At 65.0% G+C, this 55,595-nt stretch carries 53 protein-coding genes (2 of these 53 running past the window's edge); 17 read left to right on the forward strand and 36 right to left on the reverse strand.

What is annotated here, in order from left to right; all coding sequences use genetic code 11:
* From mctP to AABA86_RS09770, 5 genes are all read right to left on the reverse strand, one after another.
* Window positions 1–749, reverse strand: partial view of a monocarboxylate uptake permease MctP gene (gene mctP / locus AABA86_RS09750; RefSeq protein ID WP_338306559.1) — the 5' portion only. Its footprint begins 742 nt before the window's first position; only the first 749 of its 1,491 coding nucleotides appear in the window; its start codon is at window positions 747–749; its stop codon lies beyond the left edge, outside the window.
* On the reverse strand, window positions 739–915 hold the full coding sequence (locus AABA86_RS09755; RefSeq protein ID WP_028143295.1) for a DUF3311 domain-containing protein: 177 nt from the start codon (window positions 913–915) through the stop codon (window positions 739–741). The genes mctP and AABA86_RS09755 overlap by 11 nt, the downstream gene beginning before the upstream one ends.
* A gap of 518 nt (window positions 916–1,433) precedes the next feature.
* Complete coding sequence (locus AABA86_RS09760) at window positions 1,434–2,309, reverse strand: MlaD family protein (RefSeq protein ID WP_338306560.1); 876 nt, start codon at window positions 2,307–2,309, stop codon at window positions 1,434–1,436.
* A gap of 42 nt (window positions 2,310–2,351) precedes the next feature.
* Window positions 2,352–3,134 carry an ABC transporter ATP-binding protein gene (locus tag AABA86_RS09765; RefSeq protein WP_212250552.1) on the reverse strand — a complete coding sequence of 261 codons (783 nt, stop codon included), beginning with the start codon at window positions 3,132–3,134 and terminating at the stop codon, window positions 2,352–2,354.
* 2 nt (window positions 3,135–3,136) lie between these two features.
* Window positions 3,137–4,270 carry an MlaE family ABC transporter permease gene (locus AABA86_RS09770; protein ID WP_212250553.1) on the reverse strand — a complete coding sequence of 378 codons (1,134 nt, stop codon included), beginning with the start codon at window positions 4,268–4,270 and terminating at the stop codon, window positions 3,137–3,139.
* 134 nt (window positions 4,271–4,404) lie between these two features.
* On the opposite strand from AABA86_RS09770, the gene dgcA reads away from it, so the two are divergent.
* On the forward strand, window positions 4,405–5,400 hold the full coding sequence (gene dgcA / locus AABA86_RS09775; RefSeq protein WP_338306561.1) for an N-acetyl-D-Glu racemase DgcA: 996 nt from the start codon (window positions 4,405–4,407) through the stop codon (window positions 5,398–5,400).
* Here dgcA and AABA86_RS09780 read toward each other — a convergent pair.
* Complete coding sequence (locus AABA86_RS09780) at window positions 5,370–6,566, reverse strand: MFS transporter (protein ID WP_212250556.1); 1,197 nt, start codon at window positions 6,564–6,566, stop codon at window positions 5,370–5,372. The two genes, dgcA and AABA86_RS09780, sit on opposite strands and share 31 nt — an antisense overlap.
* A gap of 75 nt (window positions 6,567–6,641) precedes the next feature.
* On the opposite strand from AABA86_RS09780, the gene AABA86_RS09785 reads away from it, so the two are divergent.
* Window positions 6,642–8,078: a hypothetical protein gene (locus tag AABA86_RS09785; protein ID WP_338306562.1), complete on the forward strand. Its 1,437-nt coding sequence runs from the start codon at window positions 6,642–6,644 to the stop codon at window positions 8,076–8,078.
* A gap of 203 nt (window positions 8,079–8,281) precedes the next feature.
* On the opposite strand, the gene AABA86_RS09790 is transcribed toward AABA86_RS09785, so the two are convergent.
* On the reverse strand, window positions 8,282–8,638 hold the full coding sequence (locus AABA86_RS09790; RefSeq protein WP_338306563.1) for a hypothetical protein: 357 nt from the start codon (window positions 8,636–8,638) through the stop codon (window positions 8,282–8,284).
* A gap of 146 nt (window positions 8,639–8,784) precedes the next feature.
* Here AABA86_RS09790 and AABA86_RS09795 point away from each other — a divergent pair, with 146 nt between their 5' ends.
* Window positions 8,785–9,102, forward strand: coding sequence for an antibiotic biosynthesis monooxygenase family protein (locus AABA86_RS09795; protein ID WP_212250562.1), 318 nt, complete (start codon window positions 8,785–8,787; stop codon window positions 9,100–9,102).
* 32 nt (window positions 9,103–9,134) lie between these two features.
* On the opposite strand, the gene AABA86_RS09800 is transcribed toward AABA86_RS09795, so the two are convergent.
* Window positions 9,135–9,578: an RbsD/FucU family protein gene (locus AABA86_RS09800; RefSeq protein WP_338306564.1), complete on the reverse strand. Its 444-nt coding sequence runs from the start codon at window positions 9,576–9,578 to the stop codon at window positions 9,135–9,137.
* A 165-nt stretch (window positions 9,579–9,743) separates the two neighbouring features.
* On the opposite strand from AABA86_RS09800, the gene AABA86_RS09805 reads away from it, so the two are divergent.
* The gene (locus AABA86_RS09805; RefSeq protein ID WP_338306565.1) at window positions 9,744–11,537 is read left to right on the forward strand and encodes a caspase family protein; all 1,794 of its coding nucleotides are present in this window, start codon (window positions 9,744–9,746) and stop codon (window positions 11,535–11,537) included.
* Between the two features lie 107 nt (window positions 11,538–11,644).
* Here the strand turns inward: AABA86_RS09805 and AABA86_RS09810 are convergent, their stop codons facing one another.
* From AABA86_RS09810 to AABA86_RS09825, 4 genes are all read right to left on the reverse strand, one after another.
* On the reverse strand, window positions 11,645–12,628 hold the full coding sequence (locus AABA86_RS09810) for a threonine/serine dehydratase (protein ID WP_212250565.1): 984 nt from the start codon (window positions 12,626–12,628) through the stop codon (window positions 11,645–11,647).
* 62 nt (window positions 12,629–12,690) lie between these two features.
* Window positions 12,691–13,734, reverse strand: coding sequence for a glycosyltransferase family 4 protein (locus AABA86_RS09815; RefSeq protein WP_338306566.1), 1,044 nt, complete (start codon window positions 13,732–13,734; stop codon window positions 12,691–12,693).
* 13 nt (window positions 13,735–13,747) lie between these two features.
* Entirely contained in the window at window positions 13,748–14,560 is an 813-nt protein-coding gene (locus AABA86_RS09820; protein WP_028143308.1) for a UDP-2,3-diacylglucosamine diphosphatase, read from the reverse strand.
* A 221-nt stretch (window positions 14,561–14,781) separates the two neighbouring features.
* Window positions 14,782–15,390 carry a TetR/AcrR family transcriptional regulator gene (locus AABA86_RS09825; RefSeq protein WP_338306567.1) on the reverse strand — a complete coding sequence of 203 codons (609 nt, stop codon included), beginning with the start codon at window positions 15,388–15,390 and terminating at the stop codon, window positions 14,782–14,784.
* A gap of 102 nt (window positions 15,391–15,492) precedes the next feature.
* Here AABA86_RS09825 and AABA86_RS09830 point away from each other — a divergent pair, with 102 nt between their 5' ends.
* Window positions 15,493–15,873 carry a DUF4267 domain-containing protein gene (locus AABA86_RS09830; protein WP_212250568.1) on the forward strand — a complete coding sequence of 127 codons (381 nt, stop codon included), beginning with the start codon at window positions 15,493–15,495 and terminating at the stop codon, window positions 15,871–15,873.
* Window positions 15,874–15,952: 79 nt separating this feature from the next.
* On the opposite strand, the gene thiD is transcribed toward AABA86_RS09830, so the two are convergent.
* On the reverse strand, window positions 15,953–16,753 hold the full coding sequence (thiD, locus tag AABA86_RS09835) for a bifunctional hydroxymethylpyrimidine kinase/phosphomethylpyrimidine kinase (protein ID WP_212250569.1): 801 nt from the start codon (window positions 16,751–16,753) through the stop codon (window positions 15,953–15,955).
* A gap of 314 nt (window positions 16,754–17,067) precedes the next feature.
* Here thiD and AABA86_RS09840 point away from each other — a divergent pair, with 314 nt between their 5' ends.
* Complete coding sequence (locus AABA86_RS09840) at window positions 17,068–19,050, forward strand: PAS domain S-box protein (protein ID WP_445083453.1); 1,983 nt, start codon at window positions 17,068–17,070, stop codon at window positions 19,048–19,050.
* A gap of 96 nt (window positions 19,051–19,146) precedes the next feature.
* Window positions 19,147–19,392, forward strand: coding sequence for an Lrp/AsnC ligand binding domain-containing protein (locus AABA86_RS09845; protein WP_018317369.1), 246 nt, complete (start codon window positions 19,147–19,149; stop codon window positions 19,390–19,392).
* Between the two features lies 1 nt (window position 19,393).
* On the opposite strand, the gene AABA86_RS09850 is transcribed toward AABA86_RS09845, so the two are convergent.
* Complete coding sequence (locus tag AABA86_RS09850; protein WP_212250573.1) at window positions 19,394–20,320, reverse strand: cytochrome c; 927 nt, start codon at window positions 20,318–20,320, stop codon at window positions 19,394–19,396.
* Between the two features lie 156 nt (window positions 20,321–20,476).
* Between AABA86_RS09850 and AABA86_RS09855 the strand changes: the two genes are divergently transcribed.
* Window positions 20,477–20,893 carry a CHRD domain-containing protein gene (locus AABA86_RS09855; RefSeq protein ID WP_028143311.1) on the forward strand — a complete coding sequence of 139 codons (417 nt, stop codon included), beginning with the start codon at window positions 20,477–20,479 and terminating at the stop codon, window positions 20,891–20,893.
* Between the two features lie 173 nt (window positions 20,894–21,066).
* On the opposite strand, the gene AABA86_RS09860 is transcribed toward AABA86_RS09855, so the two are convergent.
* The 5 genes from AABA86_RS09860 to AABA86_RS09880 form a co-directional block, all read right to left on the reverse strand.
* Entirely contained in the window at window positions 21,067–22,350 is a 1,284-nt protein-coding gene (locus AABA86_RS09860; RefSeq protein ID WP_338306569.1) for a cystathionine gamma-synthase family protein, read from the reverse strand.
* 264 nt (window positions 22,351–22,614) lie between these two features.
* A complete protein-coding gene (locus tag AABA86_RS09865) occupies window positions 22,615–23,064 on the reverse strand; it encodes a cytochrome c (protein ID WP_212250577.1) in 450 nt (149 codons plus the stop codon).
* 95 nt (window positions 23,065–23,159) lie between these two features.
* Window positions 23,160–25,469 (reverse strand): xanthine dehydrogenase family protein molybdopterin-binding subunit, encoded by a 2,310-nt coding sequence (locus AABA86_RS09870; protein WP_338306570.1) that lies wholly within the window; start codon window positions 25,467–25,469, stop codon window positions 23,160–23,162.
* Window positions 25,470–25,634: 165 nt separating this feature from the next.
* A complete protein-coding gene (locus AABA86_RS09875) occupies window positions 25,635–26,159 on the reverse strand; it encodes a GNAT family N-acetyltransferase (protein WP_338306571.1) in 525 nt (174 codons plus the stop codon).
* A 51-nt stretch (window positions 26,160–26,210) separates the two neighbouring features.
* Complete coding sequence (locus AABA86_RS09880; RefSeq protein ID WP_338306572.1) at window positions 26,211–26,486, reverse strand: DUF1127 domain-containing protein; 276 nt, start codon at window positions 26,484–26,486, stop codon at window positions 26,211–26,213.
* A 285-nt stretch (window positions 26,487–26,771) separates the two neighbouring features.
* Here AABA86_RS09880 and AABA86_RS09885 point away from each other — a divergent pair, with 285 nt between their 5' ends.
* Window positions 26,772–27,332, forward strand: coding sequence for a hypothetical protein (locus AABA86_RS09885; protein WP_338306573.1), 561 nt, complete (start codon window positions 26,772–26,774; stop codon window positions 27,330–27,332).
* Between the two features lie 500 nt (window positions 27,333–27,832).
* Window positions 27,833–27,982 carry a hypothetical protein gene (locus tag AABA86_RS09890; protein WP_212250773.1) on the forward strand — a complete coding sequence of 50 codons (150 nt, stop codon included), beginning with the start codon at window positions 27,833–27,835 and terminating at the stop codon, window positions 27,980–27,982.
* Between the two features lie 207 nt (window positions 27,983–28,189).
* On the opposite strand, the gene AABA86_RS09895 is transcribed toward AABA86_RS09890, so the two are convergent.
* The 6 genes from AABA86_RS09895 to AABA86_RS09920 form a co-directional block, all read right to left on the reverse strand.
* Window positions 28,190–28,645, reverse strand: coding sequence for a DoxX family protein (locus AABA86_RS09895; protein WP_338306731.1), 456 nt, complete (start codon window positions 28,643–28,645; stop codon window positions 28,190–28,192).
* A 226-nt stretch (window positions 28,646–28,871) separates the two neighbouring features.
* Window positions 28,872–30,398 (reverse strand): murein biosynthesis integral membrane protein MurJ, encoded by a 1,527-nt coding sequence (murJ, locus tag AABA86_RS09900; RefSeq protein ID WP_338306574.1) that lies wholly within the window; start codon window positions 30,396–30,398, stop codon window positions 28,872–28,874.
* Window positions 30,399–30,554: 156 nt separating this feature from the next.
* Entirely contained in the window at window positions 30,555–31,742 is a 1,188-nt protein-coding gene (locus AABA86_RS09905; protein WP_338306575.1) for a DegT/DnrJ/EryC1/StrS family aminotransferase, read from the reverse strand.
* 9 nt (window positions 31,743–31,751) lie between these two features.
* A complete protein-coding gene (locus AABA86_RS09910) occupies window positions 31,752–32,756 on the reverse strand; it encodes a Gfo/Idh/MocA family protein (RefSeq protein ID WP_212250588.1) in 1,005 nt (334 codons plus the stop codon).
* A gap of 180 nt (window positions 32,757–32,936) precedes the next feature.
* Window positions 32,937–34,349 carry a mannose-1-phosphate guanylyltransferase/mannose-6-phosphate isomerase gene (locus tag AABA86_RS09915; RefSeq protein ID WP_338306576.1) on the reverse strand — a complete coding sequence of 471 codons (1,413 nt, stop codon included), beginning with the start codon at window positions 34,347–34,349 and terminating at the stop codon, window positions 32,937–32,939.
* 7 nt (window positions 34,350–34,356) lie between these two features.
* Complete coding sequence (locus AABA86_RS09920; protein ID WP_338306577.1) at window positions 34,357–35,346, reverse strand: NAD-dependent epimerase; 990 nt, start codon at window positions 35,344–35,346, stop codon at window positions 34,357–34,359.
* A 238-nt stretch (window positions 35,347–35,584) separates the two neighbouring features.
* Between AABA86_RS09920 and AABA86_RS09925 the strand changes: the two genes are divergently transcribed.
* A complete protein-coding gene (locus tag AABA86_RS09925; RefSeq protein WP_338306578.1) occupies window positions 35,585–36,544 on the forward strand; it encodes a lysylphosphatidylglycerol synthase transmembrane domain-containing protein in 960 nt (319 codons plus the stop codon).
* Window positions 36,541–37,575 (forward strand): MraY family glycosyltransferase, encoded by a 1,035-nt coding sequence (locus AABA86_RS09930; protein ID WP_445083454.1) that lies wholly within the window; start codon window positions 36,541–36,543, stop codon window positions 37,573–37,575. The genes AABA86_RS09925 and AABA86_RS09930 overlap by 4 nt, the downstream gene beginning before the upstream one ends.
* On the opposite strand, the gene AABA86_RS09935 is transcribed toward AABA86_RS09930, so the two are convergent.
* The 6 genes from AABA86_RS09935 to rfaD form a co-directional block, all read right to left on the reverse strand.
* A complete protein-coding gene (locus tag AABA86_RS09935) occupies window positions 37,563–38,510 on the reverse strand; it encodes an NAD-dependent epimerase/dehydratase family protein (protein WP_212250596.1) in 948 nt (315 codons plus the stop codon). The two genes, AABA86_RS09930 and AABA86_RS09935, sit on opposite strands and share 13 nt — an antisense overlap.
* A complete protein-coding gene (locus AABA86_RS09940) occupies window positions 38,507–39,727 on the reverse strand; it encodes a glycosyltransferase family 4 protein (RefSeq protein WP_338306579.1) in 1,221 nt (406 codons plus the stop codon). Before AABA86_RS09940 ends, AABA86_RS09935 begins: the two co-directional genes overlap by 4 nt.
* A gap of 2 nt (window positions 39,728–39,729) precedes the next feature.
* Window positions 39,730–41,643: an SDR family NAD(P)-dependent oxidoreductase gene (locus tag AABA86_RS09945; RefSeq protein WP_212250600.1), complete on the reverse strand. Its 1,914-nt coding sequence runs from the start codon at window positions 41,641–41,643 to the stop codon at window positions 39,730–39,732.
* 155 nt (window positions 41,644–41,798) lie between these two features.
* Window positions 41,799–43,085: an O-antigen ligase family protein gene (locus tag AABA86_RS09950; RefSeq protein ID WP_338306580.1), complete on the reverse strand. Its 1,287-nt coding sequence runs from the start codon at window positions 43,083–43,085 to the stop codon at window positions 41,799–41,801.
* Entirely contained in the window at window positions 43,082–44,566 is a 1,485-nt protein-coding gene (rfaE1, locus tag AABA86_RS09955; RefSeq protein ID WP_338306581.1) for a D-glycero-beta-D-manno-heptose-7-phosphate kinase, read from the reverse strand. The genes AABA86_RS09950 and rfaE1 overlap by 4 nt, the downstream gene beginning before the upstream one ends.
* Window positions 44,567–44,594: 28 nt before the next feature.
* Window positions 44,595–45,575 (reverse strand): ADP-glyceromanno-heptose 6-epimerase, encoded by a 981-nt coding sequence (gene rfaD, locus AABA86_RS09960; protein ID WP_338306582.1) that lies wholly within the window; start codon window positions 45,573–45,575, stop codon window positions 44,595–44,597.
* Window positions 45,576–45,733: 158 nt separating this feature from the next.
* Here rfaD and waaF point away from each other — a divergent pair, with 158 nt between their 5' ends.
* On the forward strand, window positions 45,734–46,819 hold the full coding sequence (gene waaF, locus AABA86_RS09965) for a lipopolysaccharide heptosyltransferase II (RefSeq protein ID WP_338306583.1): 1,086 nt from the start codon (window positions 45,734–45,736) through the stop codon (window positions 46,817–46,819).
* Window positions 46,820–47,154: 335 nt separating this feature from the next.
* On the opposite strand, the gene AABA86_RS09970 is transcribed toward waaF, so the two are convergent.
* On the reverse strand, window positions 47,155–48,192 hold the full coding sequence (locus AABA86_RS09970) for a glycosyltransferase family 4 protein (protein WP_338306584.1): 1,038 nt from the start codon (window positions 48,190–48,192) through the stop codon (window positions 47,155–47,157).
* Between the two features lie 126 nt (window positions 48,193–48,318).
* Here AABA86_RS09970 and galE point away from each other — a divergent pair, with 126 nt between their 5' ends.
* The 3 genes from galE (at window position 48,319) to AABA86_RS09985 (ending at window position 51,988) form a co-directional block, all read left to right on the forward strand.
* Window positions 48,319–49,332, forward strand: a complete 1,014-nt coding sequence (gene galE, locus AABA86_RS09975; RefSeq protein WP_338306585.1) for a UDP-glucose 4-epimerase GalE — start codon at window positions 48,319–48,321, stop codon at window positions 49,330–49,332.
* Between the two features lie 118 nt (window positions 49,333–49,450).
* Entirely contained in the window at window positions 49,451–51,253 is a 1,803-nt protein-coding gene (locus tag AABA86_RS09980; RefSeq protein WP_338306586.1) for an ABC transporter ATP-binding protein, read from the forward strand.
* Window positions 51,254–51,286: 33 nt separating this feature from the next.
* Window positions 51,287–51,988 carry a fumarylacetoacetate hydrolase family protein gene (locus AABA86_RS09985; RefSeq protein WP_212250608.1) on the forward strand — a complete coding sequence of 234 codons (702 nt, stop codon included), beginning with the start codon at window positions 51,287–51,289 and terminating at the stop codon, window positions 51,986–51,988.
* A gap of 66 nt (window positions 51,989–52,054) precedes the next feature.
* Here AABA86_RS09985 and AABA86_RS09990 read toward each other — a convergent pair whose 3' ends face one another.
* Window positions 52,055–52,513 (reverse strand): YybH family protein, encoded by a 459-nt coding sequence (locus AABA86_RS09990; RefSeq protein WP_338306733.1) that lies wholly within the window; start codon window positions 52,511–52,513, stop codon window positions 52,055–52,057.
* 137 nt (window positions 52,514–52,650) lie between these two features.
* On the opposite strand from AABA86_RS09990, the gene AABA86_RS09995 reads away from it, so the two are divergent.
* Entirely contained in the window at window positions 52,651–53,193 is a 543-nt protein-coding gene (locus tag AABA86_RS09995; RefSeq protein WP_338306587.1) for a Spy/CpxP family protein refolding chaperone, read from the forward strand.
* A 143-nt stretch (window positions 53,194–53,336) separates the two neighbouring features.
* Here the strand turns inward: AABA86_RS09995 and AABA86_RS10000 are convergent, their stop codons facing one another.
* From AABA86_RS10000 to AABA86_RS10010, 3 genes are all read right to left on the reverse strand, one after another.
* Window positions 53,337–54,266 (reverse strand): aspartyl/asparaginyl beta-hydroxylase domain-containing protein, encoded by a 930-nt coding sequence (locus AABA86_RS10000; protein WP_212250611.1) that lies wholly within the window; start codon window positions 54,264–54,266, stop codon window positions 53,337–53,339.
* Between the two features lie 129 nt (window positions 54,267–54,395).
* Entirely contained in the window at window positions 54,396–54,551 is a 156-nt protein-coding gene (locus tag AABA86_RS10005) for a hypothetical protein (RefSeq protein ID WP_212250613.1), read from the reverse strand.
* A gap of 142 nt (window positions 54,552–54,693) precedes the next feature.
* On the reverse strand, window positions 54,694–55,595 hold the 3' portion of the coding sequence (locus AABA86_RS10010; RefSeq protein ID WP_338306588.1) for a LysR family transcriptional regulator. The gene runs 22 nt beyond the window's last position; the window shows 902 of its 924 coding nt (coding positions 23–924); the start codon falls outside the window, past its right edge; its stop codon occupies window positions 54,694–54,696.

The raw sequence follows: 55,595 nt of genomic DNA on the forward strand, positions 1-55,595 counted from the left end.
GAGCCCAGCGCCAGCGAGGCATAGGGCACGATCTGCGCCGGCGACAGCAGGATGCCGCCCGAACCCTTCTTGGCAAAGGCCGCATCCGCCGCGGTGAAGATCGCACCGTAGCCGCCGAGCTTGGACGGCACGATCGCGATCGCGGCGATGACCACGATGTAGATCATGATATCCTTGACGAAGGCGATCAGCGCCGGTGCGCGCAGGCCCGACGAATAGGTGTAGAGCGCCAGCACCAGGAAGGCGAGAACGAGCGGCACCTCGCCGTGCAGGCCCAGCGCCTTGATCGCGACCTCCATGCCGATGAGCTGGAGCGCGATGTAGGGCATCGTCGCCAGCACGCCGGTGGCGGCAACGGCAAGCTCGAGCCCGCGCGATCCGTAGGCGCCGCGCACCACGTCGCCGGCGGTGACGTAGCCGCGCTCCTTGGCGACCTTCCACAACACCGGCATCACCGCGAACACGAAGGGATAGACGATGATGGTGTAGGGAAGCGCGAAGAAGCCGTAGGCGCCGACCGCGTAGACCAGCGCGGGAACGGCGATCACGGTGTAGGCGGTGTAGAAGTCGCCGCCGACCAGGAACCAGGTGATCCAGGTCCCGAACTTGCGGCCGCCGAGGCCCCACTCGTCGAGATGGGCGAGCGTCTCCGGCTTGCGCCATCGCGAGGCGACGAAGCCCATGCCGGTGACGAGGACGAACAGAGCGAGGAATACGGCGAATGCCGCGCTATCCACATTAGTCAGCACGGCGCGCGCTCCTGTAAACGATGTAGGTGAGGAGTGAGGTCAGCGGCACCCAGGCGAGCTGATACCAGTAGAAGAAAGGAAAGCCGAACAGATGCGGCTCCCCGATATTGTAGAACGGCACGATCATCAGGCCGATGAACGGCAACAACAGCAACAGGCGTACCACGCGCTCTCCTCCCCTGTGAGTGAAGTCGACGCGCTTTTTCGTGAGCGCGACTTGAGCGCGATATAGCGGACAATGACGGCCAGCCCCTCCCCCTACCTTGGCTCGGCCAGACCCCCATACTTTCGTATCGGCCCTGTCATTGCGAAGAGAGGTCTAACCCGTCACCCTGAGTGAGGTGCGCACTCAGCGGCGCAACCGCGCCGTTGAGTCAGCCTCAAAGGGCGACAGCCCGGCTGCTTCCGGACCGTGCATCCTTAGAGGCTTCCCGCGCGCCGCGTTGCGTCGCACGGCTCGCCCCCCCAGCGACGACGGCTTCGCCGTCGCGCGGGGATGACGGATTGGGAGCGGGCCCAGACGCCCTCTCGTGCCCCGGACGCGGCGCAGCGCCCCTTCGCGGTGCGCTGCAGAGCCGGGGCCCATGTCGCGACATTGTACCGTGTTGCCTCCTGGGTCCCGGCTCTGCGCCGCAACGCTCGCGCGTTGCAGCTTGTCCGGGACACGGCCGTGAGCGGCGATACCTACTGGCGCCTGCGCTCCGGCGCGGCCGGCCTCGGCGGCTCGGGCGGCGGAGGCGGTGGGGCGCTGCTGTTGCTGGCGCCGAACAGCACGCGTGTGGGGTTGCGGTCGAAATTGTTCACGGCGCGGCTGATGTCGCCGAGGGTGCGGCGGCCGTCGCTCATCAACGCGCCGGAGCGCTTGTCGAAATCGTCGGCGAGTTCGCGGATCGACTTCACCGCCTGGAACAGCTCGCCGCCGTCCTTGCCGCCGGCGAGCGTGTTGAGGCCGAGCATGAGGTTGTCGGCCTTGAGCATGACGCCATCGACCTTGGCCATGACGCCGTCGATCTTCTCGGAATTGCGCGCGAGCGAGTTGGTGAAGGTCTCCAAATTCTTCAGCGAGTTCTTCACCGATTCCTGATTGTCGGCGACGATCTTGTTGATGTTCTGCAGCGTGCCGCGGATCGCTTCGGTGACGTCCTGCAGCTTGTTGGGGTCGGCCGTCAAAGTCGGGATGCCGTCCTGGTCGAGCGGCGGCGGGGCCGCGGCCTCGTCACCGCCCTTGAGCGAGATGGCGGCGACGCCGGTGAGACCCTGGAATTCGAGGCCGACCAGGGTGTCCTTGCGGATCGGGGCGTTGTTCTCGATCATGGCGAGTGCGACAACCCGCCGCGGGTTGTCGAGCTTCACCGAGACCACCTCGCCCACCCGGATACCGTTGAAATTGACGCTGCCGCCGTTGCGCAGGCCCGCCGCCGGGCCCTCGAACACGACGCGCAGCGGGCTGCGCTGCTTGGTCGTGTGCAGCGACTGGAACCAGAGCACGAAGCCGATCGCCGCGGCGATCACCGCAAGCGTGAACGACCCGATCAAGACGTAGTTTGCCCGCGTTTCCATCAGGTGCTCCGGCTACTCATCACAGCTACTCAACCCAGCCACTCAACCCATGACCGCGCGGGCGCGCTTGCCATGGAAATATTGCCTCAGCCAGGGATGCTGCGAGGCCTGCATGTCGGCGATCGACCCTGCCGCTATGATCTTACCGTTCCCTAAAACGGCGATGCGGTCACACGCTGTGTAAAGGCTGTCGAGGTCGTGGGTTACCATGAAAACGGTCAGCCCCAAAGTGCGCTGGAGCGTCCTGACCAGCTCGTCGAAATCGCCGGCGCCGATCGGATCGAGGCCCGAGGTCGGCTCGTCCAGGAAGACGAGGTCCGGATCGAGCGACAGCGCGCGCGCCAGCGCCACGCGCTTGATCATGCCGCCGGACAGCTCGGACGGGAAGCGCTCGGCAACCTCGGGCTTGAGGCCGACCATGGTGAGCTTGGCCATGGTGATCTCGTCCATCAGCCGCTGCGAGACGCGCAGATATTCGCGCATCGGAAATTGGATGTTCTGCCGCACGGTCAGTGAGGAGAACAGCGCGCCCTGCTGGAACAACACGCCCCAGCGCCGCTCCACGTTGCGGCGCTGCGACGTGTTGGAGGAATCGAGGTCGACGCCGAACACCTCGATGGAGCCTGCGACCTTCGGCACGAGGCCGATGATGGTGCGCGTCAGCACCGACTTGCCCGCGCCGGAAGGACCGACAAAGCCCAAGATCTCGCCGCGCTTGACGTCGAGGTTGAGGCCGTCGAGCACGCGCGTGGCGCCGAACTGCACGGTGATGTCGCGAACGCGGATGATGGGATTTTGGATACCGTTCTGAGCTTCCTGCACCATCGTCACATCCCGATCGCGGCGAAGAAGATGGCGAACACGCCGTCCATCACGATGACGAAGAAGATGCCTTTCACGACGGACGACGTCGTGTGCTGCCCGAGCGATTCCGCGCTGCCCTGCACGGCGAGGCCCTCGACGCAGGCGACAATGCCGATCACGGCCGCCATGACCGGCGCCTTGACGATGCCGACGATGAAATGGTCGATCGAGATGGCGTCGCGCAAGCGCAGCAGGAAGGCCTCGGGCTCGACCCCGCCATAAAGCCAGGCGACGAGCCCGCCGCCATAGAGCGCGGCCATCGCGCCGAGGAAGGCCAGGATCGGCAACGCCAGCACCAGCGCCATCATGCGCGGCAGCACCAGCACCTCGATCGGATCGAAGCCCATGGTGCGCAGCGCGTCGATTTCTTCCCGCATCTTCATCGAGCCGAGCTCGGCGGTATAGGCGCTGCCCGAGCGGCCCGCGACCATGATCGCGACCAGGAGCACGCCGATCTCGCGCAGCACCAGGACGCCCAGCATGTCGACGACGAAGATGTCGGCGCCGAACCGGCGGAAATGGAAGATGCCCTGTTGGGCGATGATGCAGCCGATCAGGAAGGTGATCAGCACGATGATCGGCACCGCGCGCCAGCAGACCTGCTCCATGTGATGCACGGTCGAGGTCAGGCGCAACGAGCGCGGATGGATCAGGACGCGAAATCCTGCCGCGAGCACGGCGCCGAGCATGTCGACGAGACCCGCGACCGTGCCGCCGACGCCGGCCACGGCCCGGCCGATCTGCTCCAGCATGCCGGTGATGGTCACCGTGCCGCTATCGACCACGGCCGTCGCCCTGACCCGCCGCACCTCGTCCACGAGGCTGGAATAATTGGCCGAGAGACCCGCGATCTGCGCCTCGACGGCGCCCTGGGTCAGGCTGCGGCGCAGCCGCTCGATCAGCCAGGCGCCAAAGGTGTCGAGCTTGGCGACCTCGGAGACGTCGATGAAGATGCTTTGCGGACCGCCGGCGAGCTTCTCGGCGTCGGCCACCATCCGCTCCAGGACCGGCGCGAAGCTCGCGGTCCAGGTCCCGGTGGCGCAGAGTGCCAGCGCGTTGCCCTTGGCAATCCGTTCCAGCTTCGGATCGCTGTTCAAGATGTCCGCTCCCGTGCCGGGGCGGAGAAAATCAGATAGTTGCGCACGCGCCCTTACCCAGAGAAGGTATCCCCAAGTGGTTAATGTTAGTTGCTAGAGGTAACTAGCAGGTTCAGATTTCGCCAGAGTTCAAAATGACTTCCATGAAATTTGCTGCCCTGGCGGCGCGAATCGAGCGCTTCCCGATCGCGGGCAGCTTTACCATCAGCCGGGGGGCCAAAACCGAGGCTGTGACTGTCGTGGCGGAGGTCCGCCGGGACGGGCTGACCGGCCGCGGCGAGTGCGTGCCCTATCCCCGCTATGGCGAGACGCCCGAGGCGACGCTTGCTGCCATCCAGGCGATGCAACAGGCCGTCGCGGACGGGCTGACGCGGCAAGCCCTCCAGGCCGCCATGGCGCCCGGTGCGGCCCGAAACGCCCTGGACTGCGCCCTGATTGATCTCGAGGCCAAGGCGGCGGGCCGGCGGGCCTGGAACCTGCTGGGTCGCCCGGTGCCGGGCGAGCGCACCACGGCGTACACGATCTCGTTAGGGACCCCCGAGGCCATGGCCGCCGCCACCGCCAAGGCGGCGCACCGGCCGCTGCTCAAGATCAAGCTCGGCGGCGACGGCGATCCCGAGCGGATCGCCGCGGTGCGCAAGGCCGCTCCCGAATCCGAGCTGATCGTCGATGCCAACGAGGCCTGGACCGAGGCCAATCTGGCGCACAATCTCGCCGCCTGCGACGCGGCTGGCGTCACCCTCGTGGAGCAACCACTGCCCGCGGGCAAGGACGAGGCGCTGGCGCGGATCAAGCGGCCGCTCGCGGTCTGCGCCGACGAGAGCGTGCATGACCGCTCGTCGCTGGCCCCCTTGCGCGACCGCTACGACGCGGTGAACATCAAGCTCGACAAGACCGGCGGCCTCACCGAGGCCCTCGCGATGGCGGACGCCGCGCAGGCGCTCGGCTTCGAGATCATGATCGGCTGCATGGTCGCGACCTCGCTGTCGATGGCCCCCGCGATGCTGGTGACGCCGCAGGCGCGCTTCGTCGATCTCGATGGCCCCTTGCTGCTGGCGCGCGATCGCGATCACGGCCTGCGTTATGACGACAGCCTGGTCTATCCGCCGGACGCTTCGCTCTGGGGCTGAGAATTGAGCCGGTGCCGCGCCGACCAGATCAGAAGCGCGCCGGCCGCGGCCATCGCAGCCATCACGTAATACAAGCCGTCGCCGATGCGGGCGTAGATCGCGCCTGACGCGATCGAGGTCGCAGCGCTGAGCAGTCCGCTGCACGCGGCGTGGTAGCCCTGCCCCCGCGCGATCTGATGCGAGGGCACGCGCTGCACCAGGAGATTCATCGTGCCGACGACGGTCATGCCGAAGCTGAGGCCGTGGCCGAGCTGCACGATCGCGAGCAGCGCGAGCGGCGGCTCATTGGCAGTGACGATCCAGCGCAGCACGGCGCTCGAGCCTCCGATCGCGATCATCGTGGATGGATGCAGCGAGAAGCGCGGCGACAGCGCGAACACCACGATCTCCGCGATCACGCCCAGCGTCCACAGGCCCGCGATCGTGAGCCCGCTGATCCCATGGAGTTGCCAGTTGATGGCCGAGAAGGTGTAGTAGGCGACGTGGCTGCCCTGAATCAGCGCGGCCGAGACGATGACGGCCCAGAAGCCGGCATCGCGCAGCAGCGCCTTGCCGGCATGTCTCTCCGTGGTCTTGCGCCTGACATCGTCCAGCGGCCGAAGCAGCAGGCCGGCTGCGACCGCAACGACGGCCCATGCGACGATGACCCAGATCAGATCACGCGCGGCGATGCTGTCGACGAGATAGCCGCAGGCGAGCGAGCCGGCGGCGAAGGCCGCCGAGCCCCACAGCCGCAAGGGTCCGTAATCGAGGCCATAACGGGCGACGCCGCGCAGCGCATAGGCATCGGTCAGCGGCATCGTCGGCGTCCACATCATGCAGGTCAGCGCGTAGATCAGGAACAGCGCCAGCGGCTGCTGCTGCAGGCCGACCGCCGTAAAGCCGATCGCGGTCGCCAGCACCGACACCATCATGCCGGCGCGAATGGCATGTCGCTTTTCGGCGAAGGCGGTCACTTGCGGCAGCGTGGTGAAGCGCGTGATCGCCGGCAGCGCGTTGATGAGCCCGATCCAGCCCGCGTCGACGCCGATCGCCTTCAGCCACACCGGAAAGAACGGCAGATGCGTGCCCGAGACCGCGAAGACAGCCGAATAGAACAGGGCGAGGCTGACGGCGAATCGCCGTTTCGCCGATGCTGGCGTGGGGATTTGTGATTCGGGTGCCATCAAACCAATTGCGATTCGGTCGATATCGTGGTGATCGTTACTGTAACGCGCGGTGATTTGCGCGACGAGATCGCAATGGCCAACGAAGCATTCGCCCTTTCGCCCATGTCTGCCCGCGCGGCCGAGCCGAACGAGCAGGATTACGACGCGATCCGCGAAGCCTTCATGGAGACGGCGCGCGGCCGCTGGTTCCTCGGCGAATACGCCAAGCGCAACCGCAACGCCGACACGAGCATGGTGCTCGACGCGGTCGCGAAAATCGAAGAAACCCTTGCGGCGCAGCGGCAACCCGTCGTCGAGGACCGCCTGCCCGAAGCCCTGGTCGAGATCCGCCGCGCGATCCGCGAGGCCGAGACGATCGCCGTCGCCGCCTTCGATCCCGCTGCGATCGAGACGAGCCTCGCCGCGATCCCGCGCGGCGTGCGCATCATCAAGGAGATCTCCTGGCGCTGGCGCGAGATCGGCGCCGACGGGCGAATCTGCGACCTCATTGATTCGCAGCTCGCCTCGATCGAGGCCGCCTGCGGACAGATTTCGACCATCGACCCCCGCGTCGAGCTCAAAGCCGCATTCGATCTCTTGAGGGATCGGGTGGAGCAGACCGACGGCGGCGCAACGCCGCAGGCGGCGTCTCCCGCGTCCGCTCCGGTGCAGGAGGCGCCGTCATCCGCCGCCGAAGCTCCGCCTGCCGAGACCGCGCCCGCTGCGATGGCGAGCGAAGCACCCGTGGCTTTTACGGAGCCGCCGCAGGATGTCGCCGCGGCCGCCGAGCCCGAAGCAGCCGCTGACGCGACCGTCGCCACCGAAGCGTTCGCCGAGGCGGAACAGGCAATGGACGCGGCTGTTGCGCCGAAGATTGCGGCCGAGAGCCAGATGGCTGTCGAGAGTGCCGCGCTGGACCAAGTCGCGCCTGAAGACGTCGCGCCCGAAGCCGTCTCGTTTGAGGAGCCAGCCACGGACACCGTCGGCTTCGCGGAAGTCGCTGACGCGTTCGCGCTCGATGCAGCCGCGCAGGCCGAGGACGACGCGGTGCTGGAGGCCATCGCGCTGGAGATGGCCGCGCCCGATCCTGATTTCGACGAGATCATCGCGCCGGTCGAGATGGACGCGGTCATTCCGGAGCCGATGGTGGCGGAGGCCGCAGCGCCAATTGCCGCAGAGCTTGCCGAGCCGATCGCGCCTCAGCCGGTCGCCGCTCCAATGGTGGAAGAGCCCGCCCACGCGCCGATCGCGATGGACTCGCTCGCGCGCCTCACCGACGCCATCGCGGAGGCCGCCGCCGAGGTGATGGAGCAGCAGGCCCCGGCCATGGCTGCGACGGCGAATCTCGCCGCAGCGCCGACAACGTCGCTGCCGACGCCCACGCCCTTGTCTGCTGCCTTGCCCGAGACCTCGCTCGGCGCCACCATCCTGGCCAGCGGCATTCTGCAAAAGCCCCGCGCGCCGGCCAACGATCCCCTCGCCCCGATCCGCCGCATGACCCAGGCCGAGAAGATCGCGTTCTTCTCGTAAGGCTCAATCACCTCATGTCCCGGACAAGCTGCAACGCGCAAGCGATGCAGCGTAGCGCCGGGACCCAGAGACCATGCTCGCCGCTGCTACATGGGCCCCGGCTCAGCAGCGCACCGCTGAAGAAGCGCTGCGCTGCGTCCGGGACACGAGAGCGGGGAAGAGGTGCACACTCTCTCTACATCGTCATTGCGAGCGTCACGCAATCACCCGCAATTCCACACCGCACCGATCGGCGTGCGGGTCCAGCACGGACCAAAACTGCCGCCGTTGTAGCGGCCGCCGTTGAAGCCGGGGCGGCCGAAATAGTGCCACTCGCCGTCCCAGCGGTAATATTGCGGCACAGGGTCGATGTACCAATGGCGCCGGTCGGCGCGCGACATTCGGCGCATCGCGTCCTTCTGCTTGTAGAGCGGAATGCTGTTGCTCAGCGGCTGCCGATAGCCCGGCAGGAAACCGTAGCCGCGCCAGACCGGCGCCGGCCGCTTCTTGAGGGATTCCGCCGGAGCTGCGGACGGCAGCGACACGATGAGAGCAACAAACAGACACACAAGGCGAGACATGGATCGACCATAGACAGTCGATCGCGCGATGACCATTCAATTTCGAGTGCAAATTTGATCGAAACCGGGTCGCGACGTAACAAAAGCCATCACGCGAACGAACAGGAGATCGAACGGCAAGAATGCGATCAACCACGAGGGGAAACATGATCGGCGAAGTGATTGTGATGGGTGACCTGAAGCTGCGGGACGGCGCCTCCGTCGACGAGCACGACCGATTGGGCGGGCGCATGTACGACATCGTCAGCCGCATGCCGGGCTTTCTGTCGCTGAAGTCCTTCAAGGCCGAGGACGGCGAGGAACTCACCGTGTTCCGATTTGACTCGGAGGAAGCGCTCGAAGCCTGGCGCACGCATCCGGAGCACGTCGAGACGATGAAGCGTGGACATGCCGAGTTCTATGCCAGCGGCTTCCTGCAGATCTGCAAGGTGATCCGCGAAGTCGGACCCTTCGAGCACGCCTGAGACGTCCCCGCGTCACCGTATCGCAGCGTCAGCTAGCTGATCACACCCTTCCTGATCAGGAAGCAGCCATAGCCTCGGCTGTCGCCGACTTGCACCACGCCGAAGCCCGTCGCCGCCGCGCGGTAGAAATCCGGACGCGAGAGCTTGCCGGGAGCAACGGCGCGTCCGACCGCGCGCTCGATCTCGGCCAGCACGGCCCGCTGCACGTCTGGGACGCGGTCGGGATCGTCGACCGGCGCCATCACGCGCACCGGATCGGGATCGAAATCGTCGAGCGGATAGAGCGTCATGATGGCGCGGACGGCCGTCTCCATCGTCATGCCCGGCAGCTGGATCAGGCGCTGCGACGACGTGCTGCGGGCGATGTGCGTGGCCGGGTGGTTGGCGTCGACGACCACGAGATCGTCGCCGTGGCCCATGGAGGCCAGCAGCCAGAGCAGGTCGGGCGTCAGGATCGGATCGATCGACTTCAGCATGTGACGGCGGTTCCTCTCATCGATCGCTCACCATAGCAGGTTCCGAGCGTGATTCAGATCACGCAGGGCCACCATGGTGAGAGGGATCACGGACTTCAAGCTCGAACGCGGCGAGGCTCCCCCGCAACCAATCTCGCATCGAGATCAGTGCCAAAGGAGCACGCCATGTTCCGCCTAAGACCTTTCCTGATGACGGCCAGCCTTGTGGGAAGCCTGTTCGGCTTCGCCTGCGGCCCCGTTTCCGCGCAAGTTGCCCCGGTCGAGCCCGCCCCCACTGCGCTGCAGGGCCCGGAGCAGCGGGTGGCGCTGGTGATCGGCAATTCGAACTACCAGAACGCGCCGCAACTCGCCAATCCCGACAATGACGCGCAATCGATGGCGCAGTTCCTGAACTCCGCCGGCTTCGAGGTGGTTGCCGCGACCGACCTGACCCAGAACGACATGCTCCGTGTGGTCCAGGACTTTTCCGCAAAAGTGTCCGCGCGCGGTCCGAACACGGTGGCGATGGTCTATTACGCCGGTCACGGCGTGCAGCTCGCCGGCGAGAACTATCTCGTTCCCGTCGATGCCAAGGTTTCGAGCCAGACCGAGCTCGTCAACAATTCGGTGCGTCTCGTCGACGTGATGTCGACGCTGGAGACGATCCCGAGCCGCATGCGCATCGTCATTCTCGATGCCTGCCGCAACAACCCGTTCCCGACCGTCAATGACGCCGGTCGCGGCCTTGCCATCGTCGATGCGCCGAACGGCTCGATCGTCGGTTACTCGACCGCGCCGGGCGCTGAAGCGCTCGACGGCACCGGCGGCCACAGCCCGTATACGCAGGCGTTCCTGAACGTCGCGCGCGAACCCAACGTGCCGATCGAGCAGCTGTTCAAGCGGGTCCGCCTGCAGGTGAACCAATCCACCAGCGGCGCGCAGATCCCGTGGGAGAGCTCCTCGCTGACCTCGGACTTCACCTTCTTCGGCGACACCGCGGTTGCCGCCAACCGCGCGCCCGTCAATACGCCGGTGGTGCAGATGGCCTCCAACCTGCCGAGCCGCTCGACGCGTCAGGCCTATGACTACGTCGTGTCCGAGGGCCGGCCGGAATATTATCAGGAGTTCATCCAGATGTATCCGCACGACCCGCTGTGCGACCACGTCCGTTGGCTGCTCAACAACATCCTGCTCTCGCAGGCCTGGCACAAGGCGGTGCTGGTGAATTCGCCGGTTGCCTACAAGAGCTTCTACGACAGCTACGGCACCAGCCCTTATGCGCAAATGGCGCTGAAGCTTCAGACGCAGCCGAAGCAGATCCCCTTGATGCAGGCGACCAAGTTCCTGGCGCCGCAGAACATTGCTCCGACCTTCAAGATCGGCAGTCTCGGCCAGCCGAAGTATATGCCGCTGCAGCAGGGTAATGGCGGTGGTCAGATCAACGGCAATCTGCCGATCGTGCAGAAGCCGGTCGACGGCAATGTCATCGGCAAGCTCGGCAATGGCGGCCAGATCGGCAATTTGCCCTCAGGCAACAACCAGCCGAACGGCACGCCGTCGCAGACGCCGGGCAAGATCGTCACCCTGCCTGCGCCGACCAACACGACCACCAACAATGGCGGCATCGGCAAGATCGTGACCCTGCCCGCGGGCAACAACAAGCCGGACGCCGGCAACGGCACCCCCGGCAAGATCGTCAGCATGCCGGTGAATGTCGGCAAGGGCGGCACGAAGGTCGAGGCGAAGCCGGTCAACGTCCAGACGCAGAACAACCCGATCCGCGTCAACAACGGCAACATCGGTATCGTGAAGCCCAACAACAACCCGGTGAACAAGGTGCAGGTCCAGAACAACAACCGTCCGCAGTTCAACACCACGAACCGCAACGTCAGCAACGGCGGCAACAACTTCCGCCAGTCGATGAACCAGGCGCCAAGCATGAACAATGGCGGCAACAACCACCGCGGCTTCATGCACTGATCGCGATCAGCGAAACGACAAAGGGGCAGAGCGGAAACGCTCTGCCCCTTCTTCATGTCGGTTCTTGCTCGTTTCGGGCTCTCGCTTGGCGAGCCCCGGAATGGCGGCTAGGCCACCAGCTCCGCAAACAAATCCGCATCGACATTGCCGCCTGAGAGCACGATGACGACGTTCTTGCCGGCCACATCAAGACGTCCCGCAAGCAGTGCGGCGAGGCCGACGGCACCGCCGGGCTCGACCACGAGCTTCAGCTCGCGATAGGCGAACGCGACGGCGGCGCCGACTTCCTTGTCCGACGCCGTGACGCCGCGCGCCAGCAGCTTGCTGTTGATCGCAAAGGTCATCTCGCCGGGGATCAGCGCCATCAGTGCGTCGCAGATGGTGCGGCCCGCGGGCCCATGCGGCTCGCGATGGCCCGCCGTCAGCGAAAGGCCGTGATCGTCGAACGCCTCGGGCTCGGCCACCACGATTTCGGCGAGCGGATAGCGCGCCTTCACGGCGGTTGCGACGCCCGCGATCAGGCCGCCGCCGGACGCCGGCGCCACCACGATGTCGGGGCTGAGACCGAGCGTTGCCATGTCCTCCGCGATCTCGCGGCCGGCGGTGCCCTGCCCTGCGATCACGAAGGGATCGTCGTAAGGCCTGACCAGCGTCGCGCCGCGCTTCTCGGCGATGCCGCGCGAGATCGCCTCACGGTCGTCCTTGTCGCGATCATAGAGCACGACCTCGGCGCCGTAGGATTTGGTACGCTCGCGCTTCGACAGCGGCGCATCCGCCGGCATCACGATGGTCGCCTGCATGTCGAGGATCTTTGCCGCCGCCGCCACACCCTGGGCGTGGTTGCCGGAGGAGAACGCGACGACACCGCCGGCGCGCTTGTCCTGCGGGATCGAGAACACCTTGTTGAAGGCGCCGCGGAACTTGAACGAGCCGGTGCGCTGGAGCATCTCCGGCTTCAGGAAGACCTTGGCGCCGACGCGCTCGTTGAGCACGGGAAAGGACAACAGCGGGGTGCGGATGGCGTAAGGCGCGATCACGCGCGCTGCGGCGTCGATATCGGCAGGGCCGATCGGGAGGAGCTGTTCGGTCATATCAGACCTTATCGCGGCCACCGCAGCGCGGGCAAGACACCTCCGCGCGAGGATTTTTCTCTTCAGGCGACGAAGCGTGGCTGTTCCGCCGCGTTCCGGCCCGGCAGCACCGCGCCGACCGCCTCAATGCTGGCCACAAAGGCCCTCGCCGAGGCTTCCCAGGTGTAATTGGCGGCGAACGCGACGCAGTCCTGCCGGGAAATGTCCAGCGCCGCGAAGCAGGCGCTGCGCAGGTCGTGATCGAGCGCGCCGACCGGGGCATCGCCGATCACGTCGCGGGGGCCCTTCACCGGGAAGGCGGCCACCGGCAGGCCGCTTGCGAGCGCTTCCAGCAGCACCAGGCCGAACGTGTCGGTCTTGCTCGGGAACACGAAGACGTCGGCGGCCGCATAGATGTCCGCCAGCGCCTCGCCGTGCTTCTCGCCGAGGAAGATCGCGTCGGGATAGGCCTCTTCGAGCAAGGCGCGCGCGGGGCCGTCACCAACGATGACCTTGGTCCCGGGCAGCTCGAGATCGAGGAAGGCCTCTAGATTCTTCTCCACCGCGACGCGGCCGACCGACAGGAACACCGGTGCCGGCAGGCAAAGGTCGATGGCGCGGGGGTGGAACAGATGGGTGTCGACGCCGCGCGGCCACAGCACGACATTGTCGAAACCACGCTCGGTCAGCTCGCGGGCGAGCGCAGGCGTTGCCGCCATCACGGCGCGGCTGGGTGCATGGAAGCGGCGCAGCGCCCGCCAGATCAGCGAGCCCGGCACCGGCACGCGGGCGCGGACATATTCGGGAAAGCGGGTGTGGAAGCTGGTCGTGAACGGTAGCCTGCGCTGGCGGCAATAGCGACGGACCATCAGGCCGATCGGCCCTTCGGTCGCAATGTGGATGCTGTCGGGGCGCGCCTCCTCGATCAGCTTTGCGATGCGTGCGGGACGGGGCATCGCCAGCCGCACGTCGCGATAGCTCGGCATCGCAAAGGTGCGGAAGGATTGCGGCGTCAGGAATTTGAATTCGACGCCGAGCGCCTCCGCGGCGTCGGCTAGCTTGGTCAGCGTCCGAACCACCCCATTGACTTGCGGGTGCCAGGCGTCGGTCGCGACCAGGATGCGCATCAGGCGACCTCTGTTATGCAGCTCGAGCTGCGACCTGCGGGACGGCTGCCGGCTTCTGCAAATGATCCGCCCAGGTGATGATCTCGAAATGGCCGTCGTCGTGCTCGACGAGCGCCGTGCAGCTCTCGACCCAGTCGCCACAATTCATGTAGCGAATGCCGCCCTCGTCGCGGATCACGGCGTAATGGATGTGGCCGCAGATCACGCCGTCGGCGTCGTGGCGTCGCGCCTCGGCGGCGAGCGCCTGCTCGAACGCGCCGATGTAATTGACGGCGTTCTTGACCTTCTGCTTGGCCCATTGCGACAGCGACCAATAGGGCACCTTGAACAGGCGGCGGAAGAAGTTGACGAAGCGATTCATCTGGATCGCGAAGTCGTAGGCCTTGTCGCCGAGATGGGCGAGCCAGCGCGCGTTCTGCACCACGAGGTCGAAGATGTCGCCGTGGATGACGAGATAACGCTTGCCGTCCACGCCGGTGTGGACGGTGTTCTCGACCACGTCGATGCCGCCGAAATGCGTGCCGTAATAGTTGCGCAGGAACTCGTCGTGATTGCCGGGGATGTAGACGACCTTGGCGCCCTTGCGCGCCTTGCGCAGCAGCTTCTGCACGAGGTCGTTGTGGGATTGCGGCCAGTTCCAGCTCGATTTCAGCGCCCATCCGTCGACGATGTCGCCGACGAGATAGATCGTGTCGGCATCATGGTAACGCAGGAAGTCGAGCAGAAGATCGGCTTGAGAACCGCGGGCTCCAAGATGAACGTCGGAGATGAACAACGTGCGAAAGCGCCGCTCCGGGCTCTCGTCACTCACATCGTAGCTTCCCATGCGCGCCAGCCTGTAACAATGTCCCGTGACAGGGGGATGACCAATTGAACCTTCGAGGCACCTTCAAATACGAATCACGCCTTGCCTCGCCCTCCCCGCGAATATCAGTCGCATGCGACAATCAGGCGACATGACGCCGCAGCGGGATCGCGCAAGAGGCCCGGCGCGGCAAACGACCGGGATCGGACCTCAAAAGCCCGTTGAACGATGGGCCAAGACAGTCATTCAACCGGTCGACGTGATCCGCGGGCAGGTTTGCCGTTTGGGGCACCGACGATGGCCCGAACCACCAGTGCGATGCGCTCGTCGCGCGCGCCGGGCCTAATTCGGTTCGAACCTTCGAGTTCAGCGAGCCCGTGCAGGGCCGCCCAAAATGTCTCGGTCACGAGAGCGACGTCGACGCAAAATGGCATGACGACCGCGGCAAGGGCCTGAAAGGCGCCGTGCAGTTCCGGCCTGCTTCCAGCTTCGGCGAACCGCAAATTCGTCGGAAGGACGAACATGGCCTCATAGAGTGCAGGATGACGTCGTGCGAAGGCGAGATAGGCCAGCGCAACATTCTTTATTGGGTTTTGTCCGGACGATCCGCTCGCCGCTTCCCGCAGAGCCGTCGTGATCTCCCGGAAGCCTTCGACCGCAACTGCAGCAACGATCGCATCCCTGTTTTCGAAATGCGAATAGAGCACGGGCTGACTATGTTCGATCTCGTCAGCCAGGCGACGGATCGTAACAGCACTCCATCCCTCACGCTCGGCGACCGCGCGGGCTGCGGCGATGATACGGTTCTCGCGTTCCGCCCTTTGCCTGTCTTTTCGCTCAGCAATCCCCAAGCTTCGATCTCCCGGAACAGATGCCCAACACTGTCCACAATATCGTTACTTGATAATCTAGCAATGCTAGATATTTTGAAGAGGTGGAATGGATGAGTTGAAATGCATTGGCTTTCGCTTGGGACTGCACTGCTTGTGGCGCTTGCGATCATCGTGATCGGCAGCGGCTATATCCTGAGCCCGCGGACCGCGACACACAGTTTCGGTCTACCGCTGCCAGAAGACGGCCCCAACGTCGCCTGGTGGCTTCGTCTCAAGGGCGTTCGCGACATCGCGTCGGGACTTACCGTCTTGGCGTTGATGGCATGGGGCTTCCCCCGCGGGGTCGGCATCGTTCTGTTTGTTGAAGCCGTCATCCCAATTGGCGACATGCTGCTCATTCTTGCGGCCAACGGCTCCAAGAGAACCGCGTTCGGCATTCATGGTGTCACGGCGGCGCTCATGGTCCTGGCATCCATCCCCTTGATGATGGACGTGTCCTGAGATGATCGCCCTCGCATGGACCTCGTCCTGACGGCCGCAGCCTGTTGCGGAAACAAGCTGGCGCACCGTTCACTGCGGGTCAGTAAAACCTATGGAAATGATGGATCGGGCCGTGGCCGTGCCCGACGCTGAAGCGGTCGGCGGCCGCGATCGCCGCGCTGATCCAGGCCTTGGCGTTGCGCACGGCGCTTTCCAGATCCTCGCCCTTGGCGAGTCCCGCCGCGACCGCCGAGGACAATGAACAGCCGGTGCCGTGGGTGTTGCGTGTGGCAACCCGCGGCGCCGCAAGCGTGATCGTGCTTTCGGATGTGACCAGATAATCGGTGCTCTCGGCGCCCTCGCCGTGCCCGCCCTTGATCAGGACCGCACGGCAGCCCAGCGCCAGCAGGCGATGCCCCTGGCTTTCGATCTCGGCCTCGCTTGCCGCGACCGGCTCGTCGAGGAGAGCCGCGGCCTCCGGCAGATTGGGCGTGATCACCGACGCCAGCGGTATCAGTTTCGTGCGCAGGGCGTCGACGGCCTCGGCTGCCAGCAGGCGGTCGCCGGAGGTCGCCACCATCACGGGGTCGAGCACGACATGTCCGGGCGCCCAGCGCGACAGCGCGGCCGCGATCGCATCGATGCTGGCGGCCTGGGCCACCATGCCGATCTTCACCGCACCAATGTCGAGATCGGAGAACACCGCATCGATCTGCGCGGTGACGAATTCGGCCGGCACCGCATGAATGCCGGTGACGCCGCGCGTGTTCTGCGCCGTCAGCGCGGTGATGGCGGAGGCGCCATAGACGCCGAGCGCGGCAAAGGTCTTCAGGTCGGCCTGGATGCCGGCGCCGCCGCTCGAATCGGAGCCGGCAATGGTGAGTGCGACCGGGGTCGTCATCGCCGGGCACATTTGCTGGATAAGGACACCGCCATGGCCTGTCCTAGCGCGGCCGTGGAACACCGGCAAGCGCCGCCGAGCCGTGTCCGACGGTGATTCGCGACGCCGTGTGCTCCCTGCGAATCAGGCAAACAGCGGGCCGGCACGCCCCGCAATCGTGCGGACTTGAAAATGCAACCGCGCCGGACCCTTGGTATAGTCTCGAACCTCACGTGCTTCGCCGATGAGCGAGACGTCAGAGTGGAACTGTCCAGCGACACCCATGTTGCGGGCGCCCGGCCCGCAAGCCGCCTGGAACGGAATCTTGGGGTGGAATGATGTGGGCCTTTTTTGAACGTCTCCTCGACTCGTCCATGCTGTCGCCGCACGGCATCTGCCTGTTGTGGGAGCCTGAGCTGATCTGGCTTCACGTCGTTTCCGACGCCTGCATCGCCGCCGCCTATTTTTCGATTCCGTTTGCCCTTGCGATCCTGGTCACCAAGCGGCGCGACCTCAAGTTCGGCTGGGTCTACTGGGCCTTCGCGATCTTCATCATGGCGTGCGGCCTGACCCATGTGCTGTCGATCTACACGCTCTGGGTCCCGGTCTATGGCATCGAGGGCATGGTCAAGGCGGCGACCGCGGTGGCGTCCGTGGTCACGGCGGGCGCGCTCTGGCCGCTGCTGCCGAAGATCCTGACGATCCCCTCGCCGTTCGAGTTGCGGCAGGTCCAGGCCGCGCTCGAGGAGGAGGAAATCAAGAGCCGGGACGCGACGCTGCTGCTCCAACAGGTCAGCGACGCCCAGCGCGCGATGCGCGAGAGCGTGGCGCGCCTCACCGCGATCGTCGAGACCGCGGTCGACGGGGTCATCCTGTTCGACGCGCAGCACCATATCCTGCTGTTCAATCCGGCCTGCGAGCGCTTGTTCGGCTACTCCGCCGACGAGGTGATGGGCCGGAACGTCAGGATGCTGATGCCCGAGGCGGGCACCGCGCCCGACAGCCACGCAAGGCATTTGGCGACCGCCGGCGAGGCCATCGGCCTGCGCAAGGACGGATCGACCTTTCCGATGGACGTGTCGGTCGGCCGGACCCGGCAGGACGGCGAATTGATCTTCGTCGGCATCGTCCACGACCTGACCACACGCAAGCTGACCGAGCAGCAGCTCCAGCAGGCGCAGAAGATGGAGACGGTCGGTCAGCTCTCCGGCGGCATCGCCCACGACTTCAACAATCTGCTCACCGTCATCATCGGCAACGCCGAGCATCTGAGCGAGCAGCTCAAGGCCAGGCCAGACCTGCGCCGCTTTTCCGACGACATCTGCCAGTCGGGCGAGCGGGGTGCCGAGCTGACGCAGCGACTGCTCGCGTTCAGTCGCCGGCAGTTGCTGCAGCCCCAGACGATCGATTGCCGGGGCCTGCTCGAGTCCATGTTCAAGCTGCTCAAGCGCACCTTGCGCGAAGACATCGAGATCAGGACGGCCTCCGGGGCCGGCACGATCGTGGCCTTTGCGGATCGCGCCCAGCTCGAATCCGCGGTGCTCAACCTTGCGCTCAATGCGCAGGATGCGATGCCGGCCGGTGGTCACCTGTCCTTGAGCACGGAGTTGACCGCGCTCGACGACGACTATCGCGCCCTTCACCCCGAAGTCGCATCCGGGGCTTACGTGTTGATCTCGATCACCGACGACGGCGAAGGCATGACGCCGGAGGTCACCCGGCGCGCCTTCGAGCCGTTCTTCACCACCAAGGAGGTCGGCAAGGGCTCGGGCCTCGGCCTCAGCATGGTCTATGGCTTCGCCAAGCAATCCAATGGCCATGTCACGATCTACAGCGAGCCAGGCCTTGGGACGACGGTCCGGATCTATCTGCCGCGCGCGGACATCGGATCATCGCACACCGAGCTTTCCGACGGCGAGGACGCGGCGCCGCGAGGATACGAGACGATCCTGATCGCCGAGGACGATCCGTTCGTTCGCTCCTCCGCCATTCGCAGGGTGGAAGCTCTCGGATATCGCGTCGTTGCCGCGGTCAACGGCAAGGAGGCCTTGCAGCAGCTGCGCACCGATCCCGGTATCGACATGCTGTTCACCGACATCGTGATGCCCGGCGGCATGAGCGGCTGGGAGCTCGCCGACCAGGCGCGGCGGATTCGTCCCGGCCTGCCGGTCCTGTTCACCTCGGGCTACGCACTGGAGACCCTGGTCGAGCAGGGCCACGCGCATGCGCAGGCGATCGTGCTGACCAAGCCCTATCGCAAGGTCGAGCTCGCCCAGCGGCTCAGAGACGCATTCGCCGCGGCGGTCGTGGCCACCTGAGGCGCCGGACCGGCATCTGGTGGCCGGCAAGTCCGCTTGCTAAATGGTGCCGGGTTTGGCCTATTAGCCGCCAGATACGCTTTCGGAGTGCCCGCGATGGTTCCTTTTTTCGTCCAGATCAAATGCAAGCTCGGCCAGTCCTATACGGTCGCCAATGCGCTTGCCGAAGCCGAGATCGCTTCCGAGATCTACTCCACGGCCGGCCAATACGACCTCCTGGTGAAGTTCTACGTCGACAAGGACACCGACATCGGCCACTTCGTCAACGAGAAGGTGCAGGTGCTGCCGGGCATCCAGGACACCCTCACCATCATCACCTTCAAGGCGTTCGGCGCCAGCTGAGCTAACCAGCTTCCTTGCGCTTGGGCCGCGGCGGACCATCGACCGGCGGCAGCGATTTGAGATAGTCCGCCATCGCCGCAATATCCGCGTCGGACAATTGCGAGGTGTTCTTGATCACACGCCTCATCGCGCCGCCGACGCTGTCGCCGTCGGGCAATTCGCCGGTTTTGAGGAAATAGGCAAGATCCTTCGCGCTCCACTCGCCGAGGCGCTTCTGGGTGATGTTGGGCACCCAGCCCTCGCCTTCCGGATTGGGCCCGCCGGCAAAGCGCTGGCCTGCGATGATGCCGCCGAGCGCGTTGCGCGGGCTGTGGCATTCGGCGCAATGGCCAAAGCTGTTGACGAGATAGGCGCCGCGATTGAATTGCGGCGACTTGGTGCCGTCGGCAACGAGCGGCTTGTCGTGCAGAAACAGGAATTTCCAGACGCCGATGTTGCGGCGGATGTTGAAGGGAAAGCCGACGTCGTGGTCGCGCACCTTGCCGGCCACAGGCGGCAGCGTCTTCAGATAGGCAAAGAGATCGAGCACGTCCTCGCGCCTTGCGTGCTGATAGGACGTATAGGGGAAGGCGGGAAAATAATGCTGCCCGCCTGGCGAAACCCCGTGCATCACCGCGTTGACGAAGTCGGCGTCGGTCCATTTGCCGATGCCGTCGTTCGGATCGGGGGAGATGTTCGGCGCGTAGAACGTTCCGAACGGCGACTTGATCGCGACGCCGCCCCCGAGCCTGACACGGTCGGGCTGGTTGGGCGTGGCGTGGCACGACGCGCAGCCCCCGGCATTGAACATCGCCTCGCCATTGGCAAGGTTTGCCACATGGGCCGGCGCGTTGCCCACAGCCGCCACCACCGGCGCGCTGAGCCACCAATAGACGACGCCGGCAGCGAGCGCGGCGAGCAGCCCCGCGAGAATTGTTCGTTGCAACATGGGTATCCATTCACTCGACGCGGCGAACCTAAGACCGATGTCGCCGCGGCTCCAGCCACGAAGAATTTAGCCCGCCCTGGCCGGAAACGGGAATAAACTGAAATGCCGGCTGTTGGAAAGTCTGGCAGCCCGAACGGGTTCAGCAGGGAGAATGTCATGAATAAGACCGTCATTGCCGCCTTAGCGCTCGGTGCCGTTGCTTTTGCAGGTCCGGCCAGCGCCGAAAAGCTGAAAGCAACGCTCGACGGCAAGTCCGAGGTGCCGGCAACGACCAGCAGCGGCACCGGAACCGCCGATCTGGACTATGATGCCGCCAGCAAGAAGCTGTCCTGGACGGTTACCTATTCCGGGCTGTCCGGCCCCGCCACCGCCGCCCATTTCCACGGCCCCGCGGAGGCCGGCAAGAACGCCGGCGTCGCCCTCGCGATCCCGAATGCGACCGCCAGCCCCGTGAAGGGCGAAGCGACGCTGACCGACGCGCAGGCTGCCGATCTGCTCGGCGGCAAACTCTACGTCAACATCCACACCGCGGCCAATCCGGGCGGCGAGATCCGCGGTCAGGTGACGAAGTAAGCCGCGACGCTGCTTCGTTGCGTGAAGGCCGGGCGCAGGAGGGGCGTCCGGCCTTTTCGATTCTGGCCGCGCCTAAAGCGCGATGCGATCAGGATGAATCGTCATCGCGCTTTAGGTTGTTGTTTAAGCATGATCTTTTCGGAAAACCGCTGCGCACTTTTCCGGATCATGCTTTAAGCCGCGTTCAGCGCCTGCGTGAGGTCGGCGATCAGATCGGAGGGGTTCTCGATGCCGATCGAGAGCCGGATCGTGGAATCGAGCACGCCGATTTTCCGGCGGATGTCGGCCGGAACGCCGGAGTGGGTCATGGTCGCGGGCAGGCTCGCGAGCGATTCCGTGCCGCCGAGACTCACCGCCAGCTTGAGGATCTGCAGCGCGTTGAGGAATTTGACCGCAGCGTCCTTGCCGCCGACGATGTCGAACGAGAAGGTGGATCCCGCCCCCAGGCATTGCCGCGCGAACACACGCCCGGCCGGCGAGGCCTCCTCGTGATGACCGAGATAGTGGACCTTGGCGACCTTGGGGTGATCGCGCAGATAATCCGCCACGAGGCGCGCATTGGCATCGGCTTTTTCCATGCGCAGGCTCAGCGTCTCGAGCGAGCGGTTGATCATCCAGCAGGAATGCGGATCGAGCTGGGTGCCGATGGCGCCGCGGAGCGCCTTGATGCCTTTCATCAGCACCTTCGAGCCGAGCGCGGCGCCCGCGATCAGATCGGAATGACCGCCGACATATTTCGTGAGCGAGTATAGGGAAATGTCGGCGCCGTGCTCGATCGGCCGCTGAAATACCGGTCCGAGCAGCGTGTTGTCGCAGGCGATGATCGGCGTGTGTCCCTGGGCCTTTCCGATGGAATCGGCAATGCGGCGGATCATGGCGACATCGACCAGGCCGTTGGTCGGGTTGGCCGGGGTTTCGATCAGGATCATCGAAACGCGGCCCTTGCCCATGGCCTCCTCCGAGGCCTGCTTGACGGCGGCTTCGTCGATCCCATCGGCGAAGCCGACGGCGCCGATCGACAGGCGGGCCAGCGTGTTCGTCAGCAGCGTTTCCGTCCCGCCATAGAGCGGCTGGGAGTGCAGAATGACGTCGCCCGGGCGAACGAAAGCCAGGATCGTGGTGGCGATGGCCGCCATGCCGGAGGAGAACAGCGCGCAGCTCTCGGTGCGCTCGTAGATCGAGAGCCTGTCCTCGACGATCTCGCTGTTGGGATGATTGAAGCGCGAATAGACCAGGCCCGCGCCCATGCCTTCCGGCGGCTCGCGCCGGCCGGCGACGAAATCGAAAAAGTCCTGCCCGTCATCGGCGGTCCTGAACACGAAGGTGGAGGTCAGGAAGACCGGCGGCTTGATGGCGCCTTCCGACAGCTGCGGATCATAGCCATAGGTCAGCATCAAGGTTTCGGGATGCAGCATATGGTTGCCGATGTGGGTCTTCGACGGAAACGGTTTTGCCATGGCCTGTCTCGCTGTTCTGCTTGAAGCCGCGCCATGGACTCCTGATGAGGCCGTCGGGAGCGAGATGCGCCAATTTCCAACAGCTCACGTCAATGCCGCGGCGACTGCAGCCAAGATAGCTGCTCTCACAGCGATCCGTCAGGCCTTGCGGACATAAATTCCTGCCGCGCTTCGCGCCGGCGCAAAAAAGCGGCTGCTTTCGCAACCGCCTTTTTCGATTCCTTATCGGCGCCGTAGCCCGGATGGAGCGAGAATTGCGCCTCGCTATTTCAGCTTGACCCGATATGTCTCATGGCAATCGCTGCAGCGGTCATTGATTGCGGTATAGGCCGCCTTCAGGCTGGCGACATCCTTGATCTTGCCCTTGACATCGGCGATCGCCTTCTGCACGGGCGGGATCTTGGAGTCGAAATCGGCCTTGTTCTGCCAGACCTTTTGCGAGGCGCCATAGGTCGCGTTCACCACGTCCTGCTTGGGATTGACCTCGAAGGTCTTGGCGATCTTGCCAACATCGACCTCCATGCTGGCGATGGCCTGATCAACCGCTTTCTGGTCATAGGGGATGTCGCCCTTCGTCATCTTCTGGATGATGCCGTACTGGTTCTTGGCGATCCCGCGCATCAGATTGTCCTGCTGAACGGCGATCTCCTGCTGCGCCATCACGGCGCCCGCACCCAGCAGGATGGTCCCCGCGACAATCATCGTTCGCTTCATTGCTAATGTCTCCGGCTCGCAGAGGTGAGGATGGGCCCATTCATGGATAGAAACCCCGCAGCGAGCGTTTATTCCCGCCGCGGAAGAATCGCCGCCTAGAGGCTGTGACGGCGATGGTGCTCGCTGATGGCGATCCACACCCGCTCAGGCGTTGCCGGCATGTCGATGTGGTCGATCTTGTACTCGCGCCACAGCGCATCGACGATGGCGTTGACGATGGCCGGACAGGAGCCGATCGCGCCGGCCTCGCCTGCCCCCTTCACGCCCATCGGATTGGTCTTGCAGGGGACGTTGGCGGTCTCGAACACGAAAGCCGGACCGTCCGCCGCGCGCGGCAGCGCGTAGTCCATGAAGGTCGCGGTGATCAGCTGGCCGTCATTGGGCCCATAGACCACCTGCTCCATCAGCGCCTGGCCGATGCCCTGCATGGCGCCGCCATGCACCTGGCCGGCCAGCAGCAGCGGGTTGAGCGTCTTGCCGAAATCATCGACGATCACGTAGTTGACGATCTTGATGATGCCGGTGGCCGGATCGATCTCGACCTCCGCCACATGCGTGCCGTTGGGATAGGTGCCGTCGGCGCTGGCGAAGGTCGCGCTGCCGTTGAGCTTCGACGGATCGGCGCTTGCGCGCTTGGCAAGATCGGCGAACGAGATCGAACGGTCGGTCCCGGCGATGCGCACCACGCCTTCCGAGATCTCGAGGTCGCCGGCGCCGGCCTCCAGCGCCTGCGCCGCGATCTCCTTCAGCTTCGAGCCGAGCTCGCGCGTCGCCCGCTCGACGCTGACGCCGCCCGAGGGAATCGAGGCCGAGCCGCCGGTGCCGAGGCCGGTGGCGATCTCGTCGGTGTCGCCCTGGCGGACGTGGACGCGCTCCGGCGCCACGCCGAACTGCTCGGCGACGATCTGCGCATAGGCGGTCTGGTGGCCCTGCCCGCTCGACTGTGTGCCGATGAGGACAGTGACATCGCCATTGGGATCGAGGCGAACATTGGCCGTCTCCTCACCCATCACGCCGCAAATCTCGACATAGCTCGCGAGCCCGATGCCGCGGATCAGGCCGCTCTTCTTGGCAGCCTTGGCGCGCTTGGAAAACTCCTTCCACTCCGCGATCTCCATCGCGCGCTTCAGATGCGCGGCGAAATCGCCGGAATCGTAGACCTTGCCCGTGGCCGTCTTGTAGGGCAGCGCCTTCGGCGGAATGAAGTTCTTGCGGCGGATGGCGTCCGGCGTCATGTCGAGCTTTCGCGCGCACGCGTCGACCAGACGTTCGATGACATAGGCAGCTTCGGGCCGGCCCGCGCCGCGATAGGCATCGACCGGCACGCTGTTGGTGAAGATGGTGCGCACCCGGCAGTGGAAGGCCTGGATGTCGTAGAGGCCCGGCAGCATGCCGGCGCCGCCATGGGGAATGTAGGGGCCGAAGGTCGACAGATACGCACCCATGTCGCCCATCAGGTCGCAATCCATCGCGAGGAACTTGCCGTCCTCAGCCAGCGCCATCTTCGCGGTGGTGACGTTGTCGCGGCCCTGCGCATCGCCAAGGAAATGCTCGGAGCGGTCCGCCGCCCATTTCACGGCCTTTTTCAGTTTTCGCGCGGCGACCGCCATGAGGGCATATTCCCGATACGGAAACAGCTTTGTGCCAAAGCCGCCGCCGACATCGGGGCAGATCACCCGCATCTTGTCGGTCGGGATGTTGAGCACGTTCTGGCACAGGATGTCGCGCAGGCGATGGCTGCCCTGGCTGCCGACGGTCAGCGTCAGATGGTCGCGCTTGGCGTCGTATTCGCAAACGGCCGCGCGCGTCTCCATGAAGCTCGCGACCACGCGCGGATTGACGATGGAGATTTCGGCGACCGCATGCGCCTTGGCGAAGGCGGCTTCGGTTGCGGCCTTGTCGCCGATCGAGACGTCGAACAGCACATTGCCGGCCTTGTCGGGCCACACCTGCGGCGCGCCCTTCTTGACGGCATTGACGACGCCGGTCACTGCCGGCAGGGGCGACCATTTGACGTCGATCGCCTCGATCGCGTCGCGGGCCTGGTCGATGGTCTCGGCGACGACGAAGGCGACGGCATCGCCGACATGGCGCACCTCGCCCGCAGCGAGGATCGGGTATGGCGGGCCGGTGAACGGATCGGTCTCGAGATTGAACAGGCAGGGCAGGTTGCCGAGATCCTTGACATCGTCGGCGGTCAGAATCAGCGCGACGCCGGGCAGGCCGCGGGCGCGGCCCGCATCGATGGCGTATTTGGCATGCGCATGCGGGGAGCGCAGCATCAGGCAGCGCAGCGCGGCCTGCGGCGCATAATCGTCGGTATAGCGGCCCTTGCCGCGGATGAGCGCGTCATCCTCCTTGCGCAGCACACTTTGGCCAACGCCGAACTTGATGGGAGCCGCCATTTTTTCTTGTCCCGTCCTATGGTTGTTTTGCCGGCATATTGCCGTGGAAAAACTGGCAAGGCAAACGGGTTTCCGGCGGGCCGTTCCCCCATTGAGGCCCATGACTCGAAGTCACCCCCGACGGTTCTGGCGCGACCAGGGGCCGGACAGCCGCGCGGGATGGCGTTAGCGGCTGAGTTTCCTGACCATAAAGTACTTGTCGTAGGTGGCCTCTCCCATGCGGACGGCGGCGGGATCGGTACCGTAGATTTCAAAGCCGTTACGCTTGTAGGTGTTGATTGCAGCGGTCGATTCGAGCAGGACGGCGAGATGCACCTGCTCGACGCGTGCCTCGGCATGGGCAAGAAGCTCCTTGATGAGCCGATCTCCGACCCCTTTACCTCGGCCCTCCTCCCTCACGTAAACCGTGAAGATGTGGCCCCTGTGCTGCGATCGCCGATCTGGCGAGACATAGAAGCCCGCGACGCCCATTAAGCCCCCGCATTCGAATGCGCCGAGGACCATTCCATCCAGCCAACGGCGATAGGCCGCTAACATCGCTTCCCCGCCCTCATCCTCTTCAGGAGAACCGAACGTTTGAGGGTGCGTCCGAAGCGCTTCCGCGCGAATGTCGCGAAACAGGTCGAGATCATCGACCGTCAATCGTCGGATTTCCACGTCCGCCTGAGGGCGGGCAGCATGCGATATCATGATCGCCTCCTTTCCTTGTCGCAGCAATGGTCGGCAGGAATTGGTGGCCTGTCACATCCCACCGCGGCCCCACAGAGTCCTCGTGCTATCTCTCAACCTCTCGATGGCACGTTCAGGCGCGATGGCGTCGATCTCGCCGCGCGTCAGACCGATGTCCATCAGCTCCCTGTCGCTCAGGTCCCGCAAGGTGAGCCGCGCGCGCGGCCGCCACTCTTGAAACGCACGCCAGTAGCGCCTGAGCAGGCTCAGGACGATGGAGAAGTCGAGGCGAAGCCCTGCGGCATCGCGCTCCGTCGCGGATGTGATGTTCGTCTGTTGGGGTGGCATCGGATGCTCCTGCTGTTGAGCCGGCAGGGAGCGTGGCCAAACAAAAGGCCCCGTCCGATGCCGGCGGGGCCTGGTGGAAAAGATGTCGTCGTCGAAATCCTAGCGCACGACTCCTTCCACGGCCCAGCCGAAGCGGGTCATGTGGTTGCGGTTGATGGTGCGCGAGCATTTAGTCATGAGCGCTTCCTATCACGGCGATCGCACAAAATCAAGAGATGTGCGAATGTCGGGTGCATCCTGGGGGCGAACCTCTCGCGCGCAGGCACTTTCCGAGGCTATGCGGACATGCCCCAAATTCTGCCCGAATGCTCACCTCCACTCGTGGAGCTTGTCTTCCGGGGCTTCATGATCAGCTTTCGAACCATCGCTGCCGCCGTTGTTATCGCGGTCAGTATGCCTGCGGGCGCCGAACCTTGGCGTCAGCACCTGGTTCTTAGAATGAGCCCGCCGGTGCGGATAGCGTTGCCTGACTTTGCCGCAGCCGGCCCTTCGGAGATTGCGCTCACCCAATCGCTCTCGCGGATCATTGCTTCTGACCTCGAGCAAAGTGGCGCGTTCGCCTTGGTTGATCAGGTCGCATTCCTGACAAAGAGCGTGAATGTCGAGGTGCCGCCTGAATTTACCGATTGGCGCAGAACCAGCACACAGGTGTTGCTCGCCGGACGTATCACCCGTCAGCCCGATGATCGCATCAAAGTCGAGTTTCGGCTTTGGGACGTATCCGGTGGCACACATCTCGTGGGCCGCCGGTATATCGGCAGTCCCGGCGATCTAGGCGGCATTGGCCACATGATTTCCGGCGATATCTACGAGCGCATCACGAATGAGAAACGTACCTTCGAGTAGAGCACTGCTCCGATACAAGCGCAGGCAAGGCGGATGTGACGAACCTGTTGATCTCGCCTAGCCGCGCACCAGCGAAACCAGCCAGCTGCGGCCGAACAGGATGAGGATCGCAAGCGCGTAGACGATCGTGCCCCCAACCGCGAGCAGAACCAGCGCCAACTCGTCGTGGAAGCGCATCGAGGCGAGAGCTGAAGCGGTGAGGCGCGATCAGCCAGAACGCTGCGGCGAGGATGATCCCGGTCAGCAGGAATTTGCCCAGCGACATCAGCCAGGCACGGTCAAGCACGAGAAAGCCGTGCCGCGCGGCAAAGAAGAGCACCAGCAGCAGAATGGTCCAGCTTCCCGGCGTACGCTCCGACGCCGTGCTTAGGCGATTGTCATGGCGAGCTAAGGGTTCTTCCGAGTGTTTCAGCATGTTGCCACTTTTAGGAGGACTTGTCGGGTGGGTTCAGATCGGCAACACTGCTCGGATTTCAAGTAATGCTTTAATGGGTGTCCTCATGCCCGAAACATTGGAAATCCTGTTGTGGTGTGCCGCGCTCGCGACGTGGCTGATGCTTTCCTTCAGGATAATAAGCGAGCGCCTGAAGCCGCTCTCGAATCTCGTCAGCCATCTGCTCGAGGTTGCTTTCAGGCACAAGACGAAGTGACGTAGTAACGGTCGCAAAGGCACGGCTTGGCAGCTGCCGAGCTGGCAGAGCTGCGCGTCGCGTTGATGGCGTCAAGACGAACGGACCAAGCGGCACATCGTGCGGCTGCAACCTCTCGCAACTCTGCTGGGGCCGACGATGCTCACTCGAAGCAAGCTCAAGTTATTGGCTATCAGGCTGAACAAGCGACTGAAACGAACAACGCTGCTAGCCTGCCAGCCTCCGATCGAGGGAGAACCGGCCCCCTCCGGTGACCAGGATCAACAGAGCGCCTCCTGATATCGAGATGTTCTTCAGGAAATTATTGTACTGCCCGATCTGCTGCGGACCGGCGGGATATTCCCAGTAACGATGTGCGATTGCAGTAGCCGACAATACAAATAGAAAAATCAAAATTGCGCAGTAGCGCGTACCAACGCCGAGTATCAAACCAACCGATATCAGTATTTCCAGGATGACGGTGGTCGTCGTGAACAGCTGCGGCGCTGGAAGGTTGAGCGAACGAAAATAACCCACTGAGCCACTGAAGTTGCCAAGTGCTCCATACGCGCTTCCAACAAACACCCATGCAAGCAGGATGCGGCCGATCAGGATCAACAGGTCGGCATTGCCGGTGGCGAACTGATCGATCCGAGATGTGGACCAGGGAGAGCGAAACGACATGGTCACTGCCTCATCGCGTTGCCATCTGAGGACGGCACCTGAATGTCGAGATCGTATCACGATTGGCGAACCGCATGAAGGCCGCCCGGCGGGGCATGAGGCGCTGGAGACCCCTGCTGCCTCGGAGACCCAACAAACGGTCCATCCGCTCACGGCGTTGGCCGCGTTCAAAGCGATTCTTCGGCGCGGCGACGGCGGGCTAGGCGTGCTGGCTTTCGGCACACGCCTAGCCGCGCACCAGCGAAACCAGCCAGCTGCGGCCGAACAGGATGAGGATCGCAAGCGCGTAGACGATCGTGCCCCCGACCGCGAGCAGAACCAGCGTCACCTCGTCCCGGAAATGCATCACGCCCAGCGCAGATCCACTGAAGCGCGCGATCAGCCAGAAGGCGGCGGCGAGAATGATCCCTGTCAGCAGGAATTTGGCCAGCGACATCAGCCAGACGCGGTCCAGCACGAGAAAGCCGCGCCGCACGGCGAAGAACAGCACCAGCAACAGATTGGTCCAGACGCCGACGGCGGTTGCGAGCGCAAGTCCGATCTGGGCCAGCGATCCCATCAAGGCGACCTTCAGCGCGACATTGACCGCAATGCCCGTCAGCGACGCCCGCACCGGCGTTGCCGTATCCTTGCGGGCATAGAAGGTCGCAACCGCGCTGCGGATCAGCACGAAGGGAATGAGGCCGATGGCATAGGCCGCGAGCGTGGCGCCGGCGGCGGCCGCATCGGCCTTGGAGAACGCGCCGCGGGCGAACAGAGCGCGCATGATCGCGTCGGGCACGGTGAGAAAGGCCGCAACGAACGGGATCGAGAACAGCAGCGTGAAATCGAAGGCGCGGCGCTGCGCCTTCATGGCGCCGTCATGGTCGTTGGCCGTGATCCGCCGCGACATCTCCGGCAGCAGGACCGTGCCGATGGCGATGCCGATCACGCCGATCGGGAGCTGGTTGAGCCGGTCGGCATAATAGAGCGCCGACAGCGCGCCGGCGGGCAGGAAGGTCGCGATGATGGTGTCGGCGAACAGCGCGACCTGCGTGCCCATCGAGCCCAGCGTCGCCGGGCCCAGCGCCTTGAAGAAGCTACGAACGTCTTCGTCGAGTTTCAGCGGCGCAAAGCGCGGCAGGCCGCCATGGCGGGCGAGATCGCCGGCGAGCAGGAAATATTGCAGGAAACCGGAGATCAGGACGCCCCAGGCCGCGGCATGGCCCGCGCTCGGAAACCAGACGGCGACCGCCAATGTCATCATCATCGAAACGTTGAGGAAGATCGAGGCGGCCGCGGCACTGGCAAAGCGCTGCATCACGTTGAGCATGCCGCCATAGAGCGTCACCAGCGTGATCAGGAGCAGATAGGGAAAGGTGATTCGGGTCAGCTCGATCGCGAGCTTGCGCTGCTCGGCGTCGTCACTGAAGCCCGGCGCCAGAATGCGCATGGCCTGCGGCATGAAGAGCCAGGCGACGATGAGCAGCACTACCTGCGAGGCCAGGAGCAGCGTGAAGATGCGGTCGGCGAACAAATGCGCTGCCTCCTCGCCCTTCTCGCCATGGACATGCGCATAGGCCGGCACCCAGGCAGCGTTGAAGGCGCCCTCGGCGAAGATCGCGCGGAAATGATTGGGCAGCCGCAGCGCCACGAAAAAGGCGTCAGCCACGGGGCCGGCGCCGAGGATCGCCGCGAGCATGATGTCGCGGGCAAATCCCGTCAGCCGCGAGAGCAGCGTGTATCCGCCGACTGTGAAGATGCGTCCGAGCATGCGGACTGTTCTAGAGCATGCCGGGAATAGGTCTAGGTGCAAACCGCGGCGAAGGTCCGCCCCCTCCCCCGCCTGCGGGGCAGGGTTGGGGAGAGGGTGTCTCCCCACGCGAGAACCCCCGTGAGGAGAGAGCCCTCACCCGCGCCTTCAGCGAAATCAGGCCGCAAGCGCGCCGCGGACGGCGGCGACGATTCGCTCCTGATCGGCTTCGGTCAAATAGGCGTGCATCGGCAGGCTGATGACGTCCTGCGACAGACTTTCGCAAGCGGGCAGGCCGCCCTCGGCGACCGGATATTGCTTGTAGGCGGTCTGCTGATGCATCGACTTGCCGTAATAGATCGCGGTCGGCACGCCCTGGGCTTTTAGCGCGGCAGCAAAGCCGTCGCGGTCGGTGCCCTCAGGTAGGCGGATGGTGTATTGCGCCCAGACCGAGGTGTTACCGGGCGCCAGGCGCGGCACGGTGACCACGTTGGACAGGCCGCGCGCGTAGCGTTCCGCGACCTTGTTGCGGGCGGCGATCTCGTCGTCGAAGATCTTCAGCTTCTCGATCAGGATCGCGGCCTGCATGGTGTCGAGCCGACCGGTCAGGCCGAGGCGGACGTTGTCGTACTTGTCGACGCCCTGCCCGTGCACGCGGATGCTGCGCAAGATGGCCGCGAGCTCGTCGTCATCGGTGAAGATCGCGCCGCCGTCGCCGAAGCAGCCGAGCGGCTTTGCGGGGAAGAAGCTGGTCGTGGTGACGAGCCCGAAGGTGCCGAGCTTGCGGCCCTTGTAGCTTGCGCCAAAACCTTGCGCGGCGTCGTCGATCACGAACAGGCCTTCGGCCCGGGCGATCTCGGCGATGGCATCGTGGTCGGCGGGCTGGCCGAACAGATCGACCGGAATGACCGCAACCGGCCTCAGGCCTGCCTTGCGGGCGGTCGCGATGCCGCGCTTCAGAGACTCCGGGCTCATGTTGAAGGTCGTCTCGTCGACATCGACGTAGACGGGGGTCGCGCCCATCCGTGCCGCCGGCGACGCGGTCGCGATGAAGGTGAACGATGGACACAGCACGGCATCGCCGGGCCCGACGTTCTTTGCCATCAGCACCATGAGAAGCGCGTCGGTGCCGCTGGCGCAGCCGATCACATGCTTGGCACCGCTGTAGGCCGCGAGCTGCTTCTCGAGCTCGGCGACTTCAGGGCCATTGACGAACTGGCAGTGGTCCATCACGCGCTTGACCGCGGCATCGAGCGAGGCGCCGAGCCGGCGGCGCTGCGAGGCGACGTCGATGAAGGGAATGGGATCGGAACGCAGATGCTGGTTCATGGTCTGGTTCTTGGCGCCTTCTTGAGTGGTCGGCATGGAGAGGGTTCAGCCGGCGACGCGGCGCGGGCCCTTGAGGGCGGGCGATTTGGCCGCGGGCCGTGACGGCGTCTCCAGGCACTGCGTCGCGATCTCGAGGCTGGCAACGCCCTCGTCACCGGTGACCGCCGGCGTCTCGCCGTGACGCACGGCCTTGAGGAACGCGATCAGCTCGGCGCGGAGCGGCTCGTCATGTCCAACCGGCAGATGCCGCATCGAATAGCTGCCGTCGGGCTTGAAGCCGAAGCACTCGGTGACCTGGCGCGTCAAGAGATCGCCCATCACGTATTTGCCGCGGGTCGCGACCGTGACGCTGCGCGCCTTGAACGGCGTCAGCCAGTTGGTGTTGATGTGGGCGAGCACGCCGTTGGCGGTGCGGAACTGCAGCAGCGCGATGTCTTCGCGCTCGGCGATCGCGCTCGACAATTGCGGTTGCACCTCGACGATGTCGGATTCGGTGAACCAGCGGATCAGATCGATGTCGTGCACGGCGAGGTCGATGACGACGCCGACATTGGACATGCGCGGCGGGAACGGACCGACGCGGGTGATCGCGATGGAAAGAATGTCTTCGCCAGCGATCGCCTGCTTGACGGCGGCGACCGCCGGATTGAAGCGCTCGACGTGGCCGACCATCAGCGTGACGCCGGCCTTTTGCGCGGCAGCGACGATCTCGCGGCCCTCCTCCACCGTGGATGCGATCGGCTTCTCGACCAGAACATGAATGTTCTTGGCGATGCAGGCGAGCGCGACCTCGTGATGCAGGTGGGTGGGAGCTGCGATGGTGACGGCATCGATGCCTTCGGCGAAGAGCTGGTCGAGCGTCTCGAAACTCGCGCAATTGGCAAGCTCGGTCGCGCGTGTGCGATGGGCCGGCGAAGGATCGACGACGCCGACGAGGCTGACGCCGGGAAGACCCGCCAGCACGCGCGCATGGTTGCTGCCCATCACGCCGGCGCCAATGACGCCAACGCGCAAGCCGGCCTTTGCCGGTGCAGATCCTTTGGAACTCATTTGAGCAAACCCCGATTCAACGCAAATCCCCGGCGCGCTTCTAGCACGGACGCCACATTTGTGGCGAATGCCGCCTTGGCGGCCCGGACACGATTTGATTCAAAAAGTTACACGTTCCCCGGGCCTTAAGCCGAAAATATCGCCTATTTGGCCCGGGTCGCGTGATTCGGAGTTTGCTGATTACGACCTTTGATAGTCGTCTTCAATCCGGATGATGTCGTCTTCCCCGAGATAGCTGCCAGTCTGGACCTCGATCAGTTCCAGCATGATTTTACCGGGGTTCTCCATCCGGTGCACGGCGCCCATCGGGATGTAGATCGACTCGTTCTCGTGCACGGTCTTCACGGTTTCGTTGACGGTGACGCGGGCGGCGCCGCGAACCACGATCCAGTGCTCGGCGCGATGATGGTGCTTCTGCAGCGACAGCCGCCCGCCCGGCTTCACCACGATGCGCTTGACCTGGTGGCGCTCGCCATTGTCGACCGACTGATAGCTGCCCCAGGGCCGATGCACCTTGAGATGCTCCTCGGTGACCTTCGGCGCGACCGCCTTCAGCTTCGTGACGAGACGCTTCAAGCCGTTGGCATCCTTCTGGCGCGAGACCAGCACCGCATCGGCGGTCGCGACCACGACGAGATCGTCGACGCCTTCGAGCGCGACCAACGCGGAATCGGTCGTGACGTTGCAGTTGCGGGAATCCTCGAACACCGCAGCGCCGTGCGACGCATTGCCTTGCGCGTCCTTGTCGGAGAGCTCCCACACCGCGTGCCAGGAGCCGACGTCGGACCAGCCGCACGACACCGGCACCACCGCGGCGCGCGAGGTCTTCTCCATCACGGCATAGTCGATCGAGATCGCCTTGGCCGCGCCGAACGCCTCCGGCTCCAGCGTCACGAAGCCGAGATCGCGGCCGGCATTGTTGACGGCGCTGGTGACGGCCTCGACGCTTCCCGCATCGACCCTGCGATATTCGTCGAGCAGCACGCTGGCCGGAAACATGAAATTGCCGCTGTTCCAGAGATAGCCCGAATTGACGTAGTCGGAGGCCTTCACCGCGTCCGGCTTCTCGACGAAGCGCGCGACCGCATGCACCTCGCCGGAGATGACCTCGCCCGGGTTGATATAGCCGTATTCGGTCGCCGGCCGCTCCGGCTTGACGCCGAAGGTGACGATGCGCCCGGTGCTTGCGGCGTTACGGCCCTCGCGGCAGGCGGCGACGAAAGCGGCATTGTCCTGCACGACGTGATCGGCGGCGAGCGCGAGCACGATGGCTTCACTGGCGCGGTTCTGCGCGAACACGGCGCCGGCTGCGATCGCAGGTCCGGAATCGCGCCGCATCGGCTCGAGGATCACGTCGGCCTCGATGCCGATCTCGGCGAGCTGCTCCAGCACCATGAAGCGATAGGACGCATTGGTGATGACGATCGGACGATCGAACAGGGAGGGATCGGAGACGCGCAGCAGCGTGTCCTGGAAGGTCGAGCGGGTGCCGAACAGCGGCAGGAACTGTTTTGGCCGCACCTCGCGCGAAGCCGGCCACAGCCGCGTGCCGGCGCCGCCGCACATGATCAGGGGGATAATGCGTTTGTCCATCGTCATCTCAAACCTTGAAGTAGTCCCGATACCAGGTGACAAAATTATGGACCCCATGCTCGATCGGCGTTGACGGTGCAAAGCCGGTGTCGCGCATCAGATCCTCGACATCCGCGAACGTTTCCAGCACATCTCCCGGCTGCATCGGCAGCAATTCTTTGATCGCCGTCCGGCCCAGCTCCCGCTCCAGAAGACCGACGACGTGCATCAGTTCCTCCGGATGGTGATTGCCGACATTGTAGAGCTTAAACGGCGCATTTGCGGCAGCCGGATCGTCCGCAGGCACAAGATCGATCAGCTTGGATACTACACGTGTGACATCATCAACATAGGTGAAGTCGCGACGCATTCGGCCATGGTTAAACAGCCGGATCGGCTTGCCCGCCATGATGGCGTTTACGAACAGAAACATGGCCATGTCGGGCCGTCCCCATGGCCCGTAGATGGTAAAGAAGCGCAGGCCCGTGACCGGCAGGCGATAGAGATGGCTGTAGGACTGCGCCATCACCTCGTTCGCCTTCTTGGTCGCAGCGTAGAAGCTCACGGGATGATCGGTCCGGTCCGCAACCGCAAATGGCAATTTTGTGTTGGCGCCGTAAACGGAGGATGACGAGGCGTAGACGAGATGACGACAGCCGTTGTTGCGGCAGCCCTCGAGCACGTTGAGAAAGCCAACCAGATTGGAATCGGCATAGGCGTGCGGCTGCTCGATCGAGTAGCGCACGCCGGCCTGCGCCGCGAGATGCACGACCTCCGTAAAACGATGTTGCGCAAACAGCGCCGCCATCGTCTCGCGGTCGGCAAGATCGGCCTCGACGAAGGAGAAGCGGGGGTCGCTCTGCAACAGCGCCAGGCGCGCCCGCTTCAGCGCCGGATCGTAATAGCTGTTGAGATTGTCGAGCCCGACGACGGACCGGCCTTCGCCCAGGAGCTGCCGGGCGACGTGAAAGCCGATGAAGCCGGCAGCCCCGGTGACCAAAATCGCCTGATCCGTCATCCTGTTCCCTGGGGATCCCTAGCCCGATCCTGTTTAGCCGCCACCTCAAGGTGATCGCAATAGGCCCGCCGTGGCTCACGCGCTCCATAACGGCCCTCCACGAGAGGCTCACGAGGGGTTCACGAGGGGTTCACGAGGGCTATTGCAAGATCGGCGCCAAAACCATACCAAAGCGGCCGAATTCGGCGCTCGCGTCGGGTTGCCTCAAATCTTCGCAAACCCTGTTCATGCGGGCGAGATGCGCCGAATCCTGCTGTCGACGGCCAAAATCCTGATTTCCGCGGCGCTGCTCTATCTGGCGCTGCGCAAGGTCGATCTGTCCGAACTGTTTTCGCGCTTCACCGTGACCAGCCTGTTCTGGATCGGCGCTGCGATCGCGATCACCTTCCTGCAGATCTTCGTCGGTGTGCTGCGCTGGCGCGAGATCAGCGCCGTCTGCGGCGCGCCGCTCGAGCTCGGCCGCGCCATGCGCTACAACGTGATCGGCTCCTTCTTCAATCAGACCCTGCCGTCGGCGATCGGCGGCGACGCGGTCCGGCTGTGGTTGGTCGCGCGCGCCGGCGCCGGCTGGCGTGCGGCGACCTACTCGATCTTCGTCGACCGTGCGATCGGCTTGATCGCGCTCGCGATTCTCATCGTCGCGAGCCTGCCCTGGAGCTACACCCTCATCACCGATCCGCACGGGCGCTCGGCGCTGCTGCTGATCGATTTCCTGGCACTCGCCGGCGGCCTCGGCTTCCTGGTTTTCGGCGCGCTGAAATGGCGCTGGCTGAAGACCTGGTGGGCCACGCATCACATTCACGCCTGTGCCGTGATCGCGAACCGCGTGATCTTCAGCCGCAGCCGCGGACCGATCATCGCAATCCTGTCGGTGCTCGTTCACGTGCTCGCCGTCGTCATCGCCTGGTGCGTCGTGCAGTCGATTGCGGCCCCGGTTCGCTTCAGCGACGTCTTCCTGCTGGTGCCGCCCGTGATGCTGATCACGATGATGCCGATCTCGATCGCCGGCTGGGGCGTGCGCGAAGCCACGATGGGCCTGGCGTTCGGCTTCGCCGGACTTGCCGCCAACGAAGGCGTCAACGTCTCGCTGCTGTTCGGCGCCGTGTCCTTCATCGTCGGCGCGTTCGGCGGCCTGGTCTGGATCCTCAGCGCGGAGAAAGCCGCGCAGGGGTCGGCGCCGATCGGAGTGCCGGAGTGACGACCCTCGTCGCGGGTCCGGGCCTTGCGGCCGGACTGGTGCTGTTCGCGCTTGCGCCGGCCGTTCTGGCTGCGCTGATCTCCGCCTGCATCACCTGGTGCAGCATGCCGCTGCTGCAGCGTTATGCACTGGCGCGTCCGAACGCTCGCTCGTCACACAAGATTCCGACTCCGCAAGGTGCGGGCATCGCGGTTGTCGCGGCCACGCTGCTGGTGGCTGCGTCCTGGGCGGCCTGGACGTACGGCGCGATTCCCTTGCCTCTGATCGGCGCCGCCGTCCTGATCGCGATGGTCGGGCTCGTCGATGACATCAGGCCCCTGCCCGTGCTGCTCCGCCTCGTGCTGCAGGCGGGAGCCGTGGCGGCCGTCGTGTTCACGACACCGGAGACCGCGCGCATCGTGCCGGCCCTGCCGCTGGCGCTGGAGCGCGGCCTCATCCTGCTCGCCGGAATCTGGTTCGTGAACCTCGTCAATTTCATGGACGGGCTCGACCTCATGACGGTGGCGGAGGTGGTGCCTGTCACCGCCGTGCTCGGATTGCTCGGATGGTATGGCGACCTCTCGCCGTCCGCCGCGCTGCTCGCCACGGCGCTGTGCGGGGCCATGCTCGGCTTTGCGCCGTTCAACCGACCAGCCGCAAAGGTCTTCCTGGGCGATGTCGGCAGCCTGCCGATCGGTCTCTTGCTCGGCTGGTGCCTGCTGGAGCTCGCCTGGCGCGGACAGCCCGCCGCGGCGCTGCTGCTGCCCGCCTATTATCTTGCGGATTCCACCATCACGCTGTTTCGGCGCATCGCGCGGCGCGAACCATTCTGGTCGGCGCACCGCACGCACTTCTATCAGCGCGCCACCGACAACGGCTTCACGGTCAAGCAGGTGATCGGCGAGGTGTTCGCGCTCAATCTCGTGCTGGCATTGCTTGCCGTCGTCGTCGTTCGCACCGGCTCGACAACGGTCACGATCGTCTCCCTGATCGCAGGTGTGGTCGCGGTCGCCTTCGTGCTGCGGCGGTTCTCCCGCCCTCAGGCATCCTGAGCCGACAGCGCCAGCCTCAACCCCTCGTCGAGCGAGACCTGCGGCTGCCAGCCGGTCGCCAGCGCCTTGGAGATGTTGAGCTCGAGCGAGCCGATCAGGCTGTCATGCGTATCCTGCCGGCCCATGACGCTGAGCAGCGTGCTGAGCAGACCCGGCGGCACGCCGAACAGCCGCAGGTTCTTGCCGGATGCTTCGGCCAGACGAGTGATGAATTCGGGCGTCGAGACCTGCTCCCTGTCGGCGACGAGGAATATCTCGAAATTGCTGGCGGGATCGGGATGGCCGAGCCGGCGCAGGATGAACGACGACAGGTTCTGCACGGCAAGGAAGGCGCGCTGGTTGCGGATCGCGGCAAACGGCAGCGGCAGCCCGAGATGGACCGCGCGCGTCAGCAGCGCGAAATTGCCCTTGGCGCCCGCGCCATAGACCAGCGGCGGCCGGATCACCGAGATCTTCATGTCGTTGTCGCGCGCCAGCGTTCTCAAGCCCGCCTCGGCCGCAGCCTTGGACATGCCGTAGAGGCCGCGCGGCGTCAGGATGTCGCTCTCGTTGAACGGGGCGCGGCCCTCGTTGCTGCGGCCGTGCACCAGCACGGTGCTGACGAAGACGAACTGGCGCACGCCGGCCGTCGCCGCGCAGCGCGCCAGATGCAGCGTGCCGGCGATGTTGACGTTGCGGTAGAGCTGGACCGCATGTTCCTCGTGCTTGTGATGCACGCGCGCGGCGAGATGGACGACGGCGTCGACGCCTTCCAGCGCGGCCTGCCAATCGGTCTCGGGACCGATCGTTTCGATCACGACTTCGTCGTCGGCACCTTCCGCGCGGCGGACCGCGCGGCGAACCGACCATCCCTCGCGCCGGAGCGCCGGCACGACATGATGGCCGACGAACCCGCTCGCTCCCGTCACCAGCACGACCGGTTTCTTCTCGCTCATCGTTGCTCCGAAAGGTCCGGGGTGCGCAACAATTCGTCGATCACACCGGCATAGGCGTTCATCGCCGTCGTCCGGTCGAATCGCAATGCCGTCTTCACCGCGCGCTCCGTCATCGCATCGTCGTTGGAGCGGGACGCCGCGCGGATTGCCGCGGCGAGTTGGTCCGGGCGGCCCGGCGTCACGACCCAGCCGAGCCCGCTCTCCACCACCGTCAAGGCGGCCTCGGCCTCCGGCTCGGACACCAGCACAACGGGACGGCCGACCGCCAGCAGATTATAGAACCGGCTCGGTACCGACACGCCCGCAACGTCCTTCCGGTACGGAATGATCCAGAGATCGGCGGAGGCGAGGAACGCCTCGAGCTCGGCATCCTCGACCCGCCCGACAAAGGAGACATTGGGCAGGTTCGCCGCCGCCTGCAACTGCTTCAGCCGTTCGAAGCCGATGCCCCAGCCGGACAGCAGGAAGTGAATGTCGGCCTCGTCCTTCAGAAGCCGCGCCGCCTCGAACACGATCTCCGGATCGTGGGTGAAGCCGAGATTGCCCGACAGGCCGACGATGAAGCGCGCCGAAAGCGCCTTGCGGAACGGGTTGTCCGAATTGACCGGCCGCGGCGCGGGCACGAGCGTCGCCCAGTTCGGGATGAAGCGGATCTTGTTCCGCCTCATTCCGGAATAGCTCAGCAGCGGCCGCTCTGCGTCGCGGCCGATGGTGATGACGGCATTGAGCGCGCGGAACATCAGGCTGTTGGCGGCGCGCATCGTCCGCGTCACGAGCGAGCCCGGCTTCAGCAGACCCGCCATCACCAGCACGTCGGGAAAGAGGTCGTGCATGATCAGCGCCGAGCGTGCGCCCTTGAGCCTGGCTGCCGCCGCCACCGCATAAGGCAGCATGAATGGGGCGGTGACGGTGAGCACGACGTCCCCTGCCTTAAGCTCCCGCATCAATGCGAAGAACGTGCGCGCCGCGAACAGCAATTCCGAGGCCCCGCGCCGCACCAGCGCCGCCTTGCCCGCCATGCGGTTCTTGATCGCGACGACGCGCGGCTTGCCCGGACCGGTCTGCAAGTCCGGCAATGCGCCCGGCCAGCCGGAGAGCACGACCACCTCGTGCTCGGCAGCAAGATGGCAGGCGATCTCGGCCATGATCGCAGCCGTCGTGCTCGTATCCGGCGGATAATGCTGGCTCGCGACGACGATCTTGCCTCGAGGCTGCATGGTCAGGCTGCGGTCGACCCGAATTCGGGCACCGCATCCTTCAGGATGGTCCTGATGGTGGCGCGATCGTCGCGCGCGATCGCCTGTTCCAGCGCCGCGATCCATTTGCGCAGCGTCTGCATTGGCGGCTCGTTCGGCTGCGCGGCCATGATGCCGGCAACGCCGATCTCGCGGGTCGGCTCCTCGGTGGCGAACAGGATCTCGTGCAGGCGTTCGCCCGGCCGCATGCCCGTGAACACGATCTCGATGTCGTAGCCGGGTTGCAGTCCGGAAAGGCGGATCATGCGCTCGGCGAGGTCGACGATCTTCACCGGCTGGCCCATGTTGAGCACGTAGACCGAGACGTCGGGACGGTGCGTTCCGAGCGCATGCGTGGCCGCGGTGATGACGAGATCACAGGCCTCGCGGATGGTCATGAAGTAGCGGACCATGTCGGGATGCGTCACCGTCACCGGGCCACCGGCCTCGATCTGGGCCTTGAATTTCGGAACCACCGAGCCGTTCGAGGCCAGCACGTTGCCGAACCGGACCGAGATCAGCCGCATCGGCGGCCTGGCGCCGTGCGCCCCGGCTGCGAGGTCGTGATCCAGCGCCTGGCAGTACATCTCCGCAAAGCGCTTGGTCAGGCCGAGCATCGATACCGGCTCGATCGCCTTGTCGGTCGAAATCATCACCATGGCTTCGGCGCCGGCGGCAACGGCGGCATCCGCGACGTTGATGGAGCCGAAGATGTTGGTCTTGACGCCCTCGCTCCAGTCACGTTCGAGGATCGGCACGTGCTTGAGCGCGGCGGCGTGGAACACGATGTCCGGCTTGAATCCGGCCATCAGGCGCATGATGCGCTCGCGGTCGCGGATGTCGGCGATGCGCCCTTCGATCTCGGCGGCCGCGCCTCGCGCGGCGAGCGCTTCCGTGATGGCGTAGAGCGCGGGCTCGGAGTTTTCCACGATCAGGAGCCGCGCGGCGCCGAAGGCGACGACACGCTCGCAGATCTCGGACCCGATCGAGCCGCCGCCGCCGGTGACGATCACCGCCTTGCCGTTGATCAGCGCCTCCAGGCGCGCATAGTCGATCGTCTCGCTCGGCCGCAGCAGGAGGTCCTCGACCGCGACGGCCGTGAGTCGCGGCGTATCGCCGCTCTCGAGCGAGGGCATCCTGTTGACGATCACACCCAGCTTGCGCGCCCGCATCAGGATCGATTCCGGGCGCGCTTCCGGCTCGAATGCCGACGGCGTCATGATGAGGCGCGCGATCGCCTTGTTGCGCTTGGCGAAATCGGCAATGACGTCCTCGACGTCGTCGATGCCGCCCAGCACCGGCACGTTGCGAATGAACTGGCCCCGGTCCGAGCTCGACGGCGACAGCACGCCGACAGGCCAGATGCGCTTGATCGCCCCGCTCTCGATGCCGCGCAGGAGCACCTCGGCATCCGCGGCGCGGCCGATCAGCAGCGTCGGCGCGGCCTCCTCGCCCCTGGCGTGACGCCGCACCCGCGTATAGCGGAAATAGCGGTAGGTCATGCGCAGCGCGCTGAGGAAGGAGATCTCGAGGAACCAGTAGAGGACGATCGTCACCTTGCCGAGGAAGAAGGCGCCGCGGACGTTGGGGGCGACGAAGATGTAGTCGAGCACGAGCAGGGCGACCGTGAGCACGGTCGCGACGCGGATGATGTTCAGCGCGTCAGGCAGCGAAATGAAGCGCCATTTCGTCGTGGTCAGGTTGAAGATGAAGAACACGACCACGCTGAAGGCGAGGAAGTAGGGCAGGATCTGGAACAGCAGCGGCAGGCGGTCGAAGAAGCCGTCGCCACCCTCGAATCGCAGATAGAAGGCGGCAAAAAGCGCCGCCGCGGTCGCCAGCAGGTCGTGGAGCGCGATCAGGAAATTGCGCAAGGTGAGATGCGAAAGACGCGTCATCCGCCGACCGATGAAAACCCAGTTAGATGCAACCTGACCGCGCTGATAGCCCATCTGGACAGGACTTGCCAGCACAAGACTTCCCAGCACGGGACTTCCCAGCACAGGACTTGCCCGCAAGACTTACCCGCAACATTTGCCGGACGGGCGGCCTTTCAGGAACCGGCTTCCCCCGTCTTCGCCTCGGCCTGTTGCGCCCGGATCACCATGCCGCCGGCAACGCCGACGCCGATGACGTACATCCAGCCCTCGTGGAAGTCGAACAGATGGGAGTTGAACAGCGAGGTGAAGACGTTCTGCACCACCACCAGGAGCCCGATCCAGTTGGCGAGGCCGTCGCCGCGAAACAGCCGCAAGTGCAGGATCCAGATCGCGTAGAGAACGGCGATGCCGATCACGCCCCATTGCACGGCAACGTTGAGCGTCTGGTTATGCGGGTTGCCGATCACCTCGGCGGAGGCCTGGTACAGTCCGCCGGGCGTCGCGACGCGTTCGAACAATCCGCGCGTCGAGCCGGTGCCGTGCCCCTTGATCGGCGCCTCCGCGAAGAAGCCAAGCGACTTCCGCCAGAATTCGAGGCGCAGGCCGAGCGAGGTCGGCTCGCCCTTTTCCACATAACGCGTGTAGTCGTCGGAAAACCTCTCGGCGGTATGGCGCAAATGCGGCGAGGCCTGCCAGGCAAGAACGGCGCCGACGAGCAAAGCGGCGGAGATGAGCCCGATGCTACGCCATTTGAGATGAAGCAGCGCGAACACACCGAACATGATCGGAACGGTGACCAGCGCGGTGCGTGACACCACCACGAAGGTCATGTTGACGAAGAAGCTCAGCGCCAGCGCCGTCAGCAGCCCGGCGAACCAGTATCGCTTCTCGCGCAGCAGCAGCACGATCGGATAGGCGAGCGCGACCGCGCAAAGCGCGAATTCCTGACTCTGGTCGATGTAATTCTTGACGAAGATGCCACGCTCGGCCGGATCGTTCTTGAGCGCGAGGTTCGGGTAGAAGGCGACCAGCCAGGACATCACCGACAACAGGGCGCAGGACACCAGGAAGGCGATGAAGATCCAGCGGCCGCGCGGCGAGCGCTCGAAATGATAGAGCAGGACCGGCAGCACCAGCAGCTTGACGGTCGGATTGACCGCATAGAAGCGGGCGCCCCAGGTCGCGTCCGACCACAGTGTCCCCACCAGCGCGAGCAGGACCAGCGCGATCGGCGCAATGCAGATCGGACGCTTCAGGGATTGCAGGAACGCACGGACGTCGAGGAACGGCACCATGCAGAGCAGCATCAGTGCGTTGAAGATCCCCGCCAGCGAGGTCGACCAGGGCAGCGAGGCCGCGGTCAGCACCGCAAATATATCGACGGTCTCGCGCCAGGCGGCCGGGCTGCGCAGGCGGCGCAGCAGCATTTCGCCGGTCGTCTCGCGTGCCAACGCCGTCACTTGCCCCCTCCCCGCGCGCGATGCACCAGCGCCGTGGTGCTGAAGCCCTGGAGGATGTCGACAAGCACGACCGTGCCGCCGGCTTCCTCGACGACCTCATGGCCGACCACCTGCTCGCGGGTATAGTCGCCGCCCTTCACCAGCACGCCGGGCTTGATCCGGGTGATCAGGTCGATCGGCGTGTCCTCATCGAAGATGACGACGAGATCGACGGCCTCGAGCGCGGCGAGCACCTCGGCACGCGCGCGCTCGTCCTGGACCGGCCGCTCGGCGCCCTTGAGCCGCCGCACTGACGCGTCGCTGTTGAGGCCCACGATCAGGCGGTCGCAGGCGGCGCGCGCCGCGGTCAGCACCTTGACGTGGCCGGGATGCAGGATGTCGAAGCAGCCATTGGTGAAGCCGACGCGCTGGCCCTGCCTTTTCCATTCGGCGAGCTGCGCCTCGAGTGCGGCCGGCTCGAGCACGATCTTCTCCTCGGCGGCGAGCGTGGCATGCGGCAGGATCTTCCGGCGCAGCTCGGCCGCACTCACGCTGGCAGTGCCTTGCTTGCCGACGGCGACGGCGGCAGCGGCATTGGCGATGCGCAGCGCCGTGTCCCAGTCCGCGCCTGTCGCAAGCGACACCGCGAGCGCGGCGGCGACGGTGTCACCGGCGCCGGAGACGTCGCGCACTTTGACCGGAAAGGCCGGAACGTGAACCGCCGAGCCGTTGCGCGGCACCAGGGTCATGCCATGCTCGCCCTGGGTGACCAGGATCGCCTCGCAATCGGCGAGCCGCATCACGTCCTCGCTGGCCTCGACGATGCTCTGCACCGTCTCGGCGCGGCTGCGGGTGGCTTCAGAGAATTCCTTGCGGTTGGGCGTCAGCAGCGTGGCGCCGCGATAGATCGCCCAGTTCAGGCTCTTGGGATCGACGATCACGGGCTTGCCGAGCTTTCGCGCGGCGTCGATGGTGTGGCGGATGACGCGCGCCGTCAGCACGCCCTTGGCGTAGTCCGAGAGCAGCACGATGTCGGCGCGCGCGATCTGCGGCAGGATCGCCTCGATCAGCTTCGTCTCGATGCCATCGGAAGCAGGCGCCGCCTGCTCCCAATCCGCGCGCAGCATGTGCGTGGAAAAATGCTCGGAGACGAAGCGGACTTTTCGCGTGGTCGGACGCGAGGGATCACACACCAGCACGTTTTCGATTGCAGCGTGCTCATCCAGCGCCACCTTGAGCCGTGCACCGGCATCGTCCTCGCCGACGAGCCCGACGAAGATGCAGCGCGCGCCGAGAGAAGCGACGTTGCGCGCGACGTTGCCGGCGCCACCGATATGGATTTCGCTGCGCTGCGCCGCGATGACGGGCGCCGGCGCTTCCGGCGAGATCCGCGACACCTCGCCATAGACGAACTCGTCCAGCATGATGTCGCCGATGCACAGTACCGTGCGGCCCGAGATGGCCTGCGCGAGGGCGTCAAAGTCGAGAATGGACGTCGGCATTGTCCTGGAGCCTCAGATCCCTGGAGCCTCAGCGGAAGCGGTCGGGCCGGTCGAGGTAATCCCCGACATAGGCCTTCACCGCGTCCTCGAGCGTCGTGAAGCCGCCGTTATAGCCGGCGCGGTGGAGACGATCGACCTCGCTCTGGGTGAAATACTGGTAGCTATCGCGGATCTGCTCGGGCATGTCGATGTACTCGATGTTGGGCCTGGCGCCGAGCGCCGCATAGGCAGCCAACATCAGATCCCTGAAGCTGCGCGCCTTGCCGGTTCCGACATTGAAGATGCCGGACACCAACGGCGTCGCCAGCAGCCACGTCACGACACGCACGACGTCGTCGACATAGATGAAATCGCGGCGCTGATCGCCGTCGGCGATGCCCTCGCGATGCGACTTGAACAATTGCACGACGCGGCCGGCCTTGACGTCGTCGAAGCGGCGCGCCAGCACGCTCATCATCGAGCCCTTGTGGTATTCGTTGGGGCCGAACACGTTGAAGAATTTCAGACCCGCCCATTGCGGCGGGAGCTTCTCGCCGCGCGCGGCACGTTCGGCGACCGCGAGATCGAACATGTGCTTGCTCCAGCCGTAGAGATTCATCGGCCGCAGTTTCTTCAGCGCCGGCAGCGAGTCGTCGTCGTCAAAACCCGCCTCGCCGTCGCCATAAGTCGCCGCCGAGGAGGCGTAGATGAACGGCACCGCGTTCATCGTGCACCAGTCCAAGAGGCGCATCGACAAGCGGAAATTGGTCTCGAACACGAGGTCGCCGTCGGTCGCAGTGGTCGCGGAAATCGCCCCGAGATGGATCACGGCATCGAGCTTGCGACCCTTCAGCCAGTCCATCAGCTCGGCGGGCGGGACGACATCCACAAGCTGGCGCTTGGCGAGGTTCCGCCACTTGCCCTCGTTACCCAGGAAATCGCAAACCACGACGTCGCTGCGGCCCGCGTCATTGAGCGCAGCCACGACATTCGACCCGATAAAACCGGCCCCGCCGGTCACCAGCAACATTCCGAAATCCCTGCCCGATCTTTGCGGCCCGGCCCTGCCGTAGCGCATGAGCCGCCAAAGTGTAAGCGGTTTTGGGATTGAGCGGTCTGCCCGCTTTACCTGCCGGCCCGGAGCGGCTACCGAACCGCCACAATCAGATTGCCCGGCCCCATCAACGAATGAACAAAGATTCGCAACTTAGCGGAGCTGCAGATCGGAGCGACACCCGCCCGATTCTGATTATTCCCTACATGTGGATCGGCGATTTCGTCCGGAATCACACTGTCGTCCGGGTCCTGAAGGAGCGCTGGCCGAGCCGGCCGGTCGATCTCCTCACCACCTCCCTGTGCGCCCCGCTGGTCGATTACATGCCCGGCGTGCGCGAGGGAATCGTCTGGGACCTGCCGCGCGGCCGCCTGGCCGTCGCCCGCCAGTTCGCCCTGGGGAAGCTGCTGCGCGAGCGGAACTACGGCACGGCCCTGGTGCTGCCCCGAACCTGGAAGGCGGCCATTGCGCCCGCCCTCGCCGGTATCCCTGAACGGATCGGCTTCGTCGGCGAATTCCGGTTCGGCCTGCTCAACCGCTGGCGCTGGGGCGAGAAGAAGCTGCCGCGCTTCATCGACAAGAACGCCGCCCTGGCCCAGCCCGACGGCGCCCCGCTGCCGGTGGAATGGCCGGTGCCGCAATTGCGGGTCCCGGCCGAGGACATCGTCCGCTGGCGCCAGGCCAACGGCCTCAGTGCCGGCGCCGCGGTGGCGCTCGCCCCCGGCTCGGTCGGCGCCTCAAAGCGATGGACCTACTATCCGGAGGCCGCCCGGCTGCTGGTCGAGCGCGGGCTGGAGGTCTGGGTGGTCGGCGGCCCCGCGGAAAAGGGCCTAGCCCAGGAGATCGTCGCGGCGGGCGGCTCGGGGACCGCTGGCGGCCCGGGGGTCCGCGACCTCACCGGCAACGATTTGCGCAACGGCGTGCTGGCGATGGCGGCGGCCGGCGTCGCCATCTCCAACGATTCCGGCCTGATGCACATCGCAGCAGCGCTGGGCACGCCCACCATGGGCATCTTCGGCCCGACCAGCCCCTATCTCTGGGCGCCGCTGAATGGCCTTGCCGCGACCGTGGTGCAGGACAAGGAAAAGCTGTCCTGCCAGCCCTGCCAGAGCACGATCTGCAAGATGAACGATCATCGCTGCATGCGGAATATCGCAGCGAGCGAGGTAGTGGGGATTGCGGAGAGGGTGCTGGGTGAAGCTGCGCGGGCGGGGGACTAGCCGTCGCCCGCGGGCGCGGCCCGCATCGTCGCAAGAGAGCGGCCGATGAGGCCAAGCCTGTGCACGCGCCAGCTCATAGGGAGCTGTCAGAGCACCGACTGGAATGTTCCATTCCTTGCTGATGGCCCGGATCATTTCCAGCGTCAGGGGACGGACGCGATTCAAAATTTCAGACGCCCGGATCAATTCAAATTCCCAAAACGGGAACTAAACTTTCGCCTGCCGACGCGTCAAATGAGATTCGTAAAATCCCGCAATTCGCCACACAGGCCTCCAAGCCATTGATTCTGCTCGTATCGCCTACTGTGCATGGGGTTGTTTTCGCAAATTTTGTCTCACAGCAGGGGTCGATAGACCTCCCCGATCCGCGCCGCTTCCGCGTCGAGGCTGAACTTTGCCAGCACCCGTGCCCGCCCCCGCTCGCCCATCACTGTGGCAGCATCCACATCGCGCATCAGCGGCTCCAGCGCCGCGGCCAGCGCATCCGCATCACCCGTCGGGATCAGCACGCCGCTCACACCATCCTCGACCACGAGCTCGGCTGCACCGGCGCGTGCGGCGACGAGCGCGCTGCCGGCCGCCATCGCCTCGATCAGCGTCAGCCCAAAACCCTCATTGCGCGAGGTGAAGGCGTAGATCGTCAGCCGCTGATACCAGCGCTGCACCGCTTCGATCGGCAGCTCGCCGGTGATGACGATGCGCGATTGCAGGCCGGCCGCTTCGATCCGCTTTTTCAGGTCATTGGCAAAAGACGTCTGCTCGGCCGTGACCTGGCCGACGATCACGGCGGTGAAATCGGGATAGCGCGGCAGCAGGCGGCACATCGCATCGACGAACACATCGGTGCCCTTCTGCGCACGCACGCGGCCGAAGCAGCCGATGGCGTAGCGGCCCGGCAGTGCGGCCTCCGCGAACGCCGCAGCGCGGTCCTGCGGCGGCGCATAGACGTCGGTGTCGACGCCATGCGGGATCACGGTCGCCTTCACCTTCAGGAACGAGGCCGAAAGATCTGACGTCGCGATGATCGCGTCCATGCGCCGGATCAGCCAGCGCGTGATCCAGCTATGATGCCGCTGCGCCGCCGAGGTGAAGACGAGCTTCAACGGCCAGCCGAGCGCGCGCAGCGCGACGCCCGCGATCATCTCGTTGTTGCGCCGCGCATGCCAGATCAGCGGCGCCTTGCGGCGCCATAGCTTGAGGAAATCCGCACCGCTCAGCCGCGCGATCCCCGCGGGCGCATCAGATCCGAACCACGCCGCGCGATACAGTCTGGCCAGCCGCGGCGCCACCATCCGGTTGGTCGCGGTGACCCCGGAATAGCGCCTGTGCAGATTTGGCACGATCACTTCGAGATCGCCGGGAAAATTCGCCACGTCATGCTCCGTTTCGCAAAGTCCCTATACGCAACATTAAGCATAGTGACCAGTTCAGCCGCGCCGAAACCCCCTCTTCACCGCGCAAACGTTAACTTGGCGCGTTGATCGAAGACGGGTGAGATCATGACTGTGCTTGTCACCGGCGGCGCCGGCTATATCGGAAGTCACACGGTCCTCGCGCTGGCGGAAGCCGGCGAGGACGTCGTCGTGATCGACGATCTCTCGACCGGTTTCTCCGCGTATCTGCCCGAGGGCGTGCCGCTGTTCATCGGCGATGCCGGCGACGAGAACCTGCTCGAAGGCGTGATCGCGCAGCACAACGTCGAGAGCATCATTCATTTCGCCGGCTCCGTCGTCGTGCCGGATTCGATGCGCGATCCGCTCGGCTACTACCGCAACAATTTCACGACGGCGCGCAACCTGCTCAATGTCGCCGTCAAGCGCGGCATCGGCCGCTTCATCTTCTCCTCGACCGCCGCCGTCTACGGCAATCCGGACCAGGTGCCGGTGCCCGAGCACGCGCCGACGCGGCCGCTGTCGCCCTATGGCTCGTCGAAGCTGATGACCGAGATCATGCTCCACGACGTCGCCGCCGCCTACGGCATGCAGTACGTGACCCTGCGCTATTTCAACGTCGCCGGCGCCGATCCGCAGGCGCGCATCGGGCTTGCCACCGTCGGCGCCACGCATCTGCTCAAGATCGCGGTCGAGGCCGCGACCGGCCAGCGCGCCAAGATCGACGTGTTCGGCACCGACTATCCGACCCCCGACGGCAGCTGCATCCGCGACTTCATCCACGTCACGGACCTCTCGCAGGCGCATCGTTCGGCGCTGGCCTATTTGCGCAACGGCGGCGCCTCAACGACGCTCAATTGCGGCTATGGCCGCGGCTATTCGGTGCTGGAGACGATCGACGCGGTGCGCCGGGTGTCGGGCCGCAGCTTCGCCGTGCAATACGCCCCGCGCCGGCCCGGCGACATCATGACCATGGTCGCCGACACCAGCCGCATCCGCGGCCTGCTCGACTGGAAGCCGCAATACGACGACCTCGAGACCATCGCGGCCCACGCTTTGGCGTGGGAGGACAAGCTGTTCCACGAGCGCCACGGCGAGCTCCGTCACGCCGCCTCGGCCTAGATTCCATCTGAGCGCAAGCCCTTAATTGGGCTTGAAAAACCCCGCTTGAGCGGGCACAGAGGCCACTCGATCCCTGACGCGCGGGCAGGCTTTGTCCTGCGCCGTCAATGGACACCGGATGGCCCAGTTTCCAAAGAAAATCACCGACGATCCCTATGCGGCAGCGGTCCTGATTCGCCGCCTCGTCACGGAACAGGGGGTCGTCTACTGGCGGCGCTACCTCGTCGCCTTCGCGCTGATGGCGGTCGCCGCGGGCGCAACGGCAGGCGCGACCTATGTGCTCGGCCAGGTCATCAACCAGGCCTATGTCGACAAGAACATCCCGGGCATCGCGATGTTTTCCGGGATCACGGTGATCCTGCTGTTCATCAAGGGCGTGGCGACCTACGGCCACATGGTGATCCTGACCAAGATCAGCAACGCCATCCTCGCCACCAACCAGCGCCAGCTGTTCGCAAAATTGATGCGCGAGAGCGTCGGCTTCTTCTCCGAGCGGCATTCGTCCGAATTTCTGGCGCGGCTGACGGCCGGCGCCAAGTCGATTACGGACGTGCTCAACATGCTGGTCAACGCCGTCGGGCGCGACCTCATGATGCTGCTCGCCATGATCGGCGTGATGGTGTGGCAGGACCCGGTGATGTCGTTCATCGGCCTCGTCGTGGTGCCGCCGGCGATGCTGGTGCTGCGCAAGCTGGTCAAGCGCATCAAGGGCCTCGCCTACAACCAGTTCACCGGAACCGCCGACATCATGGAGACCATGCAGGAATCGCTGCAAGGCATCCGCACGGTGAAGGCGTTCACGCTCGAAGACACGATGCAGAAGCGCATCGACGAGAATATCGCCATCGTCGAGCGCAACGCCAACAAGATGGCGCGCGTCGCCAACCGCTCCAACCCACTGATGGAAATGCTCGGCGGCTTCGCGGTCGCCGGCTGCCTGCTCTATGGCGGCTACAGCGTGGTCGCGCTCAACGCCACGCCGGGCGCGTTCTTCTCCTTCATGACCGCGTTCCTGATGGCGACCGAGCCCGCCAAGCGGCTGGCGCGGCTCAACATCGACTTGAACAGCCAGCTCGTCGGCGCGCGCATGCTGCTCGAAGTGGTGGACAGCCCGGCGAGCGAGCACTCCGACGACGACAAGCCGGCGCTGAAGCTCTCCGACGCCCGGATCGAGCTGCGCGATGTCAGCTTCTCCTATCGCGCCAATGAGACCGTGCTCAACCGCATGAGCTTCGTCGCCGAGCCCGGCAAAGTCACCGCGCTGGTCGGGCCCTCCGGCGGCGGCAAGTCGACCGTGCTGGCGCTGCTGCTGCGCTTCTATGAGGTGACGCAAGGCGACATCGTGATCGACGGCCAGTCGATCGGCGCAATCTCACGCAAATCGCTGCGGGCGCAGACCGCCTATGTCGGGCAGGACGTCTATCTGTTCCGCGACACCATCCGGAGCAACATCGCCTTCGGCCGGCCCGGCGCGAGCGCGGACGAGATCACCGAGGCGGCGAAGGCGGCTTGCGCGCATGATTTCATCATGGGCTTCCCGCTCGGCTACGACACGCCGGTCGGCGAGCACGGCACGCAGCTTTCAGGCGGCCAGCGCCAGCGCATCGCCGTGGCGCGCGCGCTGATCAAGAACGCACCGATCATCCTGCTTGATGAAGCCACCGCCGCGCTCGATTCCGAATCCGAGAGGCAGGTGCAGGAAGCGATCGAGCATCTCTGCCACAACCGCACCACCATCGTGATCGCGCATCGCCTGCACACCATCATGCACGCCGACAGCATCCTGGTAATCGAGGGCGGCGAAATCGTCGAGCAGGGCCGGCATGACGAGTTGCTCCGCCGCGGCGGCCGCTATGCCTCGTTCTTCCGCCTGCAACACCACGATGCCGGCGCTCTGGCGCCGATCAGCGCAACCGCATAGAATTTCCTTCACCTCAAGAGCAGCGAGACCCGCATGAACGCCGCCTCCTACGTCATCCCGCTTCCGCCCCAGGCTTCGCTTCCCGTCGTCGGCGAAAGCGGCCGCTATCCGGTGCGCCGCATCTGGTGCGTCGGCCGCAACTATCTCGAGCACATCCGCGAGATGGGCAATGACGAGCGTGCCCCGCCGTTCTTCTTCGCCAAGCACGCCGACATGCTGGTGCCCGACGGCGCCACCATTCCCTATCCGCCGCTGACCAAGGATTTGCATCACGAGGTCGAGCTGATCGTCGCGATGAAGAGCGGCGGCCTGAACATTCCCGCCGAGAAGGCGCTGGATCACGTCTACGGCTATGCCGTCGGCATCGACCTCACCCGCCGCGACCTCCAGATCGCCTCGCGCAAGAAGGAGCGCCCCTGGGAGATCGGCAAGTCGTTCGACGGCTCCGCTCCGTGCTCCGCGATCCAGCCGGCCTCGAAGATCGGTCATCCCGCCAAGGGCAAGATCTGGCTCACGGTCAACGGCAAGGAGGCCCAGAAGGGCGATCTCACCGAGCTGATCTGGAACGTGCCCGAGATCATCTGGCAGCTCTCGCAGCAGGTGAAGCTCGCCGCCGGCGACATCATCATGACGGGCACCCCGGCCGGCGTGTCGCAGCTCCAGCCCGGCGACAAGCTCGAATGCGGCGTCGACGGTGTCGGCACGCTGAAGGTGTCGATCGGCCAGCCCGAGTAAGCTGCGCCACATCCCGAAATCGAAAGGCCCCGGACGTGTCCGGGGCCTTTTCTATTCGGATCGCATCTACCAGGCCTTCACCGGCCGGTTGGCGTGGCTTGCCTGCGGCACACCGCGATTGAGCGACATGTGCGAATGCACACATAGCCAGCCATTGCCATCCCTCGAAAAGATCATGGTCGCTCGCCCGGGCCGCGCAAACGCGCTGCCATCGGGATGATAGCCCGTGCTCGTCCACGGCGCGATCACGGTTGCCATCGTGCCGTCGGGAGATGCCAGAATCGAGGTCTGGTCGACGACGAAACGGAAGTCGCTCGTCTTCGGCCAGACGTTGTCCCATTGCGTTGTGACCCATTGGTCGAGGCCAGGGATGACATCGTTATGCGTGCCGAAGGCAAGCACATCCGGATGGAAGAGCGGCCGCGCCGAGGCGTAGTCGACCTCGCGGACGTAGCCGGCGAAGGTCTCCAGCCACGCCAGGAAGAATTGCTTCGTCTCGCTGTCGGCGGTCGGCAAGAGGGCCATCACCTGCTCCATCTTCGGCACCTCGATCACGGCAAGCTTTGTTGCCATGGGAGAGACCTTCCAGCAAGATGTGGACCACGAGAGCCCCCCGGTGGAGATCGATCGACCAGCCGGCCTGATTTCATGGAGCCAGACTCATGAGACGCCTTCTCCTGCTTGCGGCCACGCTTGTGGTCACCTGCAACGCTGCCAGCGCGCAGTCCAGCAAACCCTATGCGGGCCTCGAGCAGCGTCCCGTCAAGGCGTTGTCGCACCAGCAGATCGACGATCTCCAGAGCGGACGCGGTATGGGCCTCGCGCTTGCCGCTGAGCTCAATGGATATCCCGGCCCCAGCCACGTTCTCGAGCTCGGTGATCGCCTCGAGCTGACCGCGGATCAGCGCGCCGAGATTCAGCACCTCTTCGATTCGATGAAGCAAGAGACGGTCCCGCTGGGCAACAAGCTCGTCGAGCAAGAGAGGGAGTTGGACAACCTGTTCTCCGCCCGCGCCGTGACGCCGGAGTCGCTCAAGGCAACCATCGTTGCCATTTCGGAAACGCAGGGCCGGCTCCGCGAGAGCCACCTCAAGTATCATTTATCGACCGCGGCCTTGCTCGATCAGAGCCAAATGCAACGATACGCAGAGCTGCGAGGCTACCAGCGCCCTGATAGCTCTGCAGGGCACAAACACCATCACTAGACGGTGCTGACAGCCTGCTTCGCTGCAATCCGCTAATCAGCGGAGCGCAATCCGCCAACGCATCGCGCCACATCACGTGGCGTCAATTGCCGATGCACCGAATGGTGGATTAGGCTTTCGCTAATCCACCCCACGCATCTACGTCACCACAACGCCGACAACACGATCAAGCCGAGGACCAGCGCGGTCAGCGAGTATTTCAGCGTGTAATAGACGTTGCGATTCCATGCCTTGACCTTTCGGCTGGCGAGATGGATCTCATAGAGCTTGCCGAACACCTTGTTGAGCATACCGACATTCTCGCCGTCGACGTTCTGGGTCGCCGACGCCTTGACGATGTGACGGCTGACCCAGCGGTTGACCGCGGTCATGAAGCCGTACTTCATCGGGCGCTCGACGTCGCAGAACAGGATGATGCGGTTGACGTCGGTCGCGTTCTCGGCGCTGTGGATGAAGGTCTCGTCGAACATGAAGGCCTCGCCGTCGCGCCAGACGCATTCGACGCCGTCGACCAGGATGCGGCACTTGCTGGAGTTCGGCGTGACCAGCCCGAGGTGGTAGCGCAGCGAGCCGGCGAAGGGATCGCGGTGCGCCCCTAACTTGCCGCCCGGCGGCAGCATCGCGAACATCGCGCCGTGCACGCTCGGGATCGCATTGAGCAGCTCCACCGTCTTCGGGCACAGCGTCCGCGCCGAGGGCAGGAAGTCGTCATACCATTTCAGGTAAAAGCGCTTCCAGCCGCTCTTGAAGAACGAGTAGAAGCCCCAGTCGTTGTTCTTCGCGGCCGCGCGGATGAAGCCTTCGTCGAACAGGCGCACGGCCTCGTCGCGGATCGTCTCCCAGTTCGCACTGAGCGGCTTCAACTCCGGAAATTGCTCGACCGGGATTACCGGCTTGTTCGGCACCGCCGAGCCCGCATACATCAGCACATTGTAGGGCGCGAGGTAGGTCGAGTGATCGCCGAGCTGGCGCGCAAAGCGCAGTCGCTGCTTGCCGCGGAAGTGAACGTAAATCGTCGAGGCCGCAAGCACATAAAGGACGACAAGTTGCGGTGCAAAAAGCTGCTTCAGCATACCCCCGTTCCCCAGAGACTTAGCTGAGGACGTCATCTACCTTGAGCCAGGCCGAGCGGCAATATATTCACCGCTGCGTTGCGGTCACACTGGCGAGAGCACAGGGATGGCCCGCCGAAACCCAGCCGCTCACGCCCGCGACAGCGCCTGCAGACCCTTGAAGGTCAAACGCTTGGGGTCGGTCACCCCGGCGAGATAGAGCTGGCGGATAAAGGCAACGACAGCGTTGCGGTCGCAATCGGTCAGCGCGACGAGGGCGTCGACCGCGATCTTCTGGGCTTCCATTGGGCTCACCTCGGCCTTGCGAGTAACCCCGGCCGAGACAGGCTAGGAGTCCGCGGTTAATCCGACGTTAACCGTTTGGACAGAGTGGCCGATTCACCCCGATGACCGAATACGCAAAACAACGCATTGGCGGCCGCGATGCTCAGCGTGCAGCGACGCTCTTCTTGAGCTGCGCAAAGTGCTTTTTCAGCCGCGGCACGGCAAAGTCGGTGAAGGCCCGCACCTTCGGCACGGAGAGCCGGCCCTGCGGGCAAATCAGGTGCGCCGGCATCTCCGGATCCTTCTCGCCGGCCAGAACGATCTCGAGCTCGCCGCGCGCAACCTGCTCGGCCACCTGGTACGAATACATCCGCGCGACGCCGCGGCCGGCAACGGCGGAGGCTACGGCCGCGTAGGTGCTGTTGACGATGAGACGCGGCGTGAACTGGACCGTACGCGGCACCGAGCCATCAGCCTGCGGCGCGAAGGTCCAGGAATTGGGCAGATGCGCCATCGCCACGATCTGATGCTTGGCGAGATCGCCGGGCTCATTGAGGCGGGGATGCTGCTTCAGATAGCGTGGGGCTGCCACGACCACACGGCTGATCTCGCCGACCCGCATTGCCACCATCGCCGAATCCGCGAGGGGACCGATGCGAAGCGCGATGTCGATGCCCTCCTCGATCAGATTGACCGCGCGATCGAACAGCAACAGCTTGGCTGACACCGTCGGACAGGCATCGAGAAACGCATCCAGAATCGGCCGCAACACCATCTCGCCCGACACCACGGGAGCGGTGATCGTGAGCAGGCCGCGCGGCGCCGAGCGCGGTCCGGCCGCGATGTCGTCGGCCTCCTCCAGCTCGGTGAGCACGCGGCGGCAGATCACGACATAGCGCTCCCCCTCCTCACTGAGCTTGATCGAGCGCGTCGTCCGATGCAGCAGCTCGGCGCCGACCCGATCCTCGAGAAAGGCGATGGCGCGGCTCACCGCCGCCGGCGAGCGGCCGAGCTTGCGGCCGGCGGCAGCCAAGCTGCCCTCGTCCACCGCAAGGACGAACACTT

Origin of the sequence: Bradyrhizobium sp. TM233, assembly GCF_036247965.1 — a bacterium.
Taxonomy (GTDB): domain Bacteria; phylum Pseudomonadota; class Alphaproteobacteria; order Rhizobiales; family Xanthobacteraceae; genus Bradyrhizobium; species Bradyrhizobium ottawaense.

Excerpts from the sequence above, each read along its gene's own strand:
- AABA86_RS09840 (WP_445083453.1), top strand. The coding sequence starts at position 17,068 with ATGATGTGGGCCTTTTTTGAACGTCTCCTCGACTCGTCCATGCTGTCG.
- AABA86_RS09765 (WP_212250552.1), bottom strand. The coding sequence starts at position 3,134 with ATGGTGCAGGAAGCTCAGAACGGTATCCAAAATCCCATCATCCGCGTT.
- rfaE1 (WP_338306581.1), bottom strand. The coding sequence starts at position 44,566 with ATGCCGACGTCCATTCTCGACTTTGACGCCCTCGCGCAGGCCATCTCG.
- AABA86_RS09780 (WP_212250556.1), bottom strand. The coding sequence starts at position 6,566 with ATGGCACCCGAATCACAAATCCCCACGCCAGCATCGGCGAAACGGCGA.
- AABA86_RS09820 (WP_028143308.1), bottom strand. The coding sequence starts at position 14,560 with ATGGGAAGCTACGATGTGAGTGACGAGAGCCCGGAGCGGCGCTTTCGC.
- AABA86_RS09925 (WP_338306578.1), top strand. The coding sequence starts at position 35,585 with ATGCGCCGAATCCTGCTGTCGACGGCCAAAATCCTGATTTCCGCGGCG.
- AABA86_RS09880 (WP_338306572.1), bottom strand. The coding sequence starts at position 26,486 with ATGCCACCCCAACAGACGAACATCACATCCGCGACGGAGCGCGATGCC.
- AABA86_RS09910 (WP_212250588.1), bottom strand. The coding sequence starts at position 32,756 with ATGAGTTCCAAAGGATCTGCACCGGCAAAGGCCGGCTTGCGCGTTGGC.
- AABA86_RS09940 (WP_338306579.1), bottom strand. The coding sequence starts at position 39,727 with ATGCAGCCTCGAGGCAAGATCGTCGTCGCGAGCCAGCATTATCCGCCG.
- AABA86_RS09935 (WP_212250596.1), bottom strand. The coding sequence starts at position 38,510 with ATGAGCGAGAAGAAACCGGTCGTGCTGGTGACGGGAGCGAGCGGGTTC.
- AABA86_RS09980 (WP_338306586.1), top strand. The coding sequence starts at position 49,451 with ATGGCCCAGTTTCCAAAGAAAATCACCGACGATCCCTATGCGGCAGCG.
- AABA86_RS09870 (WP_338306570.1), bottom strand. The coding sequence starts at position 25,469 with ATGGCGGCTCCCATCAAGTTCGGCGTTGGCCAAAGTGTGCTGCGCAAG.
- AABA86_RS09785 (WP_338306562.1), top strand. The coding sequence starts at position 6,642 with ATGGCCAACGAAGCATTCGCCCTTTCGCCCATGTCTGCCCGCGCGGCC.
- AABA86_RS09985 (WP_212250608.1), top strand. The coding sequence starts at position 51,287 with ATGAACGCCGCCTCCTACGTCATCCCGCTTCCGCCCCAGGCTTCGCTT.
- AABA86_RS09795 (WP_212250562.1), top strand. The coding sequence starts at position 8,785 with ATGATCGGCGAAGTGATTGTGATGGGTGACCTGAAGCTGCGGGACGGC.
- AABA86_RS09920 (WP_338306577.1), bottom strand. The coding sequence starts at position 35,346 with ATGACGGATCAGGCGATTTTGGTCACCGGGGCTGCCGGCTTCATCGGC.
- AABA86_RS09760 (WP_338306560.1), bottom strand. The coding sequence starts at position 2,309 with ATGGAAACGCGGGCAAACTACGTCTTGATCGGGTCGTTCACGCTTGCG.
- thiD (WP_212250569.1), bottom strand. The coding sequence starts at position 16,753 with ATGACGACCCCGGTCGCACTCACCATTGCCGGCTCCGATTCGAGCGGC.
- murJ (WP_338306574.1), bottom strand. The coding sequence starts at position 30,398 with ATGCTCGGACGCATCTTCACAGTCGGCGGATACACGCTGCTCTCGCGG.
- AABA86_RS09805 (WP_338306565.1), top strand. The coding sequence starts at position 9,744 with ATGTTCCGCCTAAGACCTTTCCTGATGACGGCCAGCCTTGTGGGAAGC.
- dgcA (WP_338306561.1), top strand. The coding sequence starts at position 4,405 with ATGACTTCCATGAAATTTGCTGCCCTGGCGGCGCGAATCGAGCGCTTC.
- AABA86_RS09875 (WP_338306571.1), bottom strand. The coding sequence starts at position 26,159 with ATGATATCGCATGCTGCCCGCCCTCAGGCGGACGTGGAAATCCGACGA.
- AABA86_RS10005 (WP_212250613.1), bottom strand. The coding sequence starts at position 54,551 with ATGGAAGCCCAGAAGATCGCGGTCGACGCCCTCGTCGCGCTGACCGAT.
- AABA86_RS09890 (WP_212250773.1), top strand. The coding sequence starts at position 27,833 with ATGCCCGAAACATTGGAAATCCTGTTGTGGTGTGCCGCGCTCGCGACG.
- AABA86_RS09855 (WP_028143311.1), top strand. The coding sequence starts at position 20,477 with ATGAATAAGACCGTCATTGCCGCCTTAGCGCTCGGTGCCGTTGCTTTT.
- AABA86_RS09915 (WP_338306576.1), bottom strand. The coding sequence starts at position 34,349 with ATGGACAAACGCATTATCCCCCTGATCATGTGCGGCGGCGCCGGCACG.
- AABA86_RS09905 (WP_338306575.1), bottom strand. The coding sequence starts at position 31,742 with ATGCCGACCACTCAAGAAGGCGCCAAGAACCAGACCATGAACCAGCAT.
- AABA86_RS10000 (WP_212250611.1), bottom strand. The coding sequence starts at position 54,266 with ATGCTGAAGCAGCTTTTTGCACCGCAACTTGTCGTCCTTTATGTGCTT.
- AABA86_RS09995 (WP_338306587.1), top strand. The coding sequence starts at position 52,651 with ATGAGACGCCTTCTCCTGCTTGCGGCCACGCTTGTGGTCACCTGCAAC.
- rfaD (WP_338306582.1), bottom strand. The coding sequence starts at position 45,575 with ATGTTGCTGGTGACCGGCGGGGCCGGTTTTATCGGGTCGAATGTCGTG.
- AABA86_RS09945 (WP_212250600.1), bottom strand. The coding sequence starts at position 41,643 with ATGACGCGTCTTTCGCATCTCACCTTGCGCAATTTCCTGATCGCGCTC.
- galE (WP_338306585.1), top strand. The coding sequence starts at position 48,319 with ATGACTGTGCTTGTCACCGGCGGCGCCGGCTATATCGGAAGTCACACG.
- AABA86_RS09895 (WP_338306731.1), bottom strand. The coding sequence starts at position 28,645 with ATGTCGTTTCGCTCTCCCTGGTCCACATCTCGGATCGATCAGTTCGCC.
- AABA86_RS09850 (WP_212250573.1), bottom strand. The coding sequence starts at position 20,320 with ATGTTGCAACGAACAATTCTCGCGGGGCTGCTCGCCGCGCTCGCTGCC.
- AABA86_RS09800 (WP_338306564.1), bottom strand. The coding sequence starts at position 9,578 with ATGCTGAAGTCGATCGATCCGATCCTGACGCCCGACCTGCTCTGGCTG.
- AABA86_RS09865 (WP_212250577.1), bottom strand. The coding sequence starts at position 23,064 with ATGAAGCGAACGATGATTGTCGCGGGGACCATCCTGCTGGGTGCGGGC.
- AABA86_RS09885 (WP_338306573.1), top strand. The coding sequence starts at position 26,772 with ATGCCCCAAATTCTGCCCGAATGCTCACCTCCACTCGTGGAGCTTGTC.
- AABA86_RS09845 (WP_018317369.1), top strand. The coding sequence starts at position 19,147 with ATGGTTCCTTTTTTCGTCCAGATCAAATGCAAGCTCGGCCAGTCCTAT.
- waaF (WP_338306583.1), top strand. The coding sequence starts at position 45,734 with ATGAACAAAGATTCGCAACTTAGCGGAGCTGCAGATCGGAGCGACACC.
- AABA86_RS09810 (WP_212250565.1), bottom strand. The coding sequence starts at position 12,628 with ATGACCGAACAGCTCCTCCCGATCGGCCCTGCCGATATCGACGCCGCA.
- AABA86_RS09990 (WP_338306733.1), bottom strand. The coding sequence starts at position 52,513 with ATGGCCCTCTTGCCGACCGCCGACAGCGAGACGAAGCAATTCTTCCTG.
- AABA86_RS09815 (WP_338306566.1), bottom strand. The coding sequence starts at position 13,734 with ATGCGCATCCTGGTCGCGACCGACGCCTGGCACCCGCAAGTCAATGGG.
- AABA86_RS09790 (WP_338306563.1), bottom strand. The coding sequence starts at position 8,638 with ATGTCTCGCCTTGTGTGTCTGTTTGTTGCTCTCATCGTGTCGCTGCCG.
- AABA86_RS09830 (WP_212250568.1), top strand. The coding sequence starts at position 15,493 with ATGCATTGGCTTTCGCTTGGGACTGCACTGCTTGTGGCGCTTGCGATC.
- AABA86_RS09860 (WP_338306569.1), bottom strand. The coding sequence starts at position 22,350 with ATGGCAAAACCGTTTCCGTCGAAGACCCACATCGGCAACCATATGCTG.